This is a genomic window from Kitasatospora sp. NPDC059973, from assembly GCF_042737525.1.
GTDB lineage: Bacteria > Actinomycetota > Actinomycetes > Streptomycetales > Streptomycetaceae > Kitasatospora.
On the sequence record NZ_JBHWUI010000036.1, the window covers coordinates 1 to 44,228 of the forward strand.

The window sequence follows — 44,228 nt, forward strand, 5'->3', positions numbered from 1 at the left end:
CCACCACGCCCAGCGGGTGACGGTCCGTTCGCTCGGCCCGCTCGGACTGGCCGGGGGGCCGGGCGCGCACCGCCACCCCAGCCCCGAGCCCGCCCCCCCCCCCCGCCACCACGCCCCCCACCCCCCCGCCCCCCGCGGCCCCCGGGCGGGGCCGCGGTCAGGTCCGTCCGTCAGAGGTCCAGGTCGGGGTGGAGCCGGGCGACCGTCCACACGCGCCGACGGCGCAGGGCCAGCGAGGTGAGGACCAGGAACAGGACACCGAAACCCGCCAGAACGGCGATGTCCCGGATGACATGGGAGGACGGGCCGCCGCTGATCGTCACCCGGAGCCCGTCGACCAGGTAGGTCATCGGCAGGAAGGGGTGGACCGCCTGGAACGGTGCCGGGGTGGTCTGCATCGGGTACAGGCCGCCGGAGGCGGTGAGCTGCAGGATGAGCAGGACCAGTGACAGGACGTCGCCCGCCGTACCGAACGCCGTCCGCAGGCAGTGGTCGATGGCGATGAACGCGGCGGCGCCGACCGTGAGGAGCAGGACGGTCGTCCACGGGGCGGCGGCGTGCAGCCCGAGACCGGCGCTGACGACGCCGTAGAGGATCACGGCCCCGAGCACGCCCAGCGCCGCGGCCGGGAGCCAGCCCGCCACGGCGACGGTGGAGGCCCGGGTGCGGGCGGCCAGCGCCCGGGTGTTGACCGGTCGCAGGAAGAGGTAGGCGAAGAGGCCGAACACCCACAGCGCGATGCCGAAGAAGAACGGGGCCAGTCCGCGGCCGTACACGCCGGCCGGGTGGAGATTCGACCGGTCGATGGCGACGGGTGTCCCCAACACCTCGGCGGCGTGTTCCAGTTGGGCCGAGTCCAGGACGGGCACCTGCTTCTTCCCGTCGTCGATCACGGTGGCCAGGGTCGTGGCGCCGTTGTGGGCCTGGTCGGCGGCGGTCTGCAGCGCCACGGATCCCTGCTGAAGGGCGGACAGTCCCGTGGACACGGTGGCCGTCCCGGCGGCGATGCTCCGGGCGCCGGAGTCGACCAGGGCCAGCGGGGTCTGCGCGTTCTGGGCCGACTGCTGGACGGCCGCGGCCGTCCTCCGGAGACCGACGGCCTGCTGGAGCGCCGCGTGGGCGTTGCCGGCGGCGGTGGCGGCGTGACCGTCGATCTGCCCGGCCGCGGCGTCGGCCGCCGTCACGTCCTGTCGGAGGCGCTGGAACAGGGGGTCGTCGCCCAGTTCCGGGTGCGCCGCGGGCAGCTGGTCCAGGTCGGTCACCGCCTTGGCGGTTCCCTGCTTCACCGTCGACGTCGCGGTGTGGACGGCGTCCACGCCCTGGGTGACGAGGGTGGCCGCGCTCACCACGGCGTCGGCGGCCGCGCCCAGCGGCGGCGCGGCCTCGCCGAGGGCGGTGGCCGCCGCGTGCACCTGGGTCGTGGCCTGGCTCAGCTTCTGGGCGCCGTCGGCGAGCTGGGTGGAGCCGAACCGCAGCGTGGCGCTCGCGCCCGCGGCGGCTGAACTCCCCTGCTGGGCCACGGTGGTGGCGTTCACCAGCCCCTGGGCCGCCTGCGCCGCCGTGTCCAGCTTCCCGCCGATGTCCGCGAGCCGACCGTAGACGCCGCGGACGTAGGCCTCGTGCGCGGCGGAGTTGACCTGCTCCTGCAGCTTCGCTTCGACGACCTCGGTCATGACGCCCGCGATGTAGTTGTTCGCGTCGTTGAGCAGGATGTGGATCCGGGCCTGTTCGGGCCGGGTGTCGGGGCCGGTGGCGAGGCCGGCGCTGAAGTCGGCGGGGATCCGGATCGTGAACGCGTAGCGCCCGCGCTCCAGGCCGTCGCGGGCCGCGGCCTCGTCGACGAACGCCCAGTCGAACTGCCGTGAGGCCTTGAGCTCCGTCACCACCTGGGCGCCCGCGTCCACCCGCTGTCCCTGCCGGGTCTCGGCCGGGTGGTCCTCGTTGACCACCGCCACCGGGATGTGCCCCGTCTTGCCGTAGGGGTCCCAGTTCGCCCACAGGTACATGGCGCCGTACAGCAGCGGGACCAGGCACAGCACGAGCGGGACGAAGCGCCTCAGTGGGCCCCGAAAGCCGCGCAGCTCCAACACGGCCAGCCTGATCGCGGTCATGCGTCCTCCTCGCCCCGGCGCGCGCCGGTGCGCCCGCCGTCCGGTTCCCGCCGCCCGAGCAACCGCCACGACCGACGCGCCGACGCGTCTGTCCCGTCTGGCTCGGCCGGCTCGCCTGCCCCGTCCTCCTCGGCGGCCGGCGCCGGCCGCTCGGGCAGGTGGCTGCGGCGGGGCAGGGCCACCAGCACCGGCGCCGGGTCGAGGCCGGCACCGGAGGCGGGAGGGTCGAGGGCGCCCGCCACGACCGTGCAGCCCACCCGGCAGACCCGCCCCACGAGCTGCCAGGCCCGGACGCGCTCGTCCGCCGGGCAGCCGCGGTCCACGTCGTCCGCGACGATCACGGCGGGGCGCGTGGCCAGAGCGAGCGCGAGGGCCACGCCCAGTGCCTCCACCGGCGGCAGGTCCCGGACCAGCGTCCGGTGGTCCACGTCGACGCCGAGGACCGAGAACGCCTCCCCGAGCTGTGCTCTGCTCAGCCGGCGGCTCAACCAGCGGCGCTCGTCCACCAGTTCCCGCACCCGCAGATCCGGGTCCAGGCCCAGGGCGGGCTCCGCACGGGCCACCGCCACCAGGTCCCTGACACGACGGCCGTCGCGGGGCAGGACGTGCCCGCCCACCCGAACCGCTCCGCCGTCCAGCCGCATCCGCCCCGCGAGCGCGAGCAACGCCGTCGTCCGGCCCGAGCCGCCCGGCCCGTGGAGCACCAGCAGCCCGCCGGGTTCCACGCCCAGGTCCAGATTCTCGAACACCGCTCCCCGGGGCCCTCGCACGCTCGCTCCGCGCGCGACCACGTCCATGCCGGCAATCTCCACTCCCAGTGGGTAACCCGTCCGTGCCGCGCCATGTCTGTCAGACCGGTCACACTCCCGCGCCCGCGGACCGCGGGTCACCCCTCCCGGCCGGGCGGCGGGAGGGCGGACTGCCGGGCCGTGCACAAGCTGCCGACGGCACGGCGGAGTTGGGCGACCTCGCGGTCGGAGCACATCGGCCTCCCCGTAGCGCCATGGGCGGCGCGGCGAGCGCGAGGCTGTCGGCCGGCGGTCAGCCGTGCCCGTCGGCGCGGCCGAGGGGGTCGGGAGGGGGTCGGGTCACGGTCACCGCCCTGCCGCACGCGGACGCCCCGTTCGCGTACGCGAAGCTGCTCGGCGCCCGGGGGCCGCCGGACCACCACCCAGCGGCCCACGGGCCCGCGCGGTGCGGTACCTCCGCCCAGGCGTCACTCCGGCTCAGCAGGACCGCACCGGCTCAGGCCCCGCACGCCACGGCGCCTCGCCCTCCGGGCGACGGTCGGCCCGGCGGAAGTCCCCGGCCACCCGCCCGCGGCGCGGGCACTCCCCCGAATGGCAGGCCGGCACGGCCCGCCGCCCGGGTCGGCGGGCCGTGCCGGTCGGCAGCGGGGTGCGGCAGCGGCGCTCCGGGGGCGGTGTCCTCGTCCACGTGCGCGCGCAGGTACGCCTCGCGCAGCCCGGCGCGGGCACGGGCGGCGAGGGAGCGGACGCCGCTCGGGGTCATGCCCATCCGCTGGGCGACGGTGGCGGCCGGCTCGCCCTCCACCACGAAGCACCAGAGCAGCACCTGCCAGCGCTCGGGGAGGGACCCGTAGGCCCTGGCGACCAGCGCCGTCTCCTCGGCCGCGAGCAGCGCGCCGTCGGTCTCCACCTCGTCCGCCAGGCGCTCGGCCCATTCGGTGAAGTCCTCGGGCAGCACGACGCGGCCCCTGGTCCGCGCGCTCCACTCCATCGCGGTCCGGCGGACGACCGCCATCAGGTAGGGGCGCCAGGCGTGCCGGGGGCCGCGGCCGCGGGCGACGGAGGAGTAGGTGCTGGCGTAGGCCTCGGCGGCGAGGTCCTGGGCGGTCTGCGGGTCACGGCAGTAGCCGCGGGCGTAGGCGAGGACGGCGCCGTGGTGGCGGGTGAACACCTCGGCCATCACCTCCCGGACGCGGGATCCCCCGGTCCCGGTGGAGTCGGTGAGTACCGCCGAGAGTTCGGCGTCGCTCAGTGCGCTCAAACCCGTTTCACAAGCGCTGGCAGGAAGGGTCAACGTGTTCCTCCTCGGCTCTGTCCTTCTCACGGCGGGGAGTTCGCGGGCCTGGCCGACGGGACGGCCGGACGGGCCGGGAACGGGAAGTGGTGGCCGGATGAAGGGCATCGACGGCGGTCTGCTGCTGCGGCAGTCGGGACGGTGTGGCGGGAAGAGCCACAGCACACCAGTGCTACGGGTTTCAGGGCAACAGTTCCGGACACCGCCGGCCGCCCGGCGATTCCGGATCAGAATGTGTGGGATCTGTGTGTCGGGCGGCCCGGCGGTGCGCCGGTCCCCGCACGGGCCCCGCCGGTGGGTCCGCGGCCGCGCACCGGCATCCTGGCGAGGCTCCGTCGCGTGCGGCGTCCGGTGGATAACAGAAAAGTGCATAGGGCATTCGCATGGTGGAAAGCGCCGGTGGTGGTGGTGGTTCATGATGATGTGACAGGTCGACCGGCGGGTCGCCGGCTCCGACGACCGTCGAGAACAGGGCGAGGACTCCCGCCGGCGCGTGCCGGGGGAACCCTCGCCCTGTTGTCGTCGGTCGTCCGGTCTGTGGCCACCCGTCAGGCGGGGTGAACCCGGTCGGGTCTGCTACCCCCTGTCGGGTGGGTCGGTGCTTGTCGGGTCCGTTCTCCCCGGTCGGGCCTGCCGGCGCCGGTCGGGTGGGTCACGCTCGTCGGGTCTCCGGTCGCCGCTCACCCCCCGCCCACGGATACGTGTGCACCGCCGTGTTCGGCGCCGCCCACCACCGTGCCGCCGAGCAGCCCGTGCAGGAGGTCCGCCGTGGTGTCGGAGAGGACGACCACCCAGCCGTCGCCCACCAGGTAGGACCCCCCGTAGTCCTTGGCCTCCGACGTCCAGGCGTCCTGGGCGCGGGCGGTCGGGAAGCTGGCGATCCAGATCTCCTCGCCGTCCGAGACGCACATGCCCTGCCGGAGGTCGGCCGCGTCGGTGGTGATCTCGGCCGTGCAGCCGATCCGGCGGGCGAGCTCCTCCACCGAGCCCGGGTCGGGGCGCCGCGCCGCCTGTGAGGTTCCGGTCAACCCACCGTGACCCCAGAAGAGTTCGATGATGCCGAGCAGGAGGAGCAGGATCAGCGCGGCCCACCGGACGGCGGTGCGGTCGATGCGGGGCGGTACGGGGCCGGCGCCCTGGGCCCTCACTTGCCGGCCGGCTTGCCCTGCGGGTTGATGGCCGACCACAAGCCGTCGATCCCGTTCCCGAGCGCGTCACCGTAGCCCTGGTCGCCCGCGTAGTAGTACGCGGGAGTGCAGTTGATGCTCAGCTGCCAGGTGCCGTCCGGTCGCTGGAGCTTCCCGATCAGCTTCGGGTCCACGCCCTTGACCTTGTCGGGACTCACCGGCGGGGCGGGCGGCCAGGTCTTGAGGCACTGTCCCTCGCAGTTGGAGCGCATCGGCCAGGCGGTGTCCTTCCCGAAGTGGTACAGGGTCCGGCCCTGGCCGTCCACCATGACCTGGCCGAGCTGGGGGTTGTCGACGACCGAGATCTGCACCTGCCCCTGGTCCGGCTGGGCCGGCTTCGGCATCATGGTGGCCACGGGCGCGGCCGTGGCGGTGGCCTGGCCCGTCGGCGCGGCGGACGCGGTGGCCTCGGCACCGGGGGCCTTGACCTTCGTCCCGTCGGGCGCCATGGCGAACCAGGTGCCGCCCACGCCCTGGCCCTTGGTGTCGCCGGGCACGGTGTCCTGGGCGTAGCGGTAGGCGGGCCAACCGCCCACCGTCAGCTGCTGCGTGCCGTCGGCGCGGGTGACCTGGCCGAGCTTGTCCTGGTCGATGCCGGCGCCCGGCGCGGTGGTGCTGTCGTTGACGACGGGCGGCCAGGTGGCGGCGCAGGCACCGGCGCAGTTGGACAACGGCGGCTTGGCGGTGTCCTTGTCGAAGCGGTACAGCGTGAAGCCCTGACGGTCCGTCAGGACCGGGCCGAGCTGGCCGTCCGCTCGGACGACCAGCGCCCCGGCGGGCCGGCCGACGGCCCCCGCCCCGGGCGAGGCGGAGGCGGAGGCGGAGGCGGAGCCGTTGGAGCCGTAGTCGCTGTACGCGCCGGCCGGCGAGGGCGTCGAGCCGACCAGCTGGGCGGAGTCGGAACCCCCGGCGGACGGGCCGGCGTTGCTGCTGACGCTCCCGGTGGCCGCCATGATCACGAGGCCGGCCAGCAGGAGGCAGAGCGCAACGAGTCCGTATCGTTTCGTTGTCAAGATCTTCCTTGCCTTTCCATCGGTGGAGCCTGGGCTTTCGGGAAATCGCGGGTCAGGTGGGGGGAAGGGTGCGGTCCGGGGTGACGCGGAAGGCGGGGTGCGCGGCCCGCGCGACGCCGGACGGCGCTCGCTACTGGATGCGCAGTGCCAGCGCGGGGCAGCGGTCGACCGCCCGGGCCGCCTGCTGGAGCAGCCGCGGCGGGACGGCCATGACGCCGGCGGCGGGGAAGCCGTCCGCGCCCAGGCCGATCACTTCGGGCAGGACGCTGGTGCAGAGGCCATGGGCCTCGCAGAGCGTCCAGTCCACGACGATGCTGCCGGCGCTCTCCATGACCGGCATCGGGAGGACGCCCTGCACGGAGCGGCCGCAGCCGTACTGGTAGGAGTGCAGGTGCAGGTCTTCGTCGAAGACCTGCAACGCCGAGGCCAGGAACCGGGCGGCGGCGTCCGGGTGGCTGCAGGCACCGCGTCCGGTGACCGCCTTCATCCGGGTCTCGACCACCTCCAGGGCGGCCCGGCCGCCGCCCCGCACCACCTCCTCCAGCGCTGTGACCAGGGCGGGCAGTCCGAGATAGCACGGGCCGCACTGGCCGGCCGTCTCGTCGGCCATCCAGCGGGCGACCCGGAGCGCTTCGCCGAGCGGGCAGGTGGTGTACGGCAGCGGCAGGATCGCGCCGGCTCCGAGCGCCCCGCCGAGGCTCTGGAAGGAGTCCCGGGACACCACCGCCGCGGCGGCCGCCGCGGGGGTCAGCCACTTGCCGTGGTAGCCGCCGACGAGGACGCCCTGTCCGATCTCCAGGCCGAACATCGCCAGCAGTTCGGCGAGCGGGACGCCGGTGGGCGTCTCCACCACCTGGGAGCCGGCCAGGGTGAGCAGGACCGTCCCGGGTTCCGACGGAAGGCCGACCTCGCGGTAGGGCAGCGCCCCCAGCCGGGCGGCGACGGCGAGTTGCGCGTACGTCTCGGCGTTGGACAGCAGGGTCGGCATTCCCCCGACCCCGCTGTCGCTGGTCCGTACACCGCCGCCGCGCGGGAGGGCGATCCCGCTGGTGATGCCGCGGGCCAGCGCGCTCCCCTCGCCGGAGACGAAGCGCTCGGGCAGCCGGGTGACGCTGACCGCCGGCCTGGTGAGCCTGCGTTCGGCCAGGGCCTGCCGCAGGGACTGCTCGACGTCGACCCGGGTGACCCCGAGCACCACCTGCTCCGCGTCCAGCGCGGCGGCCGCCAGCAGCGCACCGTCCAGCACCAGGTGCGGGGTGCGCAGCAGCAGCGCGGCGTCCTTCAGACAACTCGGCTCTCCTTCCGTACCGTTGACCACCACGACCGGGCGGCCCCTGCGCCGGGCGGCCGCTTTGACGACGGCCCGGATCTTCCTGGCGAACGGGAAGCCGGCCCCGCCCCGGCCGCGCAGGTTGACGTTCTCGGCCAGGTCGGCCAGTTCGTCCGCCGGCATCGTCGTCAGCCGGTCGTGCACCAGCAGGTGCGAGCGGTAGTCCAGCCGTTGGTCGTGCTCCAGGCCCGCGAACAGGACGGGCCGGCCGAGCCAGGCGATGGGTGCGCCGGTCATCCGTCCGACCACCGCCGAGCGGATCCGGTGCCGGCCGGCGGCCGTCCGTCCGTCTCGGGCCGGACCGGGACGGTGCTCCGGCGCGGCGAACCGCGGTCCTGGAAGGCCAGCCGCAGTCCGAGCGCGACGACCACGCCGGCCACCGCGGCGGTGTAGAGGACGGACACCCAGGGGGCGGGCAGCCGCCCGGCGTTGAGCCCGTGCACCAGCGCGGCGCCCCAGGCGGGGTAGGCGCAGATGTGCACGATCCGCCACCGGCTCGCCTCGCCGGTCCTGGCCAGCACCCCGCGGGCCGCCCCGCCGAGGGCCACGGCCAGCAGCAGGTAGCCGGCCAGGACACCGAGTCCGAGGATGACCGGCCGGTGCGGGTCGGCGAACGGCACGAAGGCCGAGAGCGCGCCGATCTGGTCCTGGATCAGGTTCATCCAGACGTGCAGGACGAGGAAGACCACACCCGCGACGCCCATCGTCCGGTGCACCGCCTGCGCGGCGAGCCGGTGCACCGGGTGCAGCAGCAGCCGGTCGGTCGCCGCGAGGCCCCACAGGACGGCCGCGGAGAAGGACACCAGGGCGAGGACCCCGGCGGCCACCCCGAGGAAGGCCCGCAGCGCGCCGTTGACGACCACGGCCGTCACGCCCAGCGCCACCGCCAGCAGCGGCAGGAACGACCACACCGTGTCCGCGGTCCGGCCGCCCGCCTCGGGCCGGTCCCCAGTGGCGCGGTCCGCCGCCTGGTCACCGCGGCGCCCCCGCGACGGCCCCTCGGCCGAACGCCGGGACCGGCGTCCTTGCCCTGTCGACATTCCTGTGTCCTCCTGCTTCGTGCGTACTGCGGTCCGGTGGGGTGTGCCGCCCGGGTCGGGCCGGCGCCGGGCGGGCCGCGCGGGGCGCCGGAGTCCGCCCCGGTGGCAACCCAGGTGGCGGCCCGTGCGGTCGTCAGCAGCGGCGTCCCTCGTTGACGCAGCTCGCCATCTGGTCGAGCAGGCTCTGGTCCATCACGTTGATGAAGTCCCCGTGGTCGGTGATCGCGTTGTGGAGCTGCTCGGGAAAGCTGTCGACGGCGATCCGGACCCCGGACGGCACCTCGTAGGTGACCCGCTCCACGAGTTGGGCGATCGTCCGGAAGTTCTTCGGGCAGCCGCCGCTCGCGTTCGAGAAGGCCGTGTGGGAGCGGTGGTTGGCGCTGTCGACGTTCCTGCCGTCCCAGCAGTCGGGGAACTTCAGGGTCCGCACCACCCGGCTGCCGCCGGGGCAGACCGGGTACTTGTCGACGAGCTGCCGGTCCTCGAACCCGGTGCAGCTCCACGAGGCGTGCGCGTTGACCGGTCCGTTGGTGAGGGCCTTGGCGTCGCCGGTGATGATCCGCAGGAAGCGCTTCATCGGCTGGACCCTGTTCCCGTTCGGGGAGCTGTAGGTGATCCCGACCTCGGCCGGCTGCAGGATGGTGCCGCGGTTGCGGTCCTTACCGCCGCCCGGCGCCTGGAAGTCGCTCTCCTGGGCGCCGTCGAGCAGCCGCAGCACCGGCCAGTAGTAGGTCGACTGGTCCCCGTTGGAACAGGTGGTGCCGGCGGCTGCGAGCCTGTCGTTGCTGGAGAACGCGCTGGTGGCGCGGTTTCCGACGTAGTCGTGCATGTGGTGGGCTCCGTTGCTCACGCCGGGGGCCACGATCACGTTGTCGGGGTTGAGGTGGCGGTTCCCGTTGCGCCCGCACTGCGAGGTGAGGGTACCGGTGGCAGGGCCGGTCCGGGTGGGCTTGACGACGTTCGGCGAGACGGACCTGATGTCCACGTAGCCGCGGCCGGGTGCGGGCTGCTTCACGTTCGGACCCTTCACCTCGGCCGTGCCGTTCTGGCCCGCCGGGGCGTAGTCACGGGTGGAGGCGTCGACCACCAGGTCGCGCCGGATCGAGCAGTTCGCCAGCCCGGTGAGGTCCGCGGGGAGCCCGGAGTCCGGCCCGGCCTTGGCCGACAGGTTCCGCAAGGTGGTCGAGCGCTTCTCGGCCAGCGCGCCCATCACCTTCTGCTCGCCGCCCCCGGAGCCGGGCTCGGCGAGGGTCTGGTAGGCGTCCGCCACCTGGACGTCGAGGTCGGCGAGGTCCCGGTCGACGTCCTCCTGGGCGTCCTCCGGCACCGCGGCCAGGGCCGCACCGACATCGCCGCAGGCGACCGTACCGACCTGGGCGGCGGCCGACTGCGACCGCGAGGGCCGCTGGCCGGCGAACGCCGCGGCGGCGAGCACGGACACGCCGCTCACGGCCAGCACCCCGGCCAGCAGCAGGGCCAGTGCCCTCCGCCGTGACCTGCCACGTTTGTGGACCTTCATCATCGCACCCTCGAAACGGGATCGGGCCTGTCGGACAGGCCGTGGACGGTCTCTTCTGCTGCAGGTGTCTAACGCTGGGTTCCGGCGGGCGCCGGGACCGGCGCCGAGGCCGGCGAGGACGTGGCGGCCGGCGGACCGGTGAGGTCGCCGAACTTCACCAGCCGGGTGTCCTCCAGGACCGTCATGTGGTCCAGCACCGTGGAGTTGGCCATGGTCGCCAGGTCACGCACGGTGGAGTTCTGGGTACTGGCGCGTACCTGGGCGACGACGGCGAAGACCTGGCCGTGGGCGCCGCGCAGGATGTTCGCGAACTGCCGGTCGAAATCGGCGCCCTGAGCGTCGTTCAGTTGTTTGAGCCAGGCCTGCTGCTGGGCGGAGGGCTGGTCGGGCACCTCCAGGCCCAGGGTCCGGGCGGTGTCCAGGGTGGCCCGGTCGAGTTCCGTGTGGCCGTCGACCAGGTGCTGGCCGGCGGTCCTGACCTCGGTGCTGCCGCCCTTGGCGAGGGCCATCCGGCCGGCCGGGATCTCCCACAGCCCAGCCAGTCTGACCCGTTTGACGAAGTCCCGGTCGAGTGGTGTCAACGGCCCGGTCGGGGTCTGCAGCGTCCCCGGCACCTCGTCCGCGCGGGGACTGCGGTACGAGCCCGCCGATCGCACCATGGGGACCACCAGGGCGGCCGCCGTGGAAATCATGGCCACGATCACGAGAAGAGTGGCGAACGAGCGTGGAAGCCGGCTCACCTTGGGAATACCCAGGGGAGCCTTTCCGGGTCCGCGCTTCTTCCTCGAAGATGACATCGGGTTTCCTCATCATGCCGGACTGGGCGAGCACGCCGGCCCGCCACCGGAATCGGTTGAGGACGGCCGGTGGCCGCGGTGAACACTCGACGAAACGCGGGTCCGTCGGTGGGAGAATTCATCGACGGCGGACGGAGTTCCGCGGTCGCAGGTCCCGGTCGAACGTCACGGAATCTGGAAGGAGAGCGGGGAGGGGGTCAGGCGCGGCCAGGGCCCGCCGACCGCCGGGCACGGTCGGCGGGCTCGGGCGGCCGGCGTGGGACCGGCTCCCCGGGATCGTCACCGGGCAGGGTCGGAGCGTGCACGGCGACTCCTTCCGTGTGGTGCCTCGACGGCGCCGCCTGCGACGGGCACCGGGCCGCGCGGCGTCGGCGGCCGGGTGGCGCGAGTGGGGCGAGTGGGGCGGGTATCCGCCGCGTGGGAGCGTCGGACGGGGAATGCGTGGCCGGTCGACCACCAAGGCTCGGGCGCACCGGATCTCCTCCCGGGAACTGCCGGCCTACGGTCAGGCCGGTCGTGAGGAAGAGAGGCGCGAAACGAGGTTTCGTCCCGCTCCTTTTCCCATTCTTTACCCTCCGGAAGAGGTCGCCCGCGTTCCCGCGAAGGCTGCCGCAACCCGTCCGACCGGACGCCGGGGCAGCTCAGAAGGCCCAGAACGGGTGCGCCGCCAACCCGATCCGGCCGCACGAAAAAGACGTCTCCGCCGTGACGCGGCCCGTCGCACGGTACATTGCCCTACCGGCCAGGCCCGCGAGGCGCCGCGCCGCCCCTGTGTCCCTTACCTCCGGACGCGAGCGAGGCCACGATGCGACTCAACCTCAACCAACTGGCGATCTTCGTTCAGGTCATCGAATGCGAGGGGTTCTCGGCTGCGAGCCAGGTCCTGTTCCTGAGTCAGTCGTCCGTCTCGAAACAGGTGCAGAACCTGGAGATCGCCCTGCGGACCCAGCTGGTCGACCGCTCCGGCCCGAGGATCCGCCCCACCCTGGCGGGCACGGTCCTGCTGGCGCAGGCCAAGGAGGTGCTGACGCTGGCGGACCAGGCCGTCCATGCCGTCCAGGCGGCCGCGCTCCTGGGCGGGGAGCCGCTGACGATCGGCAGCACCAGCACCATCGGCGGGCACTTCCTGCCGTCGGTCCTGCTGGAACTGCGGCACCGGGAGCCGGCCTTGCAGCTCAGCGTCGCGGTCGGCACCGGCGGGCAACTCGCCGAGGCCCTGGAGGAGGGCCGGACCGGCATCGCGCTGACCGGCGTCCCGCTGCCACCCGGCGGCCGGTACCGCTCGGAACCGCTCCTCGGCGAGGAGATGACGCTGATCTGCCCGGCCGACCATCCGCTGGCGGGCCAGGAGCTCACCCCCGCCGACCTGGCGGACGAGACCTTCCTGCTGCGGGAGTGCGGGTCGCAGACGCGCCGCCAGCTCACCGACCTCCTGCAGAGCTGGGAGCTGGCCGGCGCACCGACCCTCGACCTGTGGGGCACCGAGGGCATCAAGGAGGGGGTGCGGATCGGCCTCGGGGTGGGACTGGTGCCGCGCCGGTCGGTCCGGCTCGAACTCCGGCACGGGGTACTGGCCGAACTGGCCGTCAGCCCGGCGCCCGAGGCCCGCACGGTGACGGTCAACTGGACCCTGGCCCGGCCGCTGACGGCGTACGAGCAGATGCTGCTGCCGCTCCTGCGGGAGGTGACCCGGGCCCCGGACCACGACCGGTCGACGCCCCGGGGACGCGGCGGCGGAGGTGCCGTCAAGCGCCGATCGCCCCCTCAGAGCCGCCGGTCGGAGCAGCACGAAGTGATCGGCCGGCCGTGCCATGACGCCCTCCCCGCCGTGGCGTCCGGGGCCGTCCCACCCCGGGAAGGGCACCCACCAGCCACGGACGGCCCCGCCGAACAGCCGCCCGCCGCGGCCCCCGGCATCGAGCGCCGGCTCGAACGGGCCCTTCAGTACGGCAGGGGGCCGCGCCCGGCGCGCACCTGACCCGGGGGGAGGACCCGGGGGCTCCGCGTGCCGAGGGCGGATCCTCCGGGCGGTGGTCAGTGCGCCTTTCGGTGGGTCCGGCGGGTGGCGCTCCTCATCCGGAGCCGGTAGGCGAGGAGGAGTCCGGCGATGAGCAGGGTGCTGCCGGCGGCCACGACCAGCGGGGTGCGGCTGGAGGAGGCGGTGTGCGCCAGGACGTCGTCGTGGTTGTCCCGGTCCGTGTCCGTGTCCGCCTGGGCGGAAGCGTCGGCCACGGTCGGGGACGGGGTGGGGGACGCCGTCCCGGGTACTGCCGCTCCGGTCGTGGCGGCCGGGGTCCGGACCGACGGCGGGGTCGTGCCCTCCCCCCCGTGCCACTGGGACACGGCGGTCTGGGCGTCGAAGGACGTCCAGTCCTGCGGCATGCGGTGCGGGGACCCACGCCGGGGAGGGTGACGCGGACCCCCGCACCCGGCTCTCTCCGGACGCGCCTTCAGGCGCTGCGCGCCGGCGGCCCCTCGGTTACCTCGAACACCTGGTCCGTGCCGGTGACGTCGAGCAGCCGGACCACCTGGTGCGAGGGGCGGGCGAGAGCCAGGAGAGTCCCGCGCTGCTCGGCCTGCAGGCGGGCCCGGAGCAGCTCGTTGAGGCCGCTGGAATCGCAGAACGGGACCGCCGACAGGTCGACGAGCACCACGGACGGGGTCGGGGTGCGTAGCAGGACCCGGTTGAACACGGCATGCAGGACGTCGACTTGGTCGATGTCCAGGTCCCCCGAGACCTCGATCACAGGCCCGGTACCGGTCTCCCGGACGACGGCCGCGATCTCACGCCCTGGGGTATCGCTCACGGGGGCCCCTCTTTCCGCTGTCTCGCATCGCATGGACACGACGATCCTAGAGGGGGTCCGGCCGCTGGTGATCCGGCGAAGCCTCTGCCCACCGCCCCGTCTCGTCAGTGATCGAGGGCGGGGTGGGCGATCCCCGCCGGGGCCGGCGGCGGTGGCGGCGGGCCTGCCGTCTACCCGCGGGCACGCTGCCACACACCCGTCCGACTCGACCGGATGCGGCCGTCCGCCGTCCGGACCTCCGCGAGCCCGGGCGTCCGGAGGCCGGCGCCCCGCTGGTCAGGGCAGAGGCGTGCCGCCGGTGGCGTTGACGATCTCGGCGGTGATGTACGAGGACTCCTGGGAGGCGAGGAAGACGTAGGCGGGGGCCATCTCGGCGGGCTGGGCGGCGCGGCCGAGCGGGGACTGCTCGCCGAAGTGCGCCACCTTCTCCTCGTCCATCGTCGCCGGGATCAGCGGCGTCCACACCGGGCCGGGCGCGACGGCGTTCACCCGGATGCCGGCGGGCGCGAGTTGCCCGGCCAGGCCCTGGGTGAACGCGACGATCGCGGCCTTGGTCATGGCGTAGTCCAGGAGGTGGGGGCTGGGCTTGTACGCCTGGACGGAGGCGGTGTTGATGATCGAGGCGCCTTCGCGCAGGTGGGGCAGGGCAGCCCGGGTAGTCCAGAACATCCCGTACAGGTTGGTCCTCATCACCCGGTCGAACTGGTCGGTGGTGATCGCGGCGAGGCCGTCGGGCTGGGACATCTGGTAGGCGGCGTTGTTGACCAGGATGTCGAGGCGGCCGAACACGTCGACGCAGCGGGCCACCAGCTCGGCGCAGAAGTCCTCGTCGCGCAGGTCGCCCGCGACGGCGAGGGCGCGCCGCCCGGCGTCCTCGACCAGCCGGGTGGTCTCCGCCGCGTCGGCCTCCTCCTCGGGGAGGTGGCAGAAGGCGACGTCGGCGCCCTCGCGGGCGAAGGCGAGGGCGACGGCGCGGCCGATGCCGGAGTCGCCGCCGGTGATCAGCGCGACGCGGCCGGCCAGCCGGCCGGCGCCGCGGTAGCTGTCCTCCCCGTGGTCGGGGCTGGGGCGCATGGTCTCACCGCTGCCCGGGTGGGGCTGGGACTGCTCGGGGAACGGCGGCTGCGGCTGCTGGGAGGTGGGGTCCTGAGGGGTGTGCTGGTCGCTCATCACGGCGGATCCGGTGCTCCTTCGGAGTGGGTGCGTCGGGTTCGGGGCGAGTCTGGCCCCCTGCGGGGCCGATCGCGCGGTGGGACGGGCCGTGCGGGTGGTCCGCGTGCGCCGCCCGGGTGTCCGCGGCGGCGCACGGGGTACACGTGCGCCCGACCACGGGCCGACTACCCCGGAAAGGAACGCGCATGGACGCGATCGTGCTGCTGAAGGAAGACCACAAGACCGTCGAGAGCCTGTTCAAGGCCTTCGAGAAGGCCGGCGACCGGGCCTTCGCCGAGAAGCGCCGGATCGCCGACCAGGTGATCGAGGAGCTGACGGTCCACGCCGTCGTCGAGGAGGAGGTCTTCTACCCGGCCGCCCGCGAGGCCGCGCCCGACACCAAGGACCACGTGCTGGAGAGCGTCGAGGAGCACCACGTCGTCGTGTGGATGCTCTCCGAGCTGGCCGGCATGGACCCGGAGGACGAGCGGTTCGACGCGAAGATGACGGTGCTGATGGAGAACGTCCGCCACCATGTCGAGGAGGAGGAGAAGGAGTGGTTCCCCGAGGTCCGCAAGGCGATGGGCCGCAACCGCCTGGTCGAACTCGGCGAACAGCTGGAGGAGGCGAAGAAGTCCGCCACCCGCGACCCCCTCAAGGTGCCCAGCGCCACCGCGTGACGGGCGCGCGAGGGGTACGGGAGCGTGTCGTCGCCGTCGACGGTGAGAGGTTCCGCTGCTTCTGCTGCCAGGGCGTCCCCCACTGGAGCCGTCCGCCTGGAAGCAGGACGTCACCGTCTGCACCGACCGCGTCAAAGCGGCCAAGGAGGCCTTCGCCGCCGGCGCCAGCGCCGGTGTCCCGAACATCGACGTCGCCCCGTCGCTCCCCCACCGGGTGCCCCCGGGCCGCGAAGCAGGCTGTGGCCGCCGGGAGATCCGGCGACCACAGCTGGTGAAGCGTTGCCTCGACCCTCCCCTACTTCAGGTAGGGACCGTCGGTGCCGATCTTGCCCGGGGCGGCGTTCTTGCCGCCCCGGTCGAGGACGTAGACCCGCAGGTTGCCCTTCCCGGGGGCGGCGATCGCCAGGGTGCCGTCGGCGACGACCTTGACATCGCCGGAGACGGCGTCCTGGTAGGTGCCGTTGGGGATGCCGGTGAAGGTGGCGCCGTCGGTGACGGAGACCAGGGCGAAGGAGTCGACCCCGCTGGTGGCGTCGCTGTAGCGGCGCTTGAAGGACATGCCGCCGCCGTTGACACCCTCGGTGGAGTACTGGCCCATCTGCAGGGCGGGGACCGCCCGGCGGATCTGGTTGAGCCGCTGAACCTGCTTGACCAGCGGCTGCTGCAGCGTGGTGGCCACCGCCCCGCTCGCACTCGACACCACCGAGAAGTCGGAGGCGGTGACGCTGCCCTCGACGTGGTCGCCGTAGTAGGCCCGGCCGGTGGTGGCCAGCGGGCAGGACGGGCCGCAGTCGATCTGCTTGCCGGCCTGGAACTCGATCTCGGAGCCGTAGTACAGGGTCGGGATGCCGCGGAAGGTCCACATCAGGGCCATGTCCTCGGCCCAGGCGTCGGTGCCGCCGGTGTACCGGACGCTGGACTTGTTGGGTCCGTAGTCGTGGCTGTCGACGTACACCACGTTGTAGGTCGCGTCGTTGGTGGAGTCGTCGGAGTCCTTGCCGTTGTTGAAGGCGTTGTGCGCGTCACCGAAGTTCATGTGCATCCGCATGTCGATGATGTTCATGCCGGAGAACTTCGAGTGGTCGGGCGCGTGGTAGGTGTTGCCGTCCAGGAAGGCGTTGGTGGACGTCGGCTGGTTGCCGGTGCCGAGCTGCTCCTCGTAGGTGTACTGGTCGAGGGCGGCCTGCACGTCGTTGCTGGTGTAGTCCGTGCGCTCCTTCCAGGTGTAGAACTGCGCGGAGTGGTTGACCGAGCCGCGGTTCCACTTGTCGTTGACGAACGCGGCGACCTCGCCGAAGACGAAGAAGTTCTGCGCCTTGGCCGGCCCCCAGTCCTGCGTGACGCGCTGCTGGATGGCCGGCAGGAAGCGCCGGTTCCAGGTGACCCGCGGGACGTGCACGGCGGTGTCGACGCGGAAGCCGTCGACACCCATGTCGATGTACTTGTTGTACGCGCCGATCAGGTAGTTCTGGACCTCGGCGTTCTCGGTGTTGAAGTCCGCGAGGTCGTCCGCCAGCCAGCAGGAGCGCGAGTCCTCGCCCTCCCAGTTGCCGATCCAGCACTGGTGGTAGTACTTGGACGGGAACATGCCCGAAGTGGGGTTCGGCCACTGGCAGTTGTAGATGGTGTAGCCCTCGGGGCTCTTGTACTGCGTCGGGGTGCCCCAGCCGACGCAGGTCTGGCCGGCGGGCTGGGTGGAGGACCAGAGGTCGCCGTTGTAGTACGACTTGCCGGTCTTCGGGTCGATGGTCAGGCCGTCGTACTCGAAGCCGGCTTCCTTATCGTCGTAGTACCAGGACCACTGGGAGTCCCGGACGCCGTAGACGGTCGGGACGAACAGGCCCTTGGCGCCCCAGCGGGAGCTGTGGTTGTAGACCACGTCCTGGTAGATCTTGACGCCCTTGGCGTGGGCGGCGTTGATCAGGTCCTGGTAGGACGCCCCGGCGGACTCCAGGCGCGGGTCGACCTTGTAGAAGTCGTAGCCGTGGTAGCCGTGGTAGTCGTAGTCGGAGCGGTTCAGCACGACCGGGGTGATCCAGATCGCGGAGAAGCCGAGGCCCTTGATGTAGTCGAGCTTCTGGACGAGGCCCTTGAAGTCGCCGCGGAACATCGGGTCGTTGTTCGCCGCGTTGCCGGAGGCGACGTTCTGGCTGCCGCCCCGGTCGTTGGACGTGTCGCCGTCGTAGAACCGGGCGGTCAGCACGAAGTAGATCGGGTCCTTGCGCGGGTCGGTCCCGATCATCTCGCCGGCCTTGGCGGGCGGCGGGGCGTCACCGGTGGTGGCGACCGCGGCGGCCGAGGCCGCCGAGACGTTCCCGGCGGCGTCCAGGGCCTTCACCGTGTAGGTGTAGACGGTGCGCGGCTCCAGGCCGGTGTCGGAGTAGACCGTCGAGCCGGCATTGATCACCGAGGTGCCCTTGGTGCCGCCGGTGCGGGTCATCTGGTAGCCCGTCACCCGGGTGTCGTCGGTGGACGGCTCCCAGGTCAGCACGATGGACGTGTCGGTGGCGGAGGCGTTCACCGAGCCCGGCACGCTCGGCGCGGTGGTGTCCGGCTTGACGCCCGCGCACGGGTCGGCGGTGTTCGCCGTGACCGTGCTGTTCTGCACGGTGCTGATGCCCGCCGGGACGACGTAGTTGTTGCCGTTGTTGTTGTCCCAGGCGCCGGCACCGTTGTTGAAGGTGGCCGCCAGTCCGTTCGCGGTGCCCAGGGCGACGGTCTTCTTCACCCAGTCCGTACAGGCCGCCTCCATCGCGACGCCCGGCACGGTGGTCCAGGTGCCGCCGTTGGGGGCGTAATGCAGGTCGTAGGCCGACCAGTTGCGCGACTTGGTGTAGTAGTAGACCGTCGTGCTCGCGCCCGCCGGGGACTGGCTCGGGGCCGGGCCGGGCGAGGCGCTGCCGCCTCCGTTGTCGGCGCCGCACGGGTCGCTGTGGGCGATCACGCCGTCCTTGACCACCACCGTGCCGGTGCCCAGGGCGTAGTTCTTGCCGCCGTTGCTGTCCCAGGTGCCGGCGCCGTTGTTGAACGTCGCCTGCAGGCCGCTGGCGCTGCCCAGGTCGACGGTCTTCTTCACCCAGTCGGTGCAGGCCGCCTGCATGGCGGTGCCCGGCGTGGCGGTCCAACTACCACCGTCCGGAGCCCAATGGAGGTTGTACGTCGACCAGTTGTGGGTCTTGGTGTAGTAGAAGACGGTGGCGGTGTTGCTGCCGGTGGCCGTACTGGCCGTCGTCGCCGCGGTCGCGGCCGTGTCGAGTGGAGCAGAGGACAGCAGACCGGCGGTCAGGGCCGCCGCCGCTGTCAGGACGGCGACTGTGGAGCGCCGCCGGTGCCGTGCTCGTCCGGTCAAGGGAGAGTCCCTCGGTCATGGCCGCAGGCGGTGGGGGCTGCCTTGCGGCAGGGGGTGGGTGGGGCCACTTGCGCAAGAACCTGCAAGAGCTTCCAGGAGGTTACTGACGCATGACCGGGCTGTAAAGGCTTCCCGGCCGCCTGTGAACACCGGCATAGCGTCACAAATCCTCCGTTCCGCGGCCGGATCTTTCGCGCCCGACGCCGGCCCGAGCCCGGGGAGCCGTTCGGGGCGCCGCACGCGGGGTGGCGCGGGGCCCGAGCCCCGGGGGTTCGTTCCGCCCGCGCGGTGTCAGGGCCGCGCGGGACCGGACCGGCGCCGGATCAGGGCAGCGGGGCGCCGCGGGCGGCGATCCACAGCTCGTACCACTCCTCGTGGCTGAGCTCCGGCTCGCGCAGCACGGCGTCGCGGCAGGCCGCGATGCGGTCGGGGCGGGCGGTGCCGATGACCGGCGCGATGCCGGCCGGGTGGCGCTGGAGCCACCACAGCACGATCGTCTCCGGCGTCGTCCCCCTGCGCTCGGCGAGCCTGCCGACGAGTTCACCGGCCGGCGTCGGCTCGCTGCCGGTGAAGCGGCCCCTGGCCAGGGCGCCCCAGGCCTGGAGCCGGATCCCGTGGGCGGAGCAGTACTCGACCGTCCCGTGCGGGAAGCCGTTCGAGGCGGCGGCGGAGGTGTTGACCAGGACGCCGGCCTCGACCCAGTCCCGGCGGTCCAGGCTCATCTCCAGCTGGTTGACGACCAGGGGCACGTCGAGCACCGACTGGAGCCGGGCGATCTGCGCGGCGCTCATGTTGGACACGCCGAACCGCCGTACCAGGCCCTGCCGGTGGAGCGAGCCGAGGGCTTCGGCGATCTCCTCCGGGCCGGCCAGCGGGTCGGGCCGGTGCAGCAGCAGCACGTCGAGGCTGTCGGTGCGCAGCCGGGTCAGGCTCTCCTCCACCCGTCGGAGGATGCTCGGCCCCCGCAGGTCGTAGTGGCCCGGCCGCCCGCCTTCGGGGAGCCTGATGCCGCACTTGGTCTGCAGGGTGATGCGCTGCCGCAGGCCGGGGGTGCGGGCGAGCACCTCGCCGAAGACCGCCTCGGACTTGCCGTACCGGTAGATGTCGGCGTGGTCGAAGGCGGTGATCCCGGCGTCCAGCGCGGCCCCGACCGCCGCCTCGGCGTGGTCGATGTCCGTCGCCGTGTACGGGCTGTCGTCCCAGCTGCCGCCGAGGCCCATGCACCCGTACAGGACGCGGTCGGCGGTGGCCCCGGTCATGCCGCTCCCCCGATCAGGTCCGCCAGCATCTCCGCGACGGCGAGCACCGGAAGCTGGGTGTTCGCCGCCGGGACGGTCGGCAGGACGGAGGCGTCGACGATTCGCAGGTTCGCCACGCCGCGCACCCGGGCCTCGCCGTCGACCACCGCCAGGGGGTCGTCCGGCGCTCCCATGGCGCAGGTGCCGACGGGGTGCCAGTAGGTGCCGAGCCGGCCGCGCAGGTCCTGGTCGGACAGGTCCCGGGCGGGGTGGCCCCGGACCGGACCGGCCAGTGGCTTCAGGGCCGCCGTCGCGGCCATCCGCTCGACGATCTCCAGGCCCGAGCGCAGGACGGCGAGGTCGCGGCCGCCTTCGTCGGTGAGGAAGCCGGGGTCGATCTCGGGGGCCGCGGCGGGGTCGGCGGACGCCAGCCGCACGGTGCCGCGCGAGGCCGGTTTCATGACGAAGGCGGAGATGCCCGCCTCGTACCGGCCCGGCGGGAGCTTGCCGAACAGCGGCGGGCCGGCGACGGGAAGGATGTGGAGGTCCCAGGAGTCGTCCGGGCAGAGTTCGCCGGCCGCCCGGACCAGCATCCGGCTGACGTACAGGTCGCCGTCGGCCTCCTTCGCGGCGAGCGCCGCGTTCAGCTCGTCGGTCGGGGCCAGCGGCACGAAGACGCCGGGCTGGTCGGTGAGGTTCGATCCGACCCCGGGGAGGTCGATCTCGGGGCGGATGCCGACCGTCCGCAGGTGGTCCGCCGGGCCGACCCCGCTGCGCATCAGCACGGCGGGCGAGCCGAAGGTGCCGCAGGCCAGCAGGTAGGCGTCGGCGACGAGGGTCTCGTGCCGGCCGCCGATGTCGACGCGGACGCCGCGGACCCGGCCTGCGCCGATGTCCAGCCGGTCCACCGCGGCTCCGGAGAGGACGGTCAGGTTGGGCCTCGCGCGTGCCGCGTCCAGGTAGGCGAAGGCGGCGTTGTGGCGCACTCCGTCGAGGGCGTTGAGCAGGGGCGTGCCGTAGCCGGGCCCGCCCGGGGTGCCCATGTCCACCTCCCGGAAGCCGAGTTCCGCGGCCGCCGCCAGGGCGGCGCGGCTCCACGGCGAGAACTCGCGCTCCGGTACCCGGCGCAGGCCCATCCGTTCGACCGCCGCGAGGCGGTACGGCTCCAGCGCCGCGGCCGTCCAGCGCGGACCGCCGGTCCGGGCCCACTCGGCGTGGTCGGCCTCGGATCCCCAGGTGTTCCAACAGCCGTTGATGCAGGAGGAGCCGCCGAGGACGCGGGCGCGGATGCGGTGCGCCGGGGCGTGCCGCTCCCACACCTCCTCGCGCGGCAGGGCGCGGGCGTTCAGCACCTTCGCCGGCCAGTCCTGCCGGTCGGGGCCGAAGTCGGGACCGGCCTCGACCAGGCAGACGGTGCGGTCCGGGTCCTCGCTCAGACGGGCCGCCAGCACGCAGCCGGCCAGTCCCCCGCCGAGGACGATCACGTCGTAGCCGGCCGGTGTGCCGGTCACGCGCCCGCTCCCGCTGCCGCGGCGTCGAGTTCGGCGAGGCGGGCGAGGAGTGCGTCCCGGCCGATGGAGTCGGTGCCGGTCGCCGGCACGGTGCAGGCGTAGGCGCCGGCGATCGCGCCGTACCGGGCGCAGCGCGCCGCCGGCTCACCGGACAGCCAGCCGAGCAGGAAGCCCGACGCGAAGGCGTCGCCCGCGCCGTTGGAGTCGATCACCGGTGCGGGCGGGGTGGCGACCGGCACGTGGGTGATCTCCCCGTCGGCGAGCAGGTACGCGCCCTCGGCGCCGGCGGTGGCGACGACCACCCGGGCCCGGCCGCGTTCGGCGATCTGCCGCATGGTCCGCTCGGGGTCCGCCAGGGCGGTGGTGGACACGAACACGACGTCGGCCTCGTGGGCGAACGGCTCGTGGTAGGGGTTGGTGCCGTCCCAGTTGTGCAGGTCGGTGGAGACGGTCAGGCCGGCCTCGCGCAGCAGCGGCAGGGCGAAGGCGCAGGGATAGGTGATCGAGACATGCGCGTGGCGGCTCACCGCGGCCAGCGCCCGGACGGTCTCCTCGGGCAGCCGGTCCGCCTCGTGCGAGCGGCTGTCGTCGTAGAGCGACAGGCGCCGCCCGTCGGGGCCGACCAGGTTGACGGCGCGCTTGGTGCCGCCCGGCAGCGGGACCTCGGTGAGCGGGATCCCCCGGTCGCGGTGCAGGGCCCGGATCAGGTCGCCCGCGTGGTCGGCGCCGATCATGTCGAGGTGGTGGGTGCGCAGGCCCAGCGCGCTCAGGCCGAGGGCGACGAAGTCGCCGGTCTGGCCTGCCCGCATCTCGATCCTGGGCACCATGTAGCTGTCGGCGAACGGGAGCGGCAGCTCGGGCACGTACACGATCGTGTCGACACCGGCGCCTCCCAGGACGAGGACGTCTGTCTCGGTGCTCATTGAGATTCCTCTCGGACGTAGGGTCCGGGTGGCGGTGGCCGTGGGCCCCGACCCGGTGGTGGGCCGCTCCCCCGACGGGCGGGTCGGCGGGGCGGTGCGGCGGACGGGCAGGGTCCCGCGGACGGCTCCGGCGTGAGCCGTCACCCGGTCGAACGCGGGGCCGCCCGGGACGTCACGGGGCGGCCGGCAGGTCCCGGTAGACCTCGGCGACGGCGCGGGGGCCCGGCAGGGCGGCCAGCTCCTCCAGGGTGAGCGGCCGGCCGGCCGGATCGGCCACGGGCAGCCGCCAGTTGGGGTACTCGTCGACCGTGCCGGGCAGGTTCTGCGGGCGGCGGTCCCCCACCGTGTCGGGCAGCCAGACGCCCAGCAGCTTCGCTGGGGTGAGCGCGAGGAACCGGTGCAGGCCGAGCACCTCCCGGCTCGGCACCTCCCGGCTCGGCACCTCCGAGCCCGGCACCTCCCGGCCCGGCACCTCCCCGGTCGGCGGGCCGGGTTCGCCGGGTGCGCCGAGTGCGCCGGCCCGCTCCGCCTCGGCGAGCCAGCCGGCGCTCTCGGCCGCCGCCGCGGCCGCGGCCTGCTCCACCGGTTCGGCGAGCAGGCCGAGCTTCTCGTGCAGGCCGACGTGGTCACCGTCCAGCCAGGCGGCGGTGCTGGGCAGGTCGTGGGTGGTGAGGGTGGCCAGGCAGCCGTCGCGCCACTCCTCGGGCGGGAGCGGACCGGAGCGCTGTTCCGAGCCCCCGAGGTACTCGAAGCGCAGCACGGACGTACCGAGGATCCCCCGGTCCGTCAGCTCCTCGCGGACTCCCCGCTCGACGGTGCCCAGGTCCTCGCCGATCACCATGCTGCCGGCCCGGTGCGCCTCCAGGGCGAGTACACCCAGCATCGCCTCGTGGTCGTACCGGACGTAGGCGCCCTCGGCGGCCCGCGCCCCGGCGGGTACCCACCAGAGCCGGAACAGCCCCATGATGTGGTCCAGCCGCAGTGCGCCGGAGCGGTGCAGCGTGCCGCGCAGCACCTCGGCGAACGGCGCGTACCCGGCCTCGGCGAGCGTGTCGGGCCGCCAGGGCGGCAGGCCCCAGTCCTGGCCGTGCGGGTTGAAGTCGTCGGCCGGGCAGCCGACCGTCATGCCCTCGGCGAGGTAGCGCCGCAGGCTCCAGGCGTCCGCGCCCTCGGGATCGACGCCGACCGCCAGGTCGTGCATGAGCCCGATGGCCATGCCCGCCGCGGTCGCGGCCCGCTGCGCCTCGCCGAGCTGTTCGTCGACCAGCCAGGCGACCCGGCGGTGGAACTCGATCCGGCCGGCCAGCTCGCGCCGGGCGGCGGCGACGTCGGGCCCGTCGGGGCTGCGCAGCCCGGCGGGCCACGACCGCCACCGGGTGCCGTGCACCTCGGCGAGGGCGCACCAGGTCGCGAAGTCGGTCAGCCCCGGCCCCTCCGTGTCGGTGTACCGCCGGTAGGCGGCCTGCCGGGCCGCGTCGAGCGGTACCCGGTGGAGGAGTTCCAGGGCGCGGAACTTGAGGTCGCGGACGGCCGCCCGGTCGATCAGTGCGCCGGTGAGGACGGCCTCGCGCAGTCGGCCCCCGCTCGCGGCCAGCTCCTCGACGGCGGCCCGGTCGGCGGGTGACAGGGCCGCGTACTCGGGTACCGCCTCGATGCGCAGGTTCATCGGGTCGGGGTAGCGCCGGCTGCTGGGCCGGTACGGGGACGGGTCGGGCAGCGGGCCGGGCACGTACGCGTGGAGCGGGTTGAGCTGGACGAAGTCGGCGCCGAGGGCGCCGGCCCAGCGGCCCAGGTCGGCCAGGTCGCCGAGGTCGCCCATGCCCCAGGAGCGCGTGGAGAGCACCGAGTAGAGCTGGGCCAGGAATCCCCAGCCGCGCCCGGCGGGACCGGCCAGCCGGGTGGGCGCGACCAGCAGCGGGGCGGCCTCCCGCCGGCCGGCCCGCTCGGCGTGGAGGGTGTGGCGGCCGACCGGGAGTTCGGCGAGGTCCGTGCCGAGGTCGCGGACGGGCCTGGTCCGGCCGTCCTCGGTCTCGACCAGCAGGTCGGTGCGGGGCGGTGTCCGCAGGTCGGCGCGCGGGCGTCCGGAGCGGAGCACGACGCTGGGCGGGAGCAGGCGCTCGGCGAGGGCGCGCCGGCGCTCGGACAGGGCCGCCCGGACGGAGCCGCCGGTGGCGGCGTCGACGCCCAGGGCGGCCAGCACGGCCCGCAGCGTGTCCGGGGAGGTCTCGATCCGTCGGCCGAGGTCGGTGGTCCAGTGGGTGGAGACGCCGTGCAGTTCGGCCAGTTCGGACAGCTCACGCGTGGGCGACATCGGTCGGGCTCTCCCGTCGGTCGGTGGTGGATGGGGCGGCGGCGGGCCGGTCGGCGGCGGGTCGGCCGGCGTCGGGCGGGAAGTACCGTTCGAGCACCACCGCGACCCCGTCCTCCTCGTTGCTGGGGGCCGTTTCGTCCGCGCGGCGCCGGAGTTCGGCGTGGGCGTTGCCCATGGCGACCCCGTATCCGGCCCACTCGATCATCGGGATGTCGTTGGGCATGTCGCCGAACGCGATGGTGTCGGCGGGGGTGAAGCCGAGCAGGGCGGCCGCGGCGGCCAGTCCGCTCGCCTTGCTGACTCCGGCGGGGAGCAGTTCCACCAGCCCCTCGCCCGAGTGGGTGACGGCGACCTCGTCCGCGCAGACCCGTCGGGCCAGCGCGGCGAGCTCGTCGTCGCCCAGGTGGTCGTGCCGGATCAGCACCTTGTCCACGGGCCGCGCCCAGAGGTCGTCCGGGCTCTCGGCCAGCCGCCAGCCGTGCCGCAGACGGCTCTCGAACCCCGGTGTGACCAGGAAGTCCCCGGCCAGGCCGGCGGTCACCACCGCGAGCCGCAGCGGCCCCGCCTGCTCGGCGATGCGCGCGACCAGCGGTCGCACGGTCGGACCGTGCAGGCCCTGCGAGGACAGCAGCCGGTCGGCGCCGACGTCGTAGAGCTGGGCGCCCTGGCCGCAGACCGCCAGTCCCCGGTAGTCGAGTCGTTCCAGCAGGGTCCGGCAGCCGGCCGCGGCCCGGCCGGTGACCACCAGGTGGAGGGCGCCGGACGCCTCGGCCCGCGCGAGCGCGGCCCGCGTCCGGGCGGAGAGGCTGAGGTCGCCGCGCAGCAGGGTGCCGTCCAGGTCGGTGGCGACCACCCCGAAGGGCGGCGGACGGCGGCGGGTGGGTGCGGTCATGGGTCAGTCCCTCTCCAGTCCGGCGCCGACCGGCGTGACCCGCCGGGGGGTTTCCAGCGGGCACTCGTCCCAGGCGGAGCGGCCGTCGCGCAGCCGCAGCAGGAGGACCAGCGGCCCCGGCGGCCGCTCCCGCAGCACGGTGGTGAAGTACCCCTCGGCCCCGGCCAGCCGGTGCTCGCCGGTCGGCAGTACGAGCAGCACGCTCTCGGCGTGCGGCAGGCGGTAGTCGATCCGCAGGCCGTCGGCGACCGGCTCGACCAGGCAGCGCCCGTCCACGAGGGCGGTTCGGCCCGGGTCGTCCAGGAGGACGGCGAGTTCGGCGCAGCGGGCGAAGTCGGCCCTGGCGTACGCGGCGGCGAACAGCTGCTCCAGCGCGGTCCGGTCCACCGCCGGCACACATCTGCGGTAGTTCGCCAGGTCACCGCGGTCGAGCGCCGATTCGGCGATCTCGCGCCGGTGGGTGACCCAGTCGGTGTCGGCCAGGCTCTCGAACCAGCCGTACCCGGCGGCCCGCTCCGGCGTCAGTCCGGGCAGGACTCCGGCGGCGGCGGCCGCGAAGGTCGCCAGCCGGGTGGTGGCGGCCTTGCGCCAGGTGAAACGGCGGGCGAGCGCACGGGAGTTGTCGGAGAGGCGGCGGTACTCGGCCGGGTCCTCGCGGTGGATCCGGGCGGCCTCCAGGATCCGGTCCGCCAGGGCGGCGGCGAGCAGCGGGTCGTCCTCGGTGAACGAGCGGGGGACGGCGAAGCCGGTGGCGTCCGGGTGTTCGCGCGGCAGCTGGTGCCGGTAGTGGGTGGTGACCTCCTGTGCGGTGCCGATCGGCACCGCGCCGCAGGCCATCAGCTGTCCCTGGGCGATCAGGAAGGAGTCCAGCTCGAACTTGGACGGGAAGAGGCAGAAGTCGGCCGCCACGGCCTCCCGGTGGAGCACGTCCTCACCGGCCATGGACCAGTCCAGCCGGACCCGCCCGGGGTGACGGTTCGCGACCTCCTCGAAGAAGGGGTCGCCGACCGGGCTGACCACGCCGTCCCCGCCGGCCGCGACGGCGCAGCGGACGACGAAGTTGACGTCCGGGTCGACGGCGAGCACGGCGTCGATCGCCCGGAACAGTTCGACCTGCCCCTTGTGGTGCACGGAGAAGCGGGCCACGTGGTAGAAGGTCGGCAGGGCCGGGTCCAGCCCGCGGGCGGTGAGCAGTCGCGCGCGGTCGGCCCCGGCCGGGTCGCGGGCCAGCCAGCCGTCGGGCACGGCGCAGCCGCCGACGAACTGGCGGGCCGCCGACTCCCGGACGATCCGCGCGACGGTCAGGTCCTGGAAGGCGCGTTCGAAGGGCGTGTCCCGGAAGGTGGAGTAGAAGTCCAGCTGACCGGGGGTGAGGAAGTCCAGCAGGTCGCAGTTGGCGGCGACGAGCGCGTAGTAGCCGATGCCGTCGGCGGTGGGGCGGTCGGCCAGGTGGGTGCTCGGCAGCTGGGAGGTCATCGCCGCGGCGAGCCCGCCGGTGGCCGGCGGGTCGGCGAGCGCGTCCAGGTCGGCGTCGGTGTCGAACAGTTCCAGCAGCCGCTCCAGCTGCGGCCGGTGGACCTGCTGGTTGATCGGCATGTTGCTGGCCAGGGTGCTGACCACCAGGAAGCGCGGGTCGGTGCGCAGCACCGGCGGCAGCAGGTAGTGGTAATACGGCTCGTAGGCCTGCACCACCGCGGGCTCCGCGCCCAGGTCGAGGTGGGCGCGCAGGAAGCGCAGGCCGGAGACCTGGAAGACGAGCGGCTTGAAGAAGGCCAGGTCGTGGCCCTCGCTGGTGCGGGCCGGGTAGATCCGCTCGGGCAGCAGGTCGAGGTACTCGTCGGACAGGAAGTAGATGTCGACGCCCTCGTGCCGGAGCCGGTGGGCGCGGGTGGTGAGCCGCAGTTCGAGCTCGGCGGGGTGGCCGGGCCAGACGGCGCGGTCGAGTACCAGCGGCACGGTGTGCCGGTCGACGTGGTCCAGTTCCTCCAGCTCGTAGTGGGCCCTGAGGTGTTCGAGGCAGCCGTGCGCCGGGGTGATCACGGAGACGCGGTGGCCCTGGTCGGCGAACTCGCGGGCCAGGTTCCACACCAGTGAGGCGAGGCCGCCACGCATGAGGCGGATGTCGAAGCCCACGCTCTCGAAGGCGAATTTGACGATGTGCACCGCCGGGTCCTCTCTGTCGTCGCGTCGGTCGTGCTGTCTCAGGCCTCGCCGGGGGCGTGCAGCGTGAGCAGGGTGTGCGCGGCCAGGGTGGCGGCGTCGGTGATCCGTCCGGACCGGACGAGGGCGCGCCATTCGTCCGGATCGGCCCAGCGCTGGACCATGTCCGCCTCGGAGGCCTCCCGCTCCGGCTCCCCCGCCGTCAGCTGTTCCGCCAGGAAGACGTGGCAGCCCTGGCTGGAGTAGCCGTAGGCGACGTGCAGCCGGCCCAGGTAGGTCATCCGGGCGGCCCGCAGGCCGGTCTCCTCGCGCAGTTCGGCGCGGGCCAGGTGGAGCGGGGCCGCGCCGTGGTGGCCCTCGGGCCAGGAGCCCTGCGGGAACTCCCAGTACCGGCCGCCGGCCGGGTAGCGGTACTGCTCCACCAGGTGCACCCGGCCGTCCTGGCGGGGGACGACCAGGGCGTAGTCGGGTTTGTCGACCACCCCGTATCGGCCGGCGCTGCCGTCGGCCCGTTCGATGTCGTCCTCGCGGACGGTCATCCACGGGTTGCGGTAGACCTCGCGGGAGCGGACGGTGCGGATCACGGGTTGTCCTCCAGCAGGGCTCGGGTGCCCTCGGCGACTCCGCGCACCCGCAGGCCGTGGGCGGCCAGGAAGCCGGCCAGCCGGTCGCTGGTCAGGCAGGTGTTGGTGGGGCGGCTGGCGTAGCGGCCGGCGGCCTTGGGCACCTTGCGGACCAGCGCGCGGGGCACGCCGAGGCCGTCGGCGACGGCCTCGGCCCAGGCTGCCCGGGAGATCCGGTCGGGGCCGCCCAGGTGCAGCAGCGGGGGCGCCGCGCCGGCCAGCGCGGCGGCGGTGACGGCGGCGACGTCCTCGACCAGGACGGGTGTCGTCCACTGGTCGTCCGGGGCCTCCACCGGCTCGCCCCGGCGCAGGCTGTGGGCGCAGGCCGAGAAGAAGTTGAGCCACTTCCCGGCGTCGGCCGGCTCCCAGCCGTAGACCAGGCTGACCCGCAGCACGGTGGCGCCGGGTGTGCGTCCGACGATCTGCTCGGCCCGGAGCTTGGCCCGGCCGTAGGCGTTCGCGGGGGTGGTGGGCGCGTTCTCGTCGTTGGCCGGCGAGCTGCCGTCGAAGACGTTGTCGGTGGAGATCAGCACCGTCCGGCAGCCGGGTGCGGCGGCCGTGAGGTTGGCCGCCGCGGCCGTGTGCAGGTCGGCGGCGCGTTCGGGGTTGGCCTCGCACCAGGTCACGTCGGAGGGGCCGTGCACGAGCACCAGCCGGTCCGGGCGGACCTGCTGCACCACCCGGGCGCAGGACCGGGCGTCGGCCGCGTCGAGCGCCACCCAGGGGGCGGGCGGGGCGGTGAGCGGGTGCCGGGAGGCCAGCACGGGGCGGTCGCCGGAGGCGGCCAGCCGGGTGGCGACGGCGCGTCCGACGAAGCCGCTGCCGACGATCAGGGTGCGGGTCACCGGGCGGCCACCGCCTGCCGGGCGGTGCCGCGGGCGGTGAGCAGCCGGCCGGCGCCGATCAGCCCGTGGTCGTCGTCCGGCTCGCCGAGGACGACCATCCGGCCGATCTCCTCGGCGCTCAGGCCGAAGCAGCCGAGCCGTCGGAGCTCCTCGGTGAGCAGTTCGACGAAGCGCGGGCCGACGGCCAGGGCGAAGCCGCCCATCAGGACGTAGCGCCGTACGCCGATCGAGGCGAAGACCGAGGTGATCGCGGAGGCGAGGTGGGCGAGGCCGCCCCGCAGCACGGCGGTGGCGAACGCGTCGCCGGCGCGGACGGCGGCGACCAGGGCGCGGTTGTCGAGCCGCGCGGGGTCGGGCGCGTCCTGCGCGAGCCGGGAGCCGGCGTAGCCGGCCGGGTCGGCGAGGGCCGCGCGGCGGGCGGCGGCCTGCATGCCGCGGCCCGAGGCGATGGCGCCGAGGTGGCCGCGTCCGCCGCAGTCGCAGCGCGGCGCCCGCGGGGACGGGTCGCTCGTCCAGTGGCCGAGCTCGCCGCCGTGCCCCTCGGAGTCGAGCAGCACCTCCCCGGCGCGGTAGACCTTGCTGCCGATCCCGGAGCTGACGGTGATCAGGCAGAACGGCTGCCGGCCCTCGGTGGCGACGTACCGCCAGACGGCGGCCGTCAGGTCGTTGACGACGACGACCGGGAGGCCGAGCCGCTCCTCCAGCAGCAGGCGCAGCGGCAGCGGTTCGCCGCGGCCGCCCCAGACGGTGGGGGCGGTCATCACCCGGCCGTCGGCCGTGACGGGGCCCGCGAAGGCGAGCGCCAGGGCGCTGCTGCGGTGGCGCCGCACGGCCCGGCCGGCCAGTTCGGACAGTTGCGCGACGATCCGGTCCTGCAGTTCGGGCACCGGCGCGCCGGGGTGACGGTCCATGCCCTCGGTGGGGGTGCGGCGGATGTCGGTGAGCGCGTCGGTGGCGGTGTCGTAGCGGGCGATCCGCAGGGTGGTTCCGCCGAGGTCGGCGACGGTGAAGGCGGACTCAGACACGGGCCCCTCCCCGGGCGTACTCCATGGGCTGCACGTAGCCGTCCTCCAGGACGACCGCCGAGTCGATCTCGGCTCCCGCGGGCACGCTCGCGCCGGGCAGCAGGACGCTGCGGCGCACCACCGCCCCGGCGCCGATCCGCACGCCCGGGAAGGCGACGCTGTGCTCGATCCGGCCGTGGTTGGCCAGGTCGGCGGGCACCACGCTGCGCTCGACGCCCGGGGCCCGGACGACCAGGCCGCGCGCCGTCGCGGGCCGGACCGTGAGCGGCAGCCGGTCGAGGGGCAGGGTCGGGCCGTCCCCCACCATGGCCAGGTGGGCCCGGTGGTAGCGCTCGACGGTGCCGATGTCCTCCCAGTGCCCGGGGACTTCGTAACCGAGGATCCGCTCGCCCCCGGCGAGCATGGCGGGGATGACGTCGCGGCTGATGTCGTGCTGCCAGTCGGTGCCGTCGAGGTGTTCCAGGTAGCGGTGCAGCACCGTCGCGTCGAAGACGCAGAAGGCGGCGAACACCAGGTCGCTGGTCGGCTCGGCGGGCTTCTCCACGAAGCCGGTCAGCCGCCCGGCGGCGTCGAACTCGACCATCCCGAAGAGGTGGACGAAGCGGCGTTCGATCCGCTGGTAGGCCACGGTGAGCGCGGCACCGGTGCGGCGGTGCCGCTCGATCAGCGGGCGGTAGTCGAAGCGGTAGACGTGGTCCGCGTGCAGCACCAGCACCTCGCTGGTGCCGGGGCCGAAGACGTAGCGGGCCTTGCGGATCAGCGCGTCCGCGGTGCCCCGCTCCGGCGGCCCGTCGGGGCGGACGAGCGCGCTCGCCCCGCCCTCGCGGTACGCCCGGTCGTAGGGGCCGAAGTGCACCCGGAAGCCGGGGCGCCACCACGTCCGGTGCAGGTCGTCCATCAGCTGCTTCTCCTCGTACTGGGAGAGCAGCAGCACCTCGCCCAGACCGGAGGCGGCGGCGTTGGCGAGCGAGAAGTCGATCAGGCGGCAGGCGCCGCCGAAGGGCACCAGCGGCTTGAGCCGGCCGTGGCCGAGCCGGCCCATCCGGCGGCCCTCGCCGCCGGCCAGCAGGACGGTGCGCACGGAGTCAGCCATGTCGGATCACGTCCCAGGTCGCGCGGCCGGTGGTGAGGGTGAGCAGGAAGTGCAGGTCCTCGCCGGGGGCCGGCAGCGGGCAGGTGAACACGTCGCCGCTGCGGTCGAGCTGGTGCACGATCACCTGCCGGCGGCCCGGTCCCGGCGGGGCGAGCCGGACCAGTTCGACCCGCTCGGCGTGCGGCAGCCGGTAGACGATCGAGCCGTCCTCGACGGTGCAGCGCCCGTCCAGCCTGGCGCGCAGCGCCGGGTCGCGGTCCGCGGTCGGCTCGCAGCGGACGAAGTCGGCGCGGGCCCAGGCCGCTTCGAACAGGGCGCGGTCGGTCGCCGGGTCCGGTTGCTGGCAGCGCCGGTGGGCCTCGGCGTCGCCGAGCCGGGCGGCGGCCTCGGCCACCGCGGCCCGGTCGCTCTCGTACGCCTCGTCCGGCAGCAGGTCGAACCAGCCGTGCCGGAGCACGCGGTCCAGGCCCAGCTCCGGCGAGCGTCCCTCCCAGAGCGGGGTGAAGGCCGCCACGTGCAGGTCGGCGGCGTGACTCCAGGTGAACCGCCGGGCGTTGGCGACCGCGTTGGCGCGCAGCCGGCGGTACTCCTCCGGCCGCTCGCGCAGCAGTGCCGCGGCCTGGTGGATGCGCCGGGCGAGGGCGTCGGCGAGCAGGGGGTCGTCCTCGGCGAACGAGCGGTTGACGGCGAAGCCGGTGGCCCGCTCGGCCTCGGGGCCGGCCAGCGGGTCGGCGACGTGTCCGAAGTGCGCCATGCCGCGCTGGGCGGTGGCGATCGGCACCGCGCCCGCGGCCATCGCCTCGCCCTGGGCGATCAGGAAGGTGTCCATCTCGAACTTGGACGGGAAGAGGCAGAAGTCCGAGGACGCCGCGTACTCGACGATCCGCCGCTCGTCGACGCGCTGCCACTCCAGGTGCACGCGGCCCTCGTGGCGTCGCACCACGTCGTGGACGTAGGGGTCGTCGATCCCGGAGTCGCTGATGCAGCGCAGCACGAAGTTGGCGTCCAGGCCCTCGTTCAGGACCCGGTCGACGGCGCGGAACAGTTCGACCTGCCCCTTGTGGTTCACCGCGTAGCGCGCGTTGTGGAAGAAGGTCGGCCGGGCGGGGTCGAGCCCGAGCCCGCCCAGCACGGCGGCCCGGTCGACGGCGGGCGGCTCGCCGGTGGTCCAGGTGTCGCCGACGGCGCAGCCGCCGACGAAGCTCTTGTGGGCGTTGCGGCGCACCGTGTCGTGGATCGGCAGCCGGGTGAAGAGCTGTTCGAAGGGGGTGTCGGCGAAGTCGGTGTAGAACTCCAGGTGGCCGGGTGAGAGGAAGTCGACCAGGTCGGCGTGGTCGGCCACCAGGTCGTACACCCGGACGTGCCCCGGGCCGTACTCGTAGTGCAGGTGCGTGAGCTGCTGGTAGCCGCTCATCACCTGCTCGTGCTCGGTGAGCGGGTGTCCGGCGTCCTCGGCGGGCAGCTCGACCCCGGCGCCGAGGAACTCCAGCAGCCGTTCCACCTTCGGGCGGTAGACCTTCTTGGTGATCGGCATGTTGCTCTGCACGGTGCCCACCACCAGCTTGTCCGGGTCGTGGCGGAACGCCGCGGGCATCAGGTAGTGGTAGTACGGCTCGTGGGCGTGCAGGACGGCCTTCTCCTCGGCGAACCGCTCGCGCACGAAGCGGATGCTGTCCACCTGGTAGGCGAGCGGTTTGAAGAAGACCAGGTCGTGGCCCTTGCTCTGGTAGGGCGGGTAGAACCGGTCGGGCAGTTCGTCGAGCAGCCGGTTGGAGAGGAAGTAGAGGTCGACGCCGTCCAGGCGCAGCAGGTGCGCGGTGGTGGTCAGCGGGATCCGCACCTCGGCGGGGAAGCGCTCGCCCCAGGTCTGCGGGTCGAGGACGAGGGGCAGCTCGTACTCGTCCCGGTAGTCCAGGGTCTCCAGGTCGTGGAGGCGCCGCAGGTCGTCCAGCCGGCCGTGGGCCGGGGTGACGATGGAGACGCGGTGGCCGCGGTCGGCCAGCGCCTTGGAGAGGTTCCAGAGGTAGACGGAGGTGCCGCCCTGGATGAGGCGGTGGTCGAAGCCGCCGCACTCGAAGTAGGTCTCGATGATGTGCACGGGTGTCAGTCCTTCGCCGCGGAGGCGGGGAGGCGGGCGGCCTCCACGGCGTGCCGCAGGTTGATCGCCGCGTGGTAGGCGCGGTCGTGGGCGTACGCGTAGTCGAGTTCGTGGACGAGGCGGCGCAGCCGCAGCAGCCGCCAGGCGGGGTGGCCGGCCAGCGGCCGGCCGTCGGTGATCAGCAGGTCGCCGGTGCGGGCCGCCCAGAGCCGGGCGGCGGACGCGAGCCGGGCCAGCTCGGCGACGTGCCGGGGGGTCCAGCCGGGGGTGTCCGGCGCCGCGCCGGCGGCGAGCAGCAGCGCCGTCCGGCAGGTGTCCTCGGGGTCCGTCCGGAGCGTCCGGGCCGCGTGGTCGGCCAGCTCGTCGGCGGTGAAGATCTCCAGGCCGCGTTGCAGGGCGGCGAGGTCCTGCCAGGGCGACTGCGCGGTGGACGGGTCGGCCGGGTCTGTCTCCGGGGTGGAGAGGTCGATCACGCACAGCTCCCAGCTGCCGTCCGCGCGCTCGCGGCGCAGCAGGTGGGACAGGTGCAGGTCGCCGTGGCAGGGGCCGGCCGGCCAGGGCCGCGGTGGCAGGGCGGCGATCCGCGCCAGCTCGCGGTCGAGACCGGCGGCGGCGGCCTGCCGGACGGCGACGGGGAAGCGGTCGTCGTCGAGGATCAGCGGGCGCAGCGCGGCGGTCCGCCCGGCGGTCTCGGCGAGGAAGTCGCTCGCCGGGAACTCCGGGTGCGGGCCGAGCCGTTCGGCCAGGTCCCGGTGGAACTCGTGCAGGAACCGGCCGGTCGCGCGCAGCGGCCCGGCCAGGGCGCGCTGGGAGTCGGCGACGGCGTCCTCCGGGTCGGCGCCGGCGTGCAGGAGGGGCCACATGGCGCGGATCGCGGCGCTCAGCGGAACGTTCAGGCCGTCGCCGTCGACGTAGCGGTAGAGCACGCCGAGCGGCTCCCGGCGGCCGGTGGCGGTCTCCACGTAGGCGTAGTCGCCGGCCGGCTGCTGGGTCCGGCCGCCCGGCGCCATCAGGCGGAGCAGCTCGGGCTCGCGGGTGCCGACGCCGATCCGCCGGTACGTCTTGTGGGCGTGCGCGGCGCCGCCGAGATCGAGCAGCGAGAGCGCGTTGGAGGACCAGCCCGGGTCGAACGGCAGCCGGCCGCGGTACTCGGCGGGGTCGCCGCGGAACTCGATCAGGTTGCCCCGGGCGGTGGGCAGCCGCAGGCCGTCCCGCAGGGCCCGGACGACCAGTTCGTCGTACTCGGGGGTGCGGTCGGCGCCGCGGCCGGGGTCGTCGTCCATGACGGGCACGAACCAGCGGCCGGTGCGCTCGCCGGCGGGGGCGACGATCAGCAGGCGGACGGTCTCCAGCGTGGCCTGGTCCAGGAGTTCGAACCGCCCGGCGCGGCGGCCGGTCTCGTCGATCCAGGAGGCCCGGCGCAGGAGGTCGACCGTGGCCGGCGGAAGGCTGCCGAGCAGCAGGGTGTCCATGTTCAGCTCCCGGTCATCTCGTAGCGGTCGACGCCCCGGTGCCACACCAGCAGGGCGAGTGCCGCCAGGGCGGCGGTCACCACCGGCAGCCAGCGCAGCAGGTCCGTCGCTCCGAAGAGCAGGTAGGACGCGGGGGCGTAGGCGGTGAAGGCGTAGGGCAGCAGGCAGGTGAGCAGCCACCGCAGGGAGGGGTGGTACAGGTCGAGGGGGTAGCCGGCGAAGTCGCCCAGCTGGTTGGCGGCGTACAGGGCCGGGAAGCTGTTGGTGGTCCAGAAGGACAGCGCGGCGAACGCCGTCTTGATCGAGGCGAGGATCAGGGCGCCGCACAGCACCAGCAGCGGGACGAGCAGCAGCCGGCCGGCGCTCGGGCCGAGGTCCAGCTGGTCGGCGGCGTACCAGGTGATGGCCACGCCGGTGACCAGCTCGCCGAAGCCGTCCGGGTAGAGGAAGCGTTCGGACAGCAGCGCGTACAGCGGGTGGACCGGCCGGATCAGGTACCGGTAGAACTCGCCGGACTGCACCAGGCGCCGTGCCAGGATCCACAGTTGGTCGGTGAACAGCCGGTCCAGGCCGCGCGGGAGGAGCGAGAACCCCAGCAGGAACAGCACCTGGTGGAAGTTCCATCCCGCGATCAACGGGACCTGCCGGAACACCATCCCGACCACGGCGAGCTGGCCGCCCACCCGGAGCAGCAGGCCGCCCGCCCCGAGGGCGAAGTCCATCCGGTACTCGGTCAGCCGGTGCAGGCTGACGGCGCTCAGGTACCAGGTCAGCCGGGTGTAGCGGGCCGCGGTGGTGAACGCGCTCATCCGCCCAGCACCTCCACCCTGCGAACGGCCCCGCGCCAGGCGAGGGCGGCCAGGGCGGTCAGGCCGACGGCCCAGCCGGCCTGACCGGCCAGGATCCCGGCGGCCTCGGCGGGCCCCCCGTAGTGGCCGAGCAGCAGCCGCAGCGGTCCGTCGACCAGGGCCTGGAACGGCAGCAGGTGCGCGACGGCGGCCAGCGGCCCCGGCATCAGGGCGAGCGGCACGACCTGGCCGGCGAAGAACGCCACCACGCTGTCCTTGACGATCCGCACGCCCCAGATGTTGGTGGTGACGAAGCCGGCCAGGCCGACCAGCAGGTTCACCCCGAACCCGATCACCAGCGAGAGCCCGGCGGACAGCGCGAACAGCAGCCCGCCCGCCCAGCTCGGCGCGGACAGCGGCAGCAGCAGCGCGTACAGCAGCACCACCGGGACGGCGACCGTCCCGGCGTTGACCAGGGAGACCGGCAGACCGGCGGCGAACCGCGCCAGCGGGTAGCTGACCGGGCGCAGCAGCGAGACCGCGATGTCGCCGCGCTGGACCTCCCCGGCCACCTCCTCGTCCACCCGGCTGGCCTGGAGCAGCGCCAGCATCTGGGCGAGCAGCACGTACGTGGTCAGCTCGGGCAGGTCGTACCCGCCGGGCAGGCCGCCGGTGCGGCCCGCGTACACCGCGCGCCAGAGGAAGACCTGGAGGCCGACGGCCGTGGTCGCGGTGACCGCGTTGATCACGAAGGTCGAGCGGTACTGCAGCAGGCCCTGCAGGCCGGCGGCGGCGAACGGGGTGTAGCGGCGCCAGGTGACGGCGAGCGGGGAGCGGCGGTGCCAGGTGGCGGCGGCCGTCACAGCAGCGCCTCCCGGGGCTCGGCCCGGCCGGTGTAGATCCGGCGGAGCACCGTTTCGAGGTCGGGCTCGGGGGCGACGCAGTCGGTGACGTCGAAGTGCTCCAGCAGGAAGCCCATCACCTCCCGGGCGGACGAGTGCCGGGTCGGGTACTCGACCCGGATCCGTCCGCCCTCGACCGGCCGGGCGGTCACGCCCGGCAGCCTGTCCTCGATCATCGCGATCGCCTGGGCCGGCGCGGGCCAGCCCTGGTGCTCGAAGACGACCGCCCGGGTGTCGGCGGCGCGCAGCAGCTCGTGCACGGTGCCCTGGTGCACCACCTCGCCCCGGTTGACGACCAGGACCTGGTCGCAGATCGAGGTGATGTCGCCGATGTCGTGGCTGGTGAGCATGACGGTCGTGCCGAGTTCGGCGTTGACCCGGTTGACCAGTTCGCGCACGGCCCCCTTCAGGACCAGGTCCAGACCGACGGTCGGCTCGTCGAGGAACACGACGGCCGGATCGTGCAGCAGGCTCGCGGCCACCTCGGCGCGCATCCGCTGGCCGAGGCTCAGCTGCCGCACGGGAGTGCTGCCGAGGGCGTCGAGGTCGAGCAGCTCGCGGTAGAGCGCCATGTTGCGCCGGTAGACCGGGGCGGGGATCTCGTGGATGCGGCGCAGGATCCGGAAGGAGTCCGGGACCGGGAGGTCCCACCAGAGCTGGCTCCGCTGGCCGAACACCACGCCGATGTTGGCGGCGTTGCGGCGGCGCTCCCGGTACGGCTCCAGGCCGGCCACCAGGCAGCGGCCGGAGGTCGGGTTCATGATCCCGGTCAGCATCTTGACGGTGGTGGACTTGCCCGCGCCGTTGGCGCCGATGTAGGCGGCCCTGGCGCCGGCCGGGATCTCGAAGGAGACCCCGGAGACGGCGCGCACCAGGCGGTGCTCCCGGCTGAACAGCGTGCCGAGGCTGCCGAGCAGGCCGGGCCTGCGCTCGTAGACCTTGAACTCCTTGACCAGGTTCTCCGCGACGATCACCGGCCGGCCTCCGTGACCTGCTCCAGGGCGCGCCCGAGCAGGGTGATGCCCTCCTCCAGGAGCGCCCGGTCGATGGTGAACGGCGGGGCGAGCCGGATGATGTGGCCGCCGAGCGAGGTGCGCAGTCCGAGGTCGAGGGCGGCGAGGTAGACGGCGCGGGCGATCTCGGGCGCGGGCTCCCGGCTCTCCCGGCTGCGGACGAACTCCAGCCCGTGCAGCAGTCCGAGCCCCCGGACGTCGCCCAGGACCTCGAACCGGGACTTGAGTTCGGCCAGCCGGTCGTCGAGCAGCGCGCCGAGGGTACGGACGTTCTCGATCAGGGTGTCGCGGGCCACCACCTGCAGCGTGGCCTTCGCGGCGGCGATGCCCAGCGGGTTGTTGGCGTAGGTGGAGGCGGTGGAGCCGGCCCCGGCCGCCCGCGGGTGGCGCAGCACCTCCGCGCGTCCGGCCAGGACGGCGAACGGGAAGCCCGAGGCCATGCCCTTGGAGAGGGCGACCAGGTCGGGCTGGACGCCGAAGCGCTCGCTCGCCAGGAAGCTGCCGGTGCGACCGCCGCCGGTGAGGACCTCGTCGGCGACCAGCATGACCCCGTTCTGCCGGGCGCTGTCGGCGATCTGCTCCCAGTAGCCGGGTGGCGGCACGATGACTCCGGCCGCGCCGAGCACCGGCTCGAAGACCAGCGCCGACACGTTGGACTTCTCGGTGATGTGCCGCCGGACCAGCGAGGCGCACCGCACCCCGCAGGAGGGGTACTCCAGTTCGAGCGGGCAGCGGTAGCAGTACGGCGAGTAGCCGAGGATGCTGTTGCCGGCGTGGGCCTGGTTGCCGATGTCCCAGTGCACCAGCATCCGGGCGCCCTGGGTCTTGCCGTGGAAGCCGTGGCGCAGCGCGCCGATCCGGTTGCGGCCGGGGTCGGCGACGGCCTGCACGGCGCGCAGCGCGGCCTCGACGACCTCGGCCCCGGTCGAGAAGAAGCCGTAGGTGTCGAGCTGTTCGGGCAGCAGGCGGGCGAGCAGCTCGCACAGCTCGGCCCGGTCGGCGGTGGCGAAGTCGTGGACGTTCCACAGCCGGCCGGCCTGCTCGGTGAGCGCCGCGACCACCTCGGGGTGGCAGTGGCCGAGCGACTGGGTGAGGGTTCCGGCGGCGAGGTCGATGTACTGGTCGCCGTCGAGGTCGGTGAGGACGGCGCCGCTGCCCTCGACGAACACCCGGCGCCCGAGGGCGGACTCCTCCGAGGCTCCCGGCGCGAGGCGGACGGCCTCCCGGGCCAGCAGCTCGCTCTGGCGCGGGCCGGTCACCGGGCGCCGCCCATCGGGCCGACCTCGAAGACGAGCAGCTGGAGGTCCTCGTCCGAGGCGTTGGCGAGGCCGTGCTCGCCGTACGCGCGGTTGGGGACGACGTCCCCGGCCCGGACCTCGAACTCCTCGCCGTCCAGGGTCATCAGGCCCCGGCCGGACAGGATCACGTAGGTCTCCTCGTCGTCGGCGTGGCGGTGCAGGCCGATCGAGGTGCGGGGCGGCAGCACCACCAGGTCGATGAAGGCGACGGGGGCCGGGGCGCTCTCGCCGTGGTAGGCCCGGTGGGCGAGGATCGTGCCGGCACCCCCGTGGTCGGCGTTCACCCCTCGGAGCAGGCCCTCGTGCAGGTTGGACACCCGGCTGCGGGTCACACCACGGGCCGGCGGCGGTTCGGCGGGACTCATCTCGGTGCGGGCTCCTGTCGGGGACGGGACGGACGGGGCGGACAGGGCGGACAGGGCGGACAGAGCGGACGGGACGGACGGGGCGGACGGGGCGTCCGTCGGCGGGCCGGGTTCAGTGCGCGACGGCGAGCGGACCGGGGAGGGTTCCCGACCGGACGGCCAGGGCGTCCAGCGCCTCCTCCAGCGCGGCGGCCGGGATGTCCTCCAGGTCGTCGACGAAGACCGCGGAGCCGATGCCGTCGGGCACCACCAGGTGCAGCCGGCGCCCGCGCCGCTCCCAGGACGCTCTCAGGGCCCGCTGCATCAGCTCGGGCGTGCAGGTCTGCGGGTCGTGCACCGGAAGGCCGAGGCGGGAGATCAGGCGGACGATCCGCTCGCAGTCCTCGGCGCCGATCACGCCGAGCACGCGGGCGAGTTCGCTGGAGATCGCCATGTCGACGGCCACCGACTCGCCGTGGGCGATCCGGTAGTCACTGGCCGTCTCGATCACCGGCCCGAAGGTGTGCCCGAAGTCGACCAGCCGCGCCAGGTCGTTCTCGCGGAGGTTCGGGCAGAGCTCCTCCATCATCAGCGCCATGGAGGTGCGCAGTACGTAGTCCTCGACGCCGCGCCCACCGTCGGCGGCCAGCCACGAGGGGGGCGGGCAGGGCTGCCGGAAGACCTCCGGGCACTCCTCCAGGGCGCGGAACAGCCGCGCGTCCTTGATGACCGCCATCTTGGCGATCTCCCCCAGCCCGCAACGGATCTGGCGCGCGGGCAGGGTCCGGAGGAAGGCCGGATCGTTGATCGACGCGTGCGCCGGGTGGTACGACCCGAGCATGTTCTTGGTGCCGAGGGCGTTGACCCCGGTCTTGACGCCGACGCCGACGTCGACCTGGCCCACCAGGGTGGTGTTGACCTTGATGTAGCGCACGCCCCGGCAGTAGACGGCCGCCGCGAACCCCACCGTGTCGCAGGTGACGCCGCCGCCGACAGCGATCATCACGCCGCGCCGGTCCAGCCCGGCGGCCTTGGCCTCCGCGCAGATCCGCTCGACGGAGTCCATGGTCTTCTGTGCCTCGCCGCCGCCGATCACCACCACGCTCCAACTGCCCGGCGCCAGACGCTCGGCCAGGTAGCGGCGTAGCTGTTCGCCGTAGAGCCGGTCCACGGACGGGCCGAGGAAGGCGATCACCCGGCGCCCTTCGCAGTACTCGGCCAGCAGCGGGTTCCCCGGTGCGAACACGCCGTCGGTGAGGTCGACGCGGTACGAAGTCCCCTCCGGTGCGCGGAGCGCGAAGCCCCCGTCGTCGGCCCGCACCCCGTGCCCGGCCCATGCTGTCTGCTCCGCCACAACGCTCCTCGGATCGGCCGGTCCCTGACCGGACGTGCCGTCAACTGCGGTAACGGGCCAGAGTTAAACAGTTGATAGCCAGATATGGCAAGGATCTTCAGAAACTTGCAGCAATCTCTTGCAGCGGCTTGGGGCCGGTGCGAGCATCGAGGCTCCGCCACCCGAGGAGTCCTCAGATGACCGCACCCATGACGGCGCCGGCCCCCGCACGCACACGTTCGGACTGGTGGGAGGACGCCGTCATCTACCAGGTCTATCCGCGCAGCTTCGCCGACAGCGACGGCGACGGCTGCGGGGACCTGAACGGAATCCGCGACCGTCTGGGCCACCTGCGGGAGCTGGGTGCCGACGCGCTCTGGATCTCGCCGTTCTACACCTCACCGCAGGCCGACGGCGGCTACGACGTGGCGGACTACCGAGCCGTCGACCCGGTGTACGGCACGGTCGGCGACGCCGACGCGCTGATCACCGACGCGCACGCCCTCGGCCTGCGGGTGATCGTCGACGTGGTCCCCAACCACTGCTCGGACCAGCACCCGTGGTTCCTGCAGGCACTGCGCGAGGGCGCCGGCTCCCCGCTGCGGTCCCGGTTCCACTTCCGCCCCGGCCGCGGCCACGGCGGCGAGGAGCCGCCGAACGACTGGATCTCCCTGTTCGGCGGCCCCGCCTGGACGAGGACCACCGAACCCGACAGCACCCCGGGCGAGTGGTACCTGCACCTCTTCGCCGCCCAACAGCCCGACCTCAACTGGGACTCCACCGCCGTCCAGGACGAGTTCCGGTCCATCCTGCGGTTCTGGCTGGACCTCGGCGTGGACGGATTCCGGGTCGACGTCGCGCACGGCCTGGTCAAGGCCCCGGGCCTGCCCGACCTCGGACGCTACGAACAGCTCGGGCTCCTCGGCGAAACGTCGGTGCCGTACTTCGACCAGGACGGCGTCCACGAGATCTACCGGTCCTGGCGCGGCCTGCTGGAGGAGTACCCGGGCCAGCGGATCGCGGTGGCGGAGGCCTGGTCCCGGACCCTGGACCGCACCGCCCGCTACGTCCGCCCCGGCGAGCTCCACCAGGCCTTCAACTTCAAGTTCATGAACGCGCCCTGGGACGACGTCCGGCTGCGCGAACTGATCACGATGTCCTTGGCCGCCATGGGCACCGTCGACGCCCCCACCACCTGGACGCTCTCGAACCACGACGTCATCCGGCACACCACCCGGTACGCGGAGGGCGACCCGGCCCGCGGCCTGCGCCGGGCCCGGGCCGCCGCGCTGCTGATGCTCGCGCTCCCCGGCTCCGCGTACCTCTACCAGGGTGAGGAACTGGGACTCCCCGAGGTCACCGACATCCCCGACGAGGTCCGCCGGGACCCGGCGTTCCACCGCGCCGACGGCGGCCACGGCATGCGCGACGGCTGCCGGGTCCCGCTCCCCTGGTCCGGCACCCGGGCCCCGTACGGCTTCGGCCCCGTGCCCGGCGGCCCCTCCTGGCTGCCGCAGCCCCCCGAGTGGGCCGACCTCAGCGTCGAGGCGCAGACCGGCGATCCGCGATCCGTCCTGGAGCTGTACCGCAGCGCGCTGCGCCTGCGCCGGACCCACCCCGCGCTCGGCGCCGGCCGGTCCGTCGAATGGCTGGACCTGGCACCCGGGGTGCTCGCGTTCCGGCGCGACAGCGACCAGGGCGCCGTGGTCTGCGCCGTCAACACCACCGGCGCACCGGTCCGCGTCACCGACGGCGGACTCGGTGCCCTCCTGCTCTGCTCGGCCGAACCACCGGTCACCGAGCACCCCGGCGAGGTGCTGCTGGCAGCCGACAGCACCGGCTGGTGGCTGGCCGGCTGACGAGCGGCCCCGGGGCTTCCCACCGCCGTCACTCTATCGGCGACGCCAGAGCTTGTCATCGGATCGATGACGCGCTACAAAGGTGTCAGGTGAAGCGCACTGGCCCCCTGATCCTTCTGGAGGTGTTTCGCGATGCTGATGCGCACCGACCCGTTCCGCGAACTGGACCGTCTGACCCAGCAGTTCCTGAACACGACCGGCACCTGGTCGCGTCCGACCCCGATGCCGCTGGACGCCTACCGCACCGGCGACGAGTACGTGATGTGCTTCGACCTGCCGGGTGTGAGCCCGGACGCGATCGACATCGACGTCGAGCGGAACATGCTCACCGTCAAGGCCGAGCGCCGTCCCCGCCCCGAGGGCGACGACGTGAAGTGGGAGCTGTCCGAGCGCCCGCTCGGGATCTTCTCCCGCCAGGTGATGCTCTCGGACACCCTCGACCCGGCCGGGATCAGCGCCGACTACGACGCGGGCGTGCTGACCCTCAGGATCCCGGTCGCCGAGAAGGCCAAGCCCCGCAAGATCGCCATCGGCCACAGCGGCGCCCCGAAGCAGATCCAGGCCTGACCCGCACCCCCGGAGCCGTTCCGGGCCGCCCCGCCCCCTCTCCCCCGCGGGGCGGCCCGGACGACCTCGCTACGACCTCCTCCTCGGCCGCCCCGCACCACGGCACCGCCCCTGATGACACGTCCCGCACCGCGCGGGCCCCTCTCCCCCGGAAGGCCACCGTCATGACCCGGCACCGCCACCTGATCCAGCAGGTCCGCGCCCTGGGCCGCTACCCCACCGACGAGGAAGCCGAGCGCGTCCTCACCGCGGTCCTCACCGTCCTCGGCTCCCAGCTCACCGGCGAGGAACGCTGCGACCTCGCCGCGGCGCTTCCCGAGCGGGCCCGCGCCCTCTTCGCCGCCCAGATCCCCCTTCCCGAACCGGTCACCGCCCCCGCCTTCGTCGAAGCCGTCGCCCGCAACCTGGGCACCAGCCTCACCGCCGCCCGCTGGGACACGTCCTCCGTCCTGGCCGCCCTCGGCGACCTCGCCGACGACCGGCTCACCGACCGCCTCCTCACCCACCTGCCCCGCGGCTACGCACTGCTGTTCGGCCGCGCGGACCTGACGATCGCCGCCTGAGCGGCCCCGCGCGCCCAGGCGTCCCCGCCCGACCGGGCGCCCGTTCCGGAAGCTCGACCTGCCGCCCGGAGTCGCCGTGCGCGGACCAACGGCGGCCGGTCAGAGGTCGGCCCGGCCGCCGCGGACCACGCAGGAGGCACTGTTCTCCCAGCCCCACCCGTCACCGTCGGGGTCGGAGGAAGCGCTCACGCAGTACGGGTAGCCGCTCGGCGCCCTGGTCGGCAGCGGGGGCGGGGTACTGCCGGTGTCGGCCCGGCCGCCGCGGACCACGCAGGAGGCACTGTTCTCCCAGCCCCACCCGTCACCGTCGGGGTCGGAGGAAGCGCTCACGCAGTACGGGTA

Annotated in this window: 37 protein-coding genes; 5 read left to right on the top strand and 32 right to left on the bottom strand. The window is 73.8% G+C overall.

The genetic code is table 11. From position 1 onward, the window contains the following. Positions 1–170: 170 nt before the first annotated feature. The 9 genes from ACFWA9_RS12850 to ACFWA9_RS12890 form a co-directional block, all read right to left on the bottom strand. A complete protein-coding gene (locus tag ACFWA9_RS12850) occupies positions 171–2,111 on the bottom strand; it encodes a YhgE/Pip domain-containing protein (RefSeq protein WP_380386279.1) in 1,941 nt (646 codons plus the stop codon). Further along, the gene (locus ACFWA9_RS12855) at positions 2,108–2,860 is read right to left on the bottom strand and encodes an ATP-binding cassette domain-containing protein (protein ID WP_380386282.1); all 753 of its coding nucleotides are present in this window, start codon (positions 2,858–2,860) and stop codon (positions 2,108–2,110) included. Before ACFWA9_RS12855 ends, ACFWA9_RS12850 begins: the two co-directional genes overlap by 4 nt. Before the next feature lie 496 nt (positions 2,861–3,356). Continuing rightward, complete coding sequence (locus tag ACFWA9_RS12860; protein ID WP_380386285.1) at positions 3,357–4,121, bottom strand: RNA polymerase sigma factor; 765 nt, start codon at positions 4,119–4,121, stop codon at positions 3,357–3,359. A 713-nt stretch (positions 4,122–4,834) separates the two neighbouring features. Then, positions 4,835–5,302: a hypothetical protein gene (locus ACFWA9_RS12865; RefSeq protein ID WP_380386287.1), complete on the bottom strand. Its 468-nt coding sequence runs from the start codon at positions 5,300–5,302 to the stop codon at positions 4,835–4,837. Then, complete coding sequence (locus ACFWA9_RS12870; protein WP_380386290.1) at positions 5,299–6,354, bottom strand: SCO0930 family lipoprotein; 1,056 nt, start codon at positions 6,352–6,354, stop codon at positions 5,299–5,301. Before ACFWA9_RS12870 ends, ACFWA9_RS12865 begins: the two co-directional genes overlap by 4 nt. A 130-nt stretch (positions 6,355–6,484) precedes the next feature. Next, positions 6,485–7,921 carry an NADH-ubiquinone oxidoreductase-F iron-sulfur binding region domain-containing protein gene (locus tag ACFWA9_RS12875; protein ID WP_380386293.1) on the bottom strand — a complete coding sequence of 479 codons (1,437 nt, stop codon included), beginning with the start codon at positions 7,919–7,921 and terminating at the stop codon, positions 6,485–6,487. Then, positions 7,918–8,595, bottom strand: a complete 678-nt coding sequence (locus ACFWA9_RS12880; RefSeq protein ID WP_380386295.1) for a hypothetical protein — start codon at positions 8,593–8,595, stop codon at positions 7,918–7,920. Before ACFWA9_RS12880 ends, ACFWA9_RS12875 begins: the two co-directional genes overlap by 4 nt. A 262-nt stretch (positions 8,596–8,857) precedes the next feature. Further along, complete coding sequence (locus ACFWA9_RS12885) at positions 8,858–10,243, bottom strand: DUF1996 domain-containing protein (RefSeq protein WP_380386298.1); 1,386 nt, start codon at positions 10,241–10,243, stop codon at positions 8,858–8,860. A 68-nt stretch (positions 10,244–10,311) separates the two neighbouring features. Beyond that, positions 10,312–10,935, bottom strand: coding sequence for a DUF4142 domain-containing protein (locus ACFWA9_RS12890; RefSeq protein WP_380386301.1), 624 nt, complete (start codon positions 10,933–10,935; stop codon positions 10,312–10,314). Positions 10,936–11,845: 910 nt separating this feature from the next. Here ACFWA9_RS12890 and ACFWA9_RS12895 point away from each other — a divergent pair. Further along, on the top strand, positions 11,846–13,018 hold the full coding sequence (locus ACFWA9_RS12895; protein ID WP_380386303.1) for a LysR family transcriptional regulator: 1,173 nt from the start codon (positions 11,846–11,848) through the stop codon (positions 13,016–13,018). A gap of 56 nt (positions 13,019–13,074) precedes the next feature. Here the strand turns inward: ACFWA9_RS12895 and ACFWA9_RS12900 are convergent, their stop codons facing one another. The 3 genes from ACFWA9_RS12900 to ACFWA9_RS12910 form a co-directional block, all read right to left on the bottom strand. Continuing rightward, positions 13,075–13,272 carry a hypothetical protein gene (locus ACFWA9_RS12900; protein ID WP_380386305.1) on the bottom strand — a complete coding sequence of 66 codons (198 nt, stop codon included), beginning with the start codon at positions 13,270–13,272 and terminating at the stop codon, positions 13,075–13,077. Positions 13,273–13,490: 218 nt separating this feature from the next. Further along, entirely contained in the window at positions 13,491–13,847 is a 357-nt protein-coding gene (locus ACFWA9_RS12905) for an STAS domain-containing protein (RefSeq protein ID WP_380386308.1), read from the bottom strand. Positions 13,848–14,123: 276 nt separating this feature from the next. Beyond that, positions 14,124–15,017 (bottom strand): SDR family oxidoreductase, encoded by an 894-nt coding sequence (locus ACFWA9_RS12910; protein WP_380386311.1) that lies wholly within the window; start codon positions 15,015–15,017, stop codon positions 14,124–14,126. A 188-nt stretch (positions 15,018–15,205) separates the two neighbouring features. Here ACFWA9_RS12910 and ACFWA9_RS12915 point away from each other — a divergent pair, with 188 nt between their 5' ends. Beyond that, positions 15,206–15,679 carry a hemerythrin domain-containing protein gene (locus ACFWA9_RS12915; RefSeq protein WP_380386314.1) on the top strand — a complete coding sequence of 158 codons (474 nt, stop codon included), beginning with the start codon at positions 15,206–15,208 and terminating at the stop codon, positions 15,677–15,679. A 295-nt stretch (positions 15,680–15,974) separates the two neighbouring features. On the opposite strand, the gene ACFWA9_RS12920 is transcribed toward ACFWA9_RS12915, so the two are convergent. The 19 genes from ACFWA9_RS12920 to ACFWA9_RS13010 all read right to left on the bottom strand — a co-directional run bounded on the left by ACFWA9_RS12920 (position 15,975) and on the right by ACFWA9_RS13010 (position 40,918). Continuing rightward, positions 15,975–19,028 (bottom strand): carbohydrate binding domain-containing protein, encoded by a 3,054-nt coding sequence (locus ACFWA9_RS12920; RefSeq protein ID WP_380386317.1) that lies wholly within the window; start codon positions 19,026–19,028, stop codon positions 15,975–15,977. A 323-nt stretch (positions 19,029–19,351) separates the two neighbouring features. Further along, positions 19,352–20,287 (bottom strand): aldo/keto reductase family oxidoreductase, encoded by a 936-nt coding sequence (locus ACFWA9_RS12925; protein WP_380386319.1) that lies wholly within the window; start codon positions 20,285–20,287, stop codon positions 19,352–19,354. After that, positions 20,284–21,777, bottom strand: a complete 1,494-nt coding sequence (locus ACFWA9_RS12930) for a GMC family oxidoreductase (RefSeq protein ID WP_380386322.1) — start codon at positions 21,775–21,777, stop codon at positions 20,284–20,286. The genes ACFWA9_RS12925 and ACFWA9_RS12930 overlap by 4 nt, the downstream gene beginning before the upstream one ends. Beyond that, positions 21,774–22,700 (bottom strand): adenosine kinase, encoded by a 927-nt coding sequence (locus ACFWA9_RS12935; RefSeq protein ID WP_352292724.1) that lies wholly within the window; start codon positions 22,698–22,700, stop codon positions 21,774–21,776. Before ACFWA9_RS12935 ends, ACFWA9_RS12930 begins: the two co-directional genes overlap by 4 nt. 172 nt (positions 22,701–22,872) lie before the next feature. Further along, positions 22,873–25,011 (bottom strand): 4-alpha-glucanotransferase, encoded by a 2,139-nt coding sequence (gene malQ, locus ACFWA9_RS12940; RefSeq protein WP_380386325.1) that lies wholly within the window; start codon positions 25,009–25,011, stop codon positions 22,873–22,875. Beyond that, on the bottom strand, positions 24,995–25,903 hold the full coding sequence (locus ACFWA9_RS12945; protein WP_380386328.1) for an HAD family hydrolase: 909 nt from the start codon (positions 25,901–25,903) through the stop codon (positions 24,995–24,997). Before ACFWA9_RS12945 ends, malQ begins: the two co-directional genes overlap by 17 nt. 3 nt (positions 25,904–25,906) lie before the next feature. Beyond that, positions 25,907–28,066, bottom strand: coding sequence for a glycogen/starch synthase (locus ACFWA9_RS12950; RefSeq protein WP_380386331.1), 2,160 nt, complete (start codon positions 28,064–28,066; stop codon positions 25,907–25,909). A gap of 38 nt (positions 28,067–28,104) precedes the next feature. Next, positions 28,105–28,647, bottom strand: a complete 543-nt coding sequence (locus ACFWA9_RS12955) for an NUDIX domain-containing protein (RefSeq protein ID WP_380386334.1) — start codon at positions 28,645–28,647, stop codon at positions 28,105–28,107. Continuing rightward, positions 28,644–29,531 carry a sugar nucleotide-binding protein gene (locus tag ACFWA9_RS12960; protein ID WP_380386337.1) on the bottom strand — a complete coding sequence of 296 codons (888 nt, stop codon included), beginning with the start codon at positions 29,529–29,531 and terminating at the stop codon, positions 28,644–28,646. The genes ACFWA9_RS12955 and ACFWA9_RS12960 overlap by 4 nt, the downstream gene beginning before the upstream one ends. Beyond that, a complete protein-coding gene (locus tag ACFWA9_RS12965) occupies positions 29,528–30,556 on the bottom strand; it encodes an ROK family protein (RefSeq protein ID WP_380386340.1) in 1,029 nt (342 codons plus the stop codon). The genes ACFWA9_RS12960 and ACFWA9_RS12965 overlap by 4 nt, the downstream gene beginning before the upstream one ends. Further along, complete coding sequence (locus ACFWA9_RS12970) at positions 30,549–31,649, bottom strand: sugar phosphate nucleotidyltransferase (protein ID WP_352292710.1); 1,101 nt, start codon at positions 31,647–31,649, stop codon at positions 30,549–30,551. Before ACFWA9_RS12970 ends, ACFWA9_RS12965 begins: the two co-directional genes overlap by 8 nt. Then, complete coding sequence (locus ACFWA9_RS12975) at positions 31,642–33,747, bottom strand: glycosyltransferase (protein WP_329485288.1); 2,106 nt, start codon at positions 33,745–33,747, stop codon at positions 31,642–31,644. The genes ACFWA9_RS12970 and ACFWA9_RS12975 overlap by 8 nt, the downstream gene beginning before the upstream one ends. A 5-nt stretch (positions 33,748–33,752) precedes the next feature. Next, positions 33,753–35,219 carry a hypothetical protein gene (locus ACFWA9_RS12980; protein WP_380386345.1) on the bottom strand — a complete coding sequence of 489 codons (1,467 nt, stop codon included), beginning with the start codon at positions 35,217–35,219 and terminating at the stop codon, positions 33,753–33,755. Between the two features lie 2 nt (positions 35,220–35,221). Beyond that, complete coding sequence (locus ACFWA9_RS12985) at positions 35,222–36,028, bottom strand: ABC transporter permease (protein WP_380386348.1); 807 nt, start codon at positions 36,026–36,028, stop codon at positions 35,222–35,224. Beyond that, complete coding sequence (locus tag ACFWA9_RS12990) at positions 36,025–36,870, bottom strand: ABC transporter permease (protein ID WP_380386351.1); 846 nt, start codon at positions 36,868–36,870, stop codon at positions 36,025–36,027. Before ACFWA9_RS12990 ends, ACFWA9_RS12985 begins: the two co-directional genes overlap by 4 nt. Then, positions 36,867–37,883: an ATP-binding cassette domain-containing protein gene (locus ACFWA9_RS12995; protein ID WP_380386354.1), complete on the bottom strand. Its 1,017-nt coding sequence runs from the start codon at positions 37,881–37,883 to the stop codon at positions 36,867–36,869. The genes ACFWA9_RS12990 and ACFWA9_RS12995 overlap by 4 nt, the downstream gene beginning before the upstream one ends. Beyond that, positions 37,880–39,181, bottom strand: a complete 1,302-nt coding sequence (locus ACFWA9_RS13000) for an aspartate aminotransferase family protein (protein ID WP_380386357.1) — start codon at positions 39,179–39,181, stop codon at positions 37,880–37,882. The genes ACFWA9_RS12995 and ACFWA9_RS13000 overlap by 4 nt, the downstream gene beginning before the upstream one ends. Then, entirely contained in the window at positions 39,178–39,585 is a 408-nt protein-coding gene (locus ACFWA9_RS13005; RefSeq protein ID WP_329485294.1) for a cupin domain-containing protein, read from the bottom strand. The genes ACFWA9_RS13000 and ACFWA9_RS13005 overlap by 4 nt, the downstream gene beginning before the upstream one ends. 112 nt (positions 39,586–39,697) lie before the next feature. Beyond that, complete coding sequence (locus ACFWA9_RS13010) at positions 39,698–40,918, bottom strand: sedoheptulose 7-phosphate cyclase (RefSeq protein WP_380386360.1); 1,221 nt, start codon at positions 40,916–40,918, stop codon at positions 39,698–39,700. 176 nt (positions 40,919–41,094) lie between these two features. Between ACFWA9_RS13010 and ACFWA9_RS13015 the strand changes: the two genes are divergently transcribed. The 3 genes from ACFWA9_RS13015 (at position 41,095) to ACFWA9_RS13025 (ending at position 43,886) form a co-directional block, all read left to right on the top strand. Then, positions 41,095–42,756 (top strand): glycoside hydrolase family 13 protein, encoded by a 1,662-nt coding sequence (locus ACFWA9_RS13015; protein ID WP_380386363.1) that lies wholly within the window; start codon positions 41,095–41,097, stop codon positions 42,754–42,756. Positions 42,757–42,888: 132 nt separating this feature from the next. Next, positions 42,889–43,323: an Hsp20/alpha crystallin family protein gene (locus tag ACFWA9_RS13020; protein WP_352292694.1), complete on the top strand. Its 435-nt coding sequence runs from the start codon at positions 42,889–42,891 to the stop codon at positions 43,321–43,323. A 164-nt stretch (positions 43,324–43,487) separates the two neighbouring features. Next, on the top strand, positions 43,488–43,886 hold the full coding sequence (locus ACFWA9_RS13025; RefSeq protein WP_352292692.1) for a DUF2267 domain-containing protein: 399 nt from the start codon (positions 43,488–43,490) through the stop codon (positions 43,884–43,886). Between the two features lie 99 nt (positions 43,887–43,985). On the opposite strand, the gene ACFWA9_RS13030 is transcribed toward ACFWA9_RS13025, so the two are convergent. After that, positions 43,986–44,228, bottom strand: a 243-nt coding sequence (locus tag ACFWA9_RS13030) for a carbohydrate-binding domain-containing protein (RefSeq protein ID WP_380386367.1), incomplete at its 5' end; no start/stop codon positions are given.

Excerpts from the sequence above, each read along its gene's own strand:
- ACFWA9_RS12850 (WP_380386279.1), bottom strand. The coding sequence starts at position 2,111 with ATGACCGCGATCAGGCTGGCCGTGTTGGAGCTGCGCGGCTTTCGGGGC.
- ACFWA9_RS12875 (WP_380386293.1), bottom strand. The coding sequence starts at position 7,921 with ATGACCGGCGCACCCATCGCCTGGCTCGGCCGGCCCGTCCTGTTCGCG.
- ACFWA9_RS12885 (WP_380386298.1), bottom strand. The coding sequence starts at position 10,243 with ATGAAGGTCCACAAACGTGGCAGGTCACGGCGGAGGGCACTGGCCCTG.
- ACFWA9_RS12890 (WP_380386301.1), bottom strand. The coding sequence starts at position 10,935 with ATGATTTCCACGGCGGCCGCCCTGGTGGTCCCCATGGTGCGATCGGCG.
- ACFWA9_RS12895 (WP_380386303.1), top strand. The coding sequence starts at position 11,846 with ATGCGACTCAACCTCAACCAACTGGCGATCTTCGTTCAGGTCATCGAA.
- ACFWA9_RS12910 (WP_380386311.1), bottom strand. The coding sequence starts at position 15,017 with ATGAGCGACCAGCACACCCCTCAGGACCCCACCTCCCAGCAGCCGCAG.
- ACFWA9_RS12915 (WP_380386314.1), top strand. The coding sequence starts at position 15,206 with ATGGACGCGATCGTGCTGCTGAAGGAAGACCACAAGACCGTCGAGAGC.
- ACFWA9_RS12925 (WP_380386319.1), bottom strand. The coding sequence starts at position 20,287 with ATGACCGGGGCCACCGCCGACCGCGTCCTGTACGGGTGCATGGGCCTC.
- ACFWA9_RS12935 (WP_352292724.1), bottom strand. The coding sequence starts at position 22,700 with ATGAGCACCGAGACAGACGTCCTCGTCCTGGGAGGCGCCGGTGTCGAC.
- malQ (WP_380386325.1), bottom strand. The coding sequence starts at position 25,011 with ATGTCGCCCACGCGTGAGCTGTCCGAACTGGCCGAACTGCACGGCGTC.
- ACFWA9_RS12945 (WP_380386328.1), bottom strand. The coding sequence starts at position 25,903 with ATGACCGCACCCACCCGCCGCCGTCCGCCGCCCTTCGGGGTGGTCGCC.
- ACFWA9_RS12970 (WP_352292710.1), bottom strand. The coding sequence starts at position 31,649 with ATGGCTGACTCCGTGCGCACCGTCCTGCTGGCCGGCGGCGAGGGCCGC.
- ACFWA9_RS12980 (WP_380386345.1), bottom strand. The coding sequence starts at position 35,219 with ATGGACACCCTGCTGCTCGGCAGCCTTCCGCCGGCCACGGTCGACCTC.
- ACFWA9_RS12985 (WP_380386348.1), bottom strand. The coding sequence starts at position 36,028 with ATGAGCGCGTTCACCACCGCGGCCCGCTACACCCGGCTGACCTGGTAC.
- ACFWA9_RS13005 (WP_329485294.1), bottom strand. The coding sequence starts at position 39,585 with ATGAGTCCCGCCGAACCGCCGCCGGCCCGTGGTGTGACCCGCAGCCGG.
- ACFWA9_RS13015 (WP_380386363.1), top strand. The coding sequence starts at position 41,095 with ATGACCGCACCCATGACGGCGCCGGCCCCCGCACGCACACGTTCGGAC.
- ACFWA9_RS13020 (WP_352292694.1), top strand. The coding sequence starts at position 42,889 with ATGCTGATGCGCACCGACCCGTTCCGCGAACTGGACCGTCTGACCCAG.
- ACFWA9_RS13025 (WP_352292692.1), top strand. The coding sequence starts at position 43,488 with ATGACCCGGCACCGCCACCTGATCCAGCAGGTCCGCGCCCTGGGCCGC.